This window comes from Verrucomicrobium spinosum DSM 4136 = JCM 18804, assembly GCF_000172155.1.
Classification (GTDB): domain Bacteria; phylum Verrucomicrobiota; class Verrucomicrobiia; order Verrucomicrobiales; family Verrucomicrobiaceae; genus Verrucomicrobium; species Verrucomicrobium spinosum.
Map to the genome: position 1 here is coordinate 2,762,671 of NZ_ABIZ01000001.1, position 57,671 is coordinate 2,820,341.

The following is a 57,671-nucleotide window of genomic DNA, read 5'->3' on the forward strand; positions in this document are numbered from 1 at the left end:
CTCCAGGGCAGGATAGGCAGTCAGCAGCCCGTTTTTCAACAACCAGTAGGGGTGGGCAGAGCGGAGATCCATGGCAGATAAAGTTTGACGCCTCTGAATCGCTCGTGGGTCATTGTCCTGAGGTAAACTCCAGGCTGACGTTCTAAACTTCAAACCAAGCACCAAGCACCAAGCACCAAGCACCTACCTCTCCCCGCCACGCTGCTCGGCATCCTGAAGCATGCTCTGGGCGATGGAGAGGTCGAGGCGAACGAAGAGCCACCACGCGATTTTTTGTTTGAGGCGCTTCCACCAGGTGGTGGGGCGACGCCAGCGGACCTTTTCCACCAGGCTGCTGTGCTCAAGGTCCCGTTCAAAAGTGGCGAGGACCTGTTGGGCGAGCTCCGGGCATTCGATGCGGATCATCATCTCGAAGTTGATCGAAAGGCTGCGGGGGTCGAGGTTCGATGAACCCACGTACACCGCATCATCCACGACGAGGGTCTTGGCGTGAAGCACCTGGGGCTGGTACTCATAGATCTGCGCTCCCTTACCCTGGAACTTCCGGTATTGGGCGCGGGATGCGGATTGAAACATCGGCACATCGCATTTGCCGGCAAGCAGAAGGCGGAAGCGCTCGGCCCGGCGGGCGGCCTTTTGGAGGGCGCGCCGCGTGCGGCCGGGTGGGAGGAAATAGGCGCAGGTGATGGCGACGTCCCGGGCATGGTGGAGGTCGTGCCGCAAGGCTTCGTCAAAGGCGTTTTGGTGGAAGCCCGGGCGCGTGAGCAGAAGCGTGACGTCCGGGCTCACCTCGATGCGACCCCAAGATGACTGCCGTCGCACCTTCCAGATTTGCTTGGGCGCCTGGTCCACCTGTTTCTCAAAAGCAAGGGCGAGGTGGTGCACCACAGGACCCCGAATGCCAATGCCCCCGTCCCGCCAGCCCTCAATGACGCCGTCGCCTTCGTACTCAGGGGCGATGTTGCAGCCGCCGATGAAGGCGGTGTCCTCGTCCACCACCAGCAGTTTGCGATGATCGCGGAAGGACCAGAACCTGCGGCGCACGGGGTTGAACCAGACGAGCTTCCCGCCAAGTGACTCCAGTTCTGAGAAATAATCTCCGGGCAGGGAGATCGAACCTGCGTGATCAAGCAGGATCGTGACTGAGACTCCGCGGCGGGCGGCAGCCGTCATGGCCTCGCGGTAGCGTTCAGCCACGTCAGAGGCTCGATAGATGTACTGCTCCAGGCGGATGCTGCTCTGAGCGCCTTTGATGGCCTGAAGCTGGGCCGCCAGCAGTGCCCGTCCGCTGTCCAGCCAGAGCACCTCATGGCCATCTCTGGTCTTAAGCCAACTTGGGGGCGGGGTGGATGAGAGGGTTGGGGCAGGGATTGAGGCGATGGGCGGCACTGGAAGAGGTCGTTTTTTGTTTCCGAGAAGCGCAATCTATATAATACGGCAGCAACCAGGGAGACGTTTTCAAGTGTTCACCCAGTGCCAATTTCACTCCCGCCACTCTGGACTGTGGACAGCCAGGGGGAGGGGGATGCTGTGTATGAGCTTAGCGATCCGTCGCCTGCACGATCACATCCCGCGCTTCCGCCAGGCTGGTGGCCACCCAGGTGGCTCCGGCGTCTTTCAGGGACTTGGCGGTGGCCTGCTGGCCGGGTAGTCCCCAGCGGCACACGAGCATTTTCAGCCCGGGAATCTTGTGGTGCAGGCGGCGGCAGAGAGTTTCTGCCGCCATGATGGATCCAGGCCGCATCGCGCTGATGATCATGAGGGCCGGGCGGGAGTGATTGAGCTTCTCCACCAGTTCTCCCACAAGGCGGTCGTCTGCCGAGATCTGAAGCTCGATTTGGGCCGGTAGCAGGATTTCGAGCATCTCCAACGCGAGGACGTCCACCTGGCCGTGAAGGGCGCGGCCGAAGACGGGGATCGGCGGAGGTACGGGTTCACTGGCAGTACTTTCGTCTGGAGTTCGTGCGGTAGTGTCGCTGGTTTCCACCTGTCCCTGAATTTCCTGTTTCTCTAGTAACGCGGCTGCCTTTGTCTTTCGGCCTTCATCCAACGCCTCTGCCTGGCACTCCCGCAAATACTGGCTGGTGGCCTGGATGGTTGTGATGACCTCATTCTGCTCCTCTTCATCCAGCTTCCCTAGCATTGCTTCTCGTCGCGTCAGGACCAGGGCTGGCAGGACCACTTCATCCAGTGTGGCTTCGATGCCGTTCTTCTCTATTGAATCGTGAATGGTGCTCTGGAAGGCGTCCTCATCTCCCGCAACGAGGCGACGAAACGCCATGAGATGGGCTTGGGGTGGTTGTTTCTCCCCCATGAGCACATCCACCCAAGCCAGGCTGGGGATGTACTTGCAAATCACCACAATGCAGACGGTGAGCGGCGTGGCCAGGACGAGCCCCAGGCCGCCCCACAGCCATGTCCAGAAAGTGATGGCGACAAGAAGGGCAAAATCCGAGACTCCGACACTGTGACCGTACAGGAGGGGTTCGAGGACCATGTTAGTCAGCAGTTCCAGCCCGATGATCAGACCGGCAACCATGAGCGGCTGGGTCCACCCATCGAAGACGGCCAGGCTGAGGCCGATGGGAAGTACGGCCACGATCCAGGGGCCGATGTAGGGGATGAAGCGGAACAGCGCTGCGAGCACGCCCCAGAGCAGGACGTAGGGAAGCCCAATAAAGGCGAGCCCGATGGCCAGCATGAGGCCGTACAGGGAGTTGACCGTTGCCAGCATGAGGAGGTAGCGGCTGATGCGGCCGCCGATTTCATCCATGGCCCGGGTGGTGGTGGTGAGCCTGCTGAAGCCCGCCAGTCCGACAATGCGATGACTGATATCCTCCTGTCGTAGCAGCATGAAGATGACGAACACGATCACCACGGCAGCCACGCCCAGTCCATTAGCGAGAAAGGAAAGGGAGGCGTTGAGGATCTTCGAGGCCATGCCCCCTTCCACAGGTGGGGGGGCAGGCTGGGGGGCTGACGCTGCATTGTCAGGTGCGGCAGGGGGCTGGACGGCGGGCGTGGAGACCTGCTTCTGACGGCCAGCGCTTACGTCCAGTGCAGAGGTGCTGATGTCTGCCACCATGGTCCGCAACCGTGCAATGGTGCCGCCCTCGCTGGCGTTTCTCACGGTGGAGACTCGTTCCTGGATGTTGTGGCGGTAGTTCGGGAGTGAATTGGCCAGGTGGTGCAGCTCTTTGCCTACCATCCAGAAGACACACCCCATGAGCGTGAACACCAGCATGGTCACGATCACGACACTCATGGCGCGGGGCAGCCGGCAACGGCAGAGCAGCTTGACCAGGGGATTGATCATGAATGCCAGCAGTGCTGAGAGGGCCAGCGGCACAAGGACCTCCTGGGCGAAATAGAGGGCTGCCACCAGCAGCAGGGCGGAGAAGAACCTCAGAAAGACGAGATAGGAACGTTGCTGGGCATCCATGAGAAGGCTGGAGTCGGGTTGATGGAGGGAACGGGAAGGAAGATGCTCCTGCTGCTCAGCGTGGCTGGAGGGGCCAGATGACCGGCACCATCAGGAGGGTGACCACCATGACGATGAGCGTGAGGGGGAGCCCTGCGATGAGAAAGTCCTTGAACCGGTAGCCGCCGGGGCCGTACACCATGAGACAGGACGGCTCCAGGGGAGTGAGGAAAGAACAACCGGCGGCAAAGGCGACGGTCATGGCGAAAGGACGGGCATCCAGCCCCATCTGTGTGGCGGTCTGGATGGCGATGGGCAGCACGAGTGCAGCGGCCGCCTGGTTGGACATGGGCTGTGACAGTGCCACGGTGAAAACGAAGATGGCGGCGAGGAGCCACACGGGCGTCACGCTGCCTGCCCCCCCGGCCAGCAATCCGCCGACGTAGGCATCCGCACCAGAGGCGTGCAGGGCTGCGCCGACGCTGAGCATGCACGCGATGAGGATGATGGCCTTCCATTCCATCTCCCGGTAGGTTTCCTCCGGAGAGGCGCAACGGGTGGCAAAGATGAGGAAGGCTCCCGTAAGGGCGGCGACGGGGAGCGACAGCACCTTGAATACACCCAGGGCGAGCACCCCCACAAAGATGGCGCACGCGGCGAGGGTGCGTCCTTTGGAGAAACGGGAGGTGTCTGCCTCACCGATGAGTCGGAATGCACCCGCGTCTTCGAGAGCACGAAGATCGCTGGTGGAGCCCTGAAGCAACAGGAGATCTCCCACCTTCAGGGGCACCTGACTGATCTTGCTGAGCAGGTTTTCCCCATGACGGCGGATGCCAAGAGCGATCACTCCGTACCGCTCGCGAAACCGGGCGCGCTTCAAGGTTTGGTGCAAAAGGGTGGACCCGGGGAGGACAAGGGCTTCGACCACTCTATCGTCGTCTTTAGAGAGCCGGTTTTCACCGTTTTCGGGTGGCACTTCGGCCAGTTTGGCCTCAGCCTTGATTTCCAGACCGGATTGATCTTTGACCTTTAGAATGGCATCATGAGGACCCTCTACGAGCAGAACGTCTCCTGAGCGTAGTTTGGTGTTGGCCCGCCCGGCTGTTTGCTCCCCGCTTTCCCGAATGACGCTGAGCACGTTGAGATCATGCTGTTCACCAAATCGGGCCTCCCGAAGGGTCTTGCCCACCAGGGGAGACTCTTTTTGCACCCGCACCTCCGTGAGGTATTGTCCGGCTCGGATGACTTCCTCCATGGTGGCATCCCGGGAGCGGGAAGGGAGAAGGCGTGGTGCGAGGAAAATGAGGTAAGGCACGCCCAGCAGCATCAGAATCGCCCCTACAGGACTCATTTCGAACATATCGAGAGGAGCCAGGCCTCCAGACTGCATGAGACCTGATACGACCAGGTTTGTGGAAGTGCCGATGAGTGTCATGGAACCCGCGAGGATGGAGGCAAATGCCACCGGCAACAGGATGCTGTGCACGGGCATCCCCATGCGCCGGGTAACCGCGATGACCACGGGTACAAATAGAGCCGTGACCGCCGTATTGCTCATGAAGCTGCTTAGCGCGGCGACAGAGACCAGCAGGAGGGTGATAAAGAGCAATTTGCGACCTTTGGTCGCGATTTGCAGCCAGCGGGCGACGCCTCCCATAACGCCAGTCCGGGCAATGGCACTGGTCATGATGAGCAGTCCCAGGATCATCATGACGGTGTCACTGGCGAATCCGGCAAAGGCCTGCTCAGGGGTCAGGATGCCCGTCATCACAAACGCCAGCAGCAATCCCAAGGCGACCATCTCCGCCGGGATCACCTCCACCGTAAACAGCACCAGGGCCACGGCGATCAAAACGAACACAATGACAATGGCTGAGGTCATGGAGGAGTGGACTGAATCAGATCAGGGGAGTGGCGGGGAATGCTTTTTTTGGGGGAAACACAAGCGGCAGTTCAGGCGCGGTCGAGCCGCCTGAACTGCCGCCGCCCTCCGCATGGGCTGGGGTGATGGCCCCATTCCGGGTTCGCGGAGATCACGTTCTTCAACTGCCTGCGGTGGCAGGGCTGCTTCTATGACCGGAGCCGTGCCTTGGGGCGGGGACGGCGTCATACGGCAGAGCGCAGCGGCATCTCTTTTAGCGAGGCCGCTTGAGCGCCACAATGAGCATGCCCAAGCCAAAGGCGAGCGCCACGGATTCCACAGGGCGGCGCTTCACGAAGTCCGTGATGGACTCGTAGCCGTGCGCGGCCTGATCTTCCAGTTGGCGGCCAGTGGCTTGCGCCTGGGTGGCGAATGAGCTCATGCAGTCCTTCAGTTCGGAGGAGTAGCCGTTCGCTTCACTGCCCAGCGTGTTCAGCAGGTTGTTGATGTCGTGACCCACGTCGCGAAGGCTGGAGCCGATGCGTTCGAGGGAGGTTTTGGGGTGGGGCTTGGAAAAAGGGAACATGGCGATGAGTAAGGTTGGAGGTTGTTTCAGGAGGGCAGCACCAGGGGTTTTCGGAGTGGCGCTGTGATCAGTCTGAAAAAATCATATCGGGCGGCGGCCCTGAATGACGCGCAGCAGAACGATGACGATGGCAACCACAAGCAGGATGTGAATGAACCCGCTCAGGGTGTAGGAAGTCACCAGGCCGAGCAGCCAGGCGATGATGAGGATGACGGCGATGGTATAGAGCATGGCGTTCAGGGGTGGAGGTGGGGATAAACTGGGGCTTTTTTTACGCAGTACTGTTTTGCAGGGAGCGTGCCATGGGAGGGGTGTGTGCGTAAGTGGTTGATGGTGAGTGGTCTTTGGGTTGTGGAGGGTGGGGGCTCTTTGCCCCATCAAGGCCAGTTTGTTGCAGTTCGCCATGAGTCGGGTTGCAATGTGCATGAAGGTTGCACGCCCGGGCTCTGGGGATCTGTTTGTCGTGCATCCATCAGCTTGCCACCCTTGCGCTGGCCCCTGATCGACCGGGCAAACGCCGGTGTCTCTGCCTCACCAGGGCACTCCACCGCGTTCATGCGACGCCCAGTCCACGGCTCCCTCAAGCGCCAGCGCCGGGACTGGAGAAGCCGACTGCTGACTCCGCGCCAGAGCCCGTTGCCGCGGCGAGAGGCCGTCCGCGTCCTTCACGCCAAAGGGCAAGGGCAGAGCCGAGGGCAACGGTGAAGTCTCCTGGGCCGTTGCACCGACAAACGTGCCGCCGTCTTCCCAACGTCGGCTGTTGATCCAAGTCGCGGGCAGAGGGATGAATCGGCCATCCTGCTCCCGCCACGCCGGGCAGCTGGATTGGTGACCCAGGACCTGCATGAGCTCGATGAGCCGCGGGCGTTCCCTGCCCTTCACGTTGCGTCAGGCCTGCTCCGCCTTCCGCCGGGCATCCTTGCGCGGGTAGTTCGTCCAAAACTCCTCGAACCCCGCCAGCCAGGTGGCGTCCTCCTCCGCAGGTGGGGAGCTCAGGGCCGCGGTCTGGTTCAGATTCAGGATCTGAGTCTGAGAGAAATTGGAAACAGACACGCTCAAGGGCGCAGCCCCGGCTGGCTTTGCAGAGGTTGGGGGTTCTCGCTGGGCTTGGTTGGGCGTTTGGGTGTTCCGCTTTCCTTTTCTTTCTCTTTTGTTGAACTACTTAGGTGTTTTCGTTCAAGGGTCGTTCAGCGGTTTTCGCATCTTGCCGCGAACGTCGGGCAACACAAGACATCAGGTGCAAATGACGTGGGGGTGTTGATGGCGGTGGGGAGAAAGCGGATGCGGTCGGCCTTCCCACCTGATCATCCTCTGCGGGGGTACCCAGGGTTGACTCGCTTGAGGCTCGTCCAACCACTGGGCTGTGCTAGATGTCCCTTTCAGGGATTAGCTTCGGGCTGAGCAGAAGATGGTTCCTTGGCATCCACCCCAAATGCGTGCAATTGGTCCGATCTCCTCACGTCGACAGCTGCAGGAACGCTGGGTGGCTGGCGATCAAACACCAGTGGGAAGGTGTCGAGCCGTGAGGCATCGGGCTGTGTTCGGATACCCTCTGCCTCAGGACATTCATACCGGTTGTAGTTGTCAACGTGAGGAGGCACCAACTGAAGCGTCTGCGAGGTCTCTCACGGGAGGGGTCATGGAAATTACACCTTCTGGGGAGGTGCGCCATTCAGTCGAGATTACAAAAAAGCCGCGGTCTCGTTGACCGCGGCTTTTGGGAGAGTGGTGTGAAAATGCCGTCAGTGCACCGGCGAGCTGTCATACACCACCACGCGGTCCCAGAAGGTCTTGCAAGTGTTGATGAACCGCAGGTGATGTTCGCAGTCTTTCTGGTAGTGATCATGATCCTCCATGTTTTTGAAGTGAAGGGTCAGTGAGTAGTTGAAGGAGTGGTCCGTCACAGGGCGCTCCTCAGTCTTTGCGGGCTTTCCGATGAAGCCGTGCACGAGGTAGGGGATCTCCTTGAGCTTGATGAGCTCGCTTTCAAAAGTGTTGCGTTGATCCGGAGTGAGATCGGATTTGAGCCAGAAGTAAACGTTGTGCAGCATGGCAGCGGGAAGTTGGAAGGTTGATCGAACACTGTCCGATCAGGGAATTTTGGAACAGGAGGAGGGTGGTGCAAAGCTTTTTCGCCCGGATTTGTGCCTTGGAGGAGGGAGATGCGATGGCGGCAGCGTTTGGTGGACGTACGACTGCACCATCCCTATGAAACACGGGTCTGACTACGCGGTATTCGCCGCACGGATCACCTGGGGGAGTCCGGTCGCGAAGCAAGCGGGGCGGTGGCTGTACGCAGGATGCGGCTGTTGGCAAAGTCCTCGACAAAGCGGCGCTGCTCGGGGGTCTCGGGACCACTGCCTGCGCTGCGCACCAAGCCATAGGCCTCGTGCAAGGGAAGCCCCAGCGTCAGCAAGATGCAGACAGCGGCAGTGCCCGTCCGACCGACGCCCGCAGCACAATGGAGGAGCACGGTGCCGCCCTGACGGATGCGTTTGCCCATCTCCAGCACCATCAGGTGATAAAGTTCGGCATCGCCAGGGATGTCAAAGTCAGGCACGGGATGGCTGATGCGGCGTCCTCCCCAGCGGCCTTCTGCCAGAGCGCGGGCGTAGCGGGGTGATTTGGACTGGATCTCGGCGTCTCCTACCAGACAGACCAGGGTGACCTTGTCGTCCCCCGACTTTTGCCTCAGGGCATTCCAGGCGGCGAGGGGGCGCTCCACGTCGCCATCCTGATATCCGGGCATGGAAGTGAGGAGCAGTTGACCGGGGAAGGTGACCGGCAGGGAAACGGGGCGGAAGATCATGGAAATAGGAGGCATTTCGATGTCTCAGTAAATCTCATTACGTAGCGGCGGGAGAAATGGTTCCCCGGAATGCAGGAAAGGGGCGATCGTCTGCTCCCCGACCTTCCACGCCTTTGGAGATTGATTCCTTCTGTCCAAAAGCGCTAACATGGACCTTCAGAACTTGCAGTCGAGCATGGCCGGTTATCTGAAGATTCGAAATTAAATGCGCGTTCCCTCATGATGCATCAATCGCTTCGCACTTGGATGGTTTCGACCCTCATCGTGGGCCTGCCCCTGGCAGCCCGGGCTGAGGAGTATGACGTGGTGGTCTATGGCGGCACGGCAGCGGGAGTGATCGCCGCCGTGCAGGCCAAGAAGATGGGCAAGACGGCCGTGGTCGTGGGACCGGACAAGCATCTGGGTGGCCTTTCCAGCGGCGGACTGGGCTTCACCGACACGGGCAACAAGGCGGTCATTGGCGGATTGTCGCGCGACTTTTATCATCGCGTCTGGATGTACTACGACAAGCCAGAGGCGTGGAAGCAGCAGAAGAAGACTGAGTACGGCAACAAGGGTCAGGGGACCCCGGCCATGGATGGCGAAAATCGCACCATGTGGATCTTCGAGCCTCACGTGGCAGAGCAGGTGTTCGAGGATTATGTGAAGGAGTTCAATATTCCCGTGCTGCGGGATGAGTGGCTGGATCGCGCCAAGGGGGTGAAGAAGGAGGGCAGTCGCATCACTGGCATCACCATGCTCAGCGGCAAGACCCTCACGGGAAAGATGTTCATCGATGCCACTTACGAGGGTGATCTGATGGCTGCGGCGGCTGTGGACTACCACGTGGGTCGTGAGGCCAACAGCAAGTATGGTGAGACGGCCAATGGCGTGCAGACAGGCGTCTTGCACCACCGGCATCACTTCGGAGTGCTGAAGGACAAGATCAGCCCCTACGTGGTGCCCGGTGATCCCAAGAGTGGCGTGCTGCCGAGAGTCAGCGCCCAGCCCCCGGGAAAATTTGGTGAGGAAGACAAGCGGGTGCAGGCCTACTGCTTCCGCATGTGCCTGACGGATCATCCTGAAAATCGAATCCCATTCGAGAAGCCGGACGGTTATGATCCCAAGCAGTATGAGATGCTGGTTCGTGTATTTGATGCTGGCTGGAGGGAGACGTTTGAGAAATTCGATCCCATCCCGAACCACAAGACGGATACGAACAACCACGGCCCCTTCAGCACGGACAACATCGGGTACAACTATGACTACCCGGATGCCTCGTACGAGCGGCGGAAGGAGATCATCAAGGAGCATGAGACTTATCAAAAAGGCTGGCTCTACTTCATCGCCAATGATCCACGGGTGCCATCTGAAGTGCGCAACGAGATGAAACGCTGGGGATTGCCCAAGGATGAGTTCAAAGACAATGGGAACTGGTCTCCGCAACTCTACATCCGTGAAGCCCGCCGCATGGTGGGAGCCTTCGTCATGACAGAGAATGAGCTGCGCAAAAAGAAGCCCACCCCGGACTCCGTGGGCATGGGCTCCTACACGATCGACTCACACAATGTCCAGCGCTACATCACGCCCGAGGGCTATGTGCAGAATGAAGGCGACATTGGTGTCTCCACCAACGGGCCCTATGAGATCGCTTATGGCTCTCTGGTGCCGAAGAAAGGTCAGGCAGACAACCTGCTGGTGCCCGTCTGTGTCTCCAGCACGCACATCGCCTTCGGCTCCATCCGCATGGAACCGGTGTTCATGATCCTGGCCCAGTCTTCCGCTACTGCTGCTGTCCTGGCCATTGATGCCGGTACCGCCGTGCAGGATGTGCCCTACAAGGTGCTGCGTGAGCGCCTCCTCCAGGATGGTCAGATTCTGGAAGCGCCGCATCTTATCAAGACGGAGGCGAAGGGGGGCATGGATCCTGCCAAGCTGAAGGGCGTGGTGGTGGACGATGCCAAGGCGGAGTTCAAGGGGAACTGGGGGGAAAGCAAGGTCGCCAGGAGATTTATTGGCGAAGGCTACCACCATGATGGCAATGTGAACGATGGCAACTGCACTGCCCGATTCGAGACCGTGCTGCCCAAGTCAGGTGCCTACGAAGTGCGTCTGGCGGTGCCGCACAACACCAACCGCGCCTCCAACGCCAAGGTCAAAGTGCTCACTCCTGACGGTGAAAAGGTGCTTTCCGTGAACCAGAAGGTGATGCCCTCGATCGACGGTCTCTTCGTCTCGCTGGGAACTTTTCAGTTCACGAAAGACGTGGCAGCAGTGGTGACCATCTCCAATGAAGGTGCCGATGGCTACGTGGTGGCTGATGCCGTGCAGTGGCTTTCGAAAAATTAGGAATTAGGGAATGATGAATTAGGAATGAACTCCGCGACTCGTTTCGGGTTGCCGGTGACGAAGGTCTCAGTTCATTCCTAATTTAGAATTCCTAATTCATCAGGGTTGCCTCTATTCGTCCGGCAGCAGTTGTTCTGCAATTCTGTCGGAGAGGGCTTTGCCGGCGCGGGTGAGGATCACCCGGCTGGCCGTGGCGGTCACGAGGCCCTCGGTGACCAGCATCGTCAGGGCTTCGGTTTGGGAAGGCGCGACGCGCTCGCGGCTCATGCCTTCGGCGGTACGCAGTTCCAGGGCCACACGTTCAATGAGCCACTGGCGGTCGCTGAGTTCTTCGGATTCTGTGATGGGCAGACGCCCTTCCTGGACAAGACGAATGTAGCCTGCGGTATCGGAGATGTTCTTCCATCGTACCCGTTGGACGGTGGAGCTGGCGGAAGGGCCGAGGCCAAGGTAGTCGGCGCCTCGCCAGTAGGCCTGGTTGTGCACGGAGCGATGGCCGGGGCGGGCGTAGTTGGAGATCTCGTAGTGCTCGAAGCCGGCAGCCTCGAGGATGTCCATGGTGGACTGGAAGTGGTCAGCGTCACGGTCCTCATCTGTGTCCAGCACACCGGCCTGAAGCTGGGAGAGGAACTCGGTGTCCTCCTCATAGGTCAGATTGTAACACGACACGTGATCGGAACCCAGCGAAAGCGTTTTCTCCAGGCCGGCGTTCCAGACCTTCAACGTCTGGCCGGGGATGGAAAACATGAGATCAACGTTGAGACTGGGGATGCCGGCTTCACGCAGGATCTGAAAGGTCTCGGCGGCTTCATCCGGCGCGTGATCCCGGCCCAGCAGCTTCAAGGTGGGTTCGTCCCAAGCTTGCACGCCCAGGCTGATGCGGGTGACACCCAGTTCCTTCAGCAAGCGGGCCTTGCTGGCGCTCACCGTTTTGGGATTGGCCTCCAGGCCAAACTCATCGAGAACGCTGCCGGATGCGGCGGCAGCTTCCTTTAATCCCGTTAGCAGGTCGGCCAGATGCTTCTCGCTCAACGCGGTCGGCGTGCCGCCACCCAGATAAATGGTGCGGGCGGTTACTGGCATGGTGCGCTGGTGCAACTCCAGTTCCCGGAGCACAGCCTTTACAAAGGCTCCCATATCTGTGCCGCCCAGGGTGTGTTTATAGAAACTACAGTATGGGCAGATCCGATGACAAAAGGGGATGTGAAGGTAAAGATGAGACGGCAAGAGACAGAATCAGATTTCGGATTTAAGATGGAACAAGGAGAAATGTCCAACCAATGAATGGAGCAGAAGAACTGGGCGGGAAACTGCTGGAGGGGGTGTCCCGATCCTTTTATCTCACGCTCAAGGCACTGCCGCAAGGATTGCGAGAGCCGCTTTCCCTGGCGTACCTGCTGGCGCGGGCGGCGGACACCATGGCGGATACGATCCAGGTGCCCGATGCGGTGCGTTTGACCTGCCTGGCCGAGTTTGAAAGGCGGGTGAGACTGCCGCTGCGTGATCCGATTGCCGAGGGGGTGCTGGTGGCCCGCTTGCTGGTGGATTTTGTTCCGCATCAGGAGGATGCGCATGAGGCGCGTCTTCTGGAGCGCCTGCAGGAGGCTATGAATGCTTTCCACGTGTCTCCCGAGGGCCAAAAGTCTGCCATGATGGGGGTGCTGGGCCCCATCATCCAGGGGCAGATGCTGGATATACAGCGCTTTCCTGGAGACGGACAACTGCGTGCGCTGGCAACAACCCGCGACCTGGATGACTATACCTACCTGGTGGCTGGCTGTGTGGGGGAGTTCTGGACGCGCTTGTGTGCGACGGAAGCAGAGGGCTCCTTCAACGAGGGGGTGAGCCTGGATGAGATGGTCAAGCGGGGCATCCGCTATGGAAAGGGTCTGCAACTTGTGAACATTCTGCGCGATCCTGGGAAGGATCTGAAACTGGGGCGGTGCTACATTCCTGAAGAGGCGCTCCAGACCGCGGGGCTGAGTGTGGCGGCGGTGCAGGCGGATCCGGCAAAACTCATGCCGCTCTTGACGCCGTGGAAGAAGCTGTGCCGTGAGCACCTGCACGAAGGCATGCGATATCTCGATGAAGTGAGCAACAAGCGCCTGCTCTATGCCACGGCCTTGCCGTTGCTGTTGGGGATCAAGACGCTGGCACTGATTGAGGCCGCAGACTGGCCCACCCTGCAAGCGGGTGTGAAAGTGTCCCGCGGGGAGGTGAGCAAGGTGCTGCTGGAGGCGGGTATGGCGGTGCTGCGAAAGGGAGGGATGAGAAAGCTGGCGGAAAGATATTTCGGGGGTCGGTGAACCGGTGATTCGGTAATCCAGTGATTCGGTAAAACGGTAACTCAGTGGATCAGAGGTGTGATGCCGTGAGTGTGGTCATCAGCGCGCCAGCGTCTTGGAGTACGGTGGCTTGACACCGTTTTCTGGCCGTGGGCGGAGATTGCCAACCTAGCCGTCTCAGCGAAGCCTATCGTGCGAGCCGTTTTCACCCGGCGGCTGCATCTACATGGTTCGTCCGCTTTCTCGACTGGCGAAAGCGGTGTCAAGCCACCGACACTCCAAGACGCTTCGCGTGTTTGGATGCTGGTGGGCAATGATATGCGATAAGGCCTATGCCCCCCTCGCCGAACTACGCCGCAGGCGCTGGCTTCGTGGCAGGTGCTTTCTCGATCAGCGGCGGGCCTTCATCAGGCTCAAGCCAGCTTCGCCAGCCTTCTTTGATCTCCAACCAGGCCCATTCCGCCAGGAGGGGGAAGAGACGCAGGGTGTCACTACGCTTGAGCATGAAGCCGGGGATGAGGCAGCGATTGGCTTTGTTGGTGCGGCCGAGGGTGCCGACGCGGCGACGGCGGCGGGCGATCTTCGCAAAGCGCCGATTGTAGGTGCTCATCAACTTGGAGAAGATCACGCCGCTGGGCGGGGAAAAAGGAGGGGCGTAGAGGGCGGTCTCCCCGTGATTGTAAGGAGCCTCCACGACGCCCCAGTAGTAGAGGCCGAGGTCGAGGCGGAAGGCGAGGCTCATGAGGTCGAACTCACCCATGTATTCGTACTTGTCCTTGTAGAGGGACTCAAACCAGCGGCGGTGACAGACGCTGAAATCGCGGTTGTACTTCACCACCAGTTCGGTCATGGGTTTGCCATTGTGTTGCTGGGTGATGAGATTGGCAGCGCTGCTGGTGGTGAAGGAGATCCAGTCCATGCCCGGACTGTAGAACGGGTCCATGAACGCGGCCGCATCACCCACGAGCACAAATCCGTCACCGGCAAAGGTGGTGCTGTAGTAGGCCAGATTGCGACGCCAGTGGACGTCCTCCTCGTCATACTCCGCGTCGGCCAGCATTTCCGAGGCCACAGGGTGTTTCATGAGGAAGGTCTTCAGACGATCTGCGACCTTGCCGCCGTCTTGGGGAAAATCGACGATGCGCTGGTCAAACACCACGCCCACACTGACGGAGCCGCCTTTCAGGGGGATCCACCAACTCCACCAGCCGTCGCCAATGATGTGGTTGGTGGCGGTATTGCGAATGCCGTACACGGCGCGGGACCATTCAGGATATTTTTCCGCCAGTTCGCGGGAGTCCCAGTCTTTGACATTGGTCCACCGGGACCAGGCTGCGGCCGTGGGGTGCTCGGTGTTGCTGCGCCACCAGCCATTTTTCCGCGCCAGCACGGCTGCCAGACCGGAGGCGTCCACGATCCAACGGGTGCTGACGGTGCGCTTCTGGCCCTGGTGGCTTACGTCCAGCGTCTGCATGCCACCGTCGTTTAGTGTCACATTCGAAACGGTGGCAGGGCGGATGATTTCGGCACCGGCCAGCCCGGCCCGGCGCAGGACCTCCTCATCAAAGGTGGAGCGGTCGAGCTGGTAGGAGGCGATGCGGGAAAGGTACTTGGCCCCAAGCTCGCTGGCTTCAGAGACATTTTTGACCTCTTCGTTCTTGAACCAGAAACGCAGGCCCTGCTTTACGAGCTGATTCTCATTGAGGTACTGGGTGAGGCCGAGCACGCGCCCCATGAAGAAGGCGCTGACCTCCACCGTGGCCTCGCCCACACGACGTCCCAGTTTCTCTGATTTTTCTACAATGAGGAGCCGGACGCCGGGATTGTGCCGGAGGATCAGCGTGGCGGTGGCGGCACCGGAAAGGGCACCGCCAATGACGACGACATCGTAGGTGGAGTCAGAAGAGGGGGGCTCAACTTGCATGGTCTTTTTCATGCCACAATCATTGCGTTTTGTCTACGTCCGGGCGGGGTGAGGCTGACCATCGGGCTCGGCCGACTTCTGAGCGCCGAACCAGGTGAGCAGCGGGCCGGTCAGGGCGGTGGTGGCCAGGGCCATGATCACCAGCATGGTGAAAACGCGGTCGGATAGAATTCCCAGTTCAAAACCGATGTTGAGGGCGATCAGCTCCATCAGGCCCCGGGTGTTCATGAGGGCTCCCAGTTGGAGAGAGTCGCGCCAGCCCATGCCGGTGAGTCGGGCGGTGAGGGCGGTGCCGCCCAGTTTGCCCAGTGACGCCACAGCAATGATCAGCAGGCAGAGCAGCCAGCCCGACCAGTCGTTCAGCAGCCCGATCTGCGTGCGAAGCCCCGTGAACGCGAAGAAAAGGGGAAGCAGGAGGACGGAGCTGAAGTTCTCAATTCGAACGTTCAACTTGTGACGGAACCCGTGGGCGTGCGGCATGATGGCACCGGCGAGAAAGGCACCGAACAGTGCGTGAATCCCGATGACCTCGGTGCAGAGCGATGCTGCGACCACAATGCACAAGACGGTGGCCATCACGCCCTTTGAGGGATCCTCCGCCTGGAGGCGTTTTTCTCCCAGCAAGCGGGGCAGGCTTGGACGGATGACGAGAACCATGATCCCGATGAACCCTGCTATGAGCAGGAGGTTCAATGCCGAGCCCGTGATGCTGGTAGAGCGGGCAATGGCGACGACAAAGGCCAGGATGCTCCAGGCAGTGACGTCATCCACGGCGGCGCAGGTGATGGCCGTGCTGCCCAGGAAGGTCTTCGTCATGCCGCGTTCCTGAAGGATGCGGGCCAGCACCGGAAAGGCGGTGATGCTCATGGAGATGCCCATGAAAAGAGCGAAGGCCATGAAGGTGGCTCCTTCAGCCGCCATGCTGGTATAAAGGAAATAGGCAAGCACCACTCCCAACAGATACGGGAAGACGATGCTGGCGTGGCTCACCACCACCGCCGTGTGCGCCTTGTTCCGTACATGTCCGACGTTGAGATCCATTCCCACGGAGAACATGAAGAGACACACACCCACCTGGCTGAGAAGTTTGATGGTGCCCAGTGAATCCGCCGGGAAGACAATGTGGAAGAGATCGGGCGTCAAATAGCCGAATAATGAGGGGCCGAGAAGAATGCCGGCGGCCATCTCTCCCACCACTGAAGGCTGGCCCATGAGGGTGAACAGCTTCCCCACCAGCCGTGACGCCGCAATGATGACCACGAGCTGAAGGAACAACTGGCTGAGAGGATTCTTGAAATGTTCCTCCAGGTTTGCCACCATGGCCTCACCCGCGGACTGGGTGGCGGGGGGGGCAGCGTGAGCTGCTGATGCTACGTGGGAGCTAAATCCTTCTGAGGCGGGCAGGTTGGCACCAGTATGAATAACCGCAAAAATGGCGGCTGAGGCGATGGTCAGGATAAGGACATAAATCACGGAGATGCGATTCATGGGGAGCAGGGGAGGGGGAGATAGGTTGACGAAGCGCGCGAAAAAAGGCCCGCCTCCTCCTTTGGGAAAGGCGGGCCTCGCATGCTTCAAAAGCGTCAGGATGTGGCGGCCAGCTCGGGAGTCTTCACCTCGGGTTCGCCGAGGGGGAGATCGTCTGGCAGGGGCACCAGCTCGCGGATTTGATCCCAGAGGACGCTGTAGTCCTTGTTCACATCGCCGCTCAGACAATCGGTCACGGCACCTTGGGCATCAGGATGATTGCGGATAAGCTGGCCAAAGCTGAAGTTGGGGTCATAGAAGGCGTACACGAGCTTCCGCATGTTCTCCACACCCTGGCGGAGCTCCTGGGAGTACTTGGTGAAGCGGGCAGGGCCGAGGTCGTTTTCCTTGAGCGCCTTGCTCACCTCCTCCCCGGCCAGGACACCGCTCTTCATGGCAAACATAAGGCCGCTGCTGAACACAGGATCCAGAAAGGCAAAGGCGTCGCCCACGAGGAGGAGGCCATCGCTGCCACAATGCCTGGCGTGGTGGGTGTACTCACTGGTAATGTGGTACTGCCCCACCTGCTGGCCGTGGGACAGGGATTCCTTGATCCACACATTCTCTTCCACCTCGCGCTTGAAGATGCCTTCGGCGTCCTTGATGCCGTCTCGGGAGAGGTACTTGCCCTCTGCCACCACCCCCACACTGACCATGTCATCGTGCTGGGGGATGTGCCAGAACCAGCCTTTGTCCTTCACAAAGGCCACTGTGGTCTGACCTTCATCAATGCCCGGTTCACGGCGTGAGCCTTTGTAGTAGGTCCAGACGGCCACCTTGTTCAAGTAAGGGTCACGCACGCGCCAGCCGTTGCGGACGGTGGTGAAGGCTTCCTTGCCCGTGCAGTCCAGAGTGATGCGGGCGTGATAGTCCGTGATGGTGCCGTCGTGGCTCTGAGCGCGCACCCCAATGACCTTCTGATCTCCGTCACGCAGCAGTTCGAGGACTTTGGTCTGCTCCTTCACCTCCACACCCTTCTCTCGGGAATTGTCGAGGAGGATCTGATCGAACTCCGAGCGCAGCACCTGCCAGGTGGAGGCGACGGTGTCCTTGTCATAGCGGTTGAAGAAGTAGAACGGCTGGCTGGTGCGGCCATGAGGGGGCACGAAGCAGACGCTGTACTTGTTCACGAAGTGGGACTTCTTCATGCGCTCCACCAAGCCCAGTCGCTCCAGCGGGAAGTAGGTGAAGGGGATGAGGGACTCGCCAATGTGGTAGCGGGGGAACTTCTCCCGCTCCAGGAGGAGCACCTTGTGACCTTCCTCTGCGAGGATGGCCGATGAACTGGAGCCTGCAGGACCGCCGCCAATGACAATGACATCGTATGAGGTGCTCATGCGTGAATGTGGACCAGGTTTTTAATGCCGGAAATGACATTTTGGCATGGGTGTTATGCCGGGTTGATATGAGGGATCAAGGGGTAAGGGAAGAGGGAGAAGGGGCTCAGCCAAGTGACCCACAAGCGGTTGCGAGAATCCCCGGCCAGCGCGTTGCGCCAGGGAAACCAAGAACCAAGAACTTTTTACGCCTTATGCTTCTCCATCCACTCCTTGCCTTCTGGGGTGTCGCTGAAGAGGACGCTGGGGACGTTGCGGATGCCGCTGCGATTCCCTGAGCGTTCTTCGCGTTTGGTGATGACGATGAGCTCGTCACAGAGGCTGAATGCGTAGGGGATGTTGCCGCTGGACATGGAGAACACGCCCTGGAGGTCGAGTTCGCCGATGGCGCCGATACAGTCCTGAATGCGCTCGCCGGAGAGCTTGGAGAAGGCTTCGTCAATGGGGACGAGGGCGAGGGAGGGCTCTTTCCAGCGCGTCTCATGCCGGTTGTAGGCGTGCAGGTAACTGGCGAGGATGGCGACGAAGTAGGGGCTCTGGTTCTCGCCCCCGCTCATCTTGCGGCCTTGCTTGTCCACATCGATGGGCGGTGCATCCGGATTGTGGATGTCTGTGATCTGGAGCTTGTAGTCGTAGTACTGGCGGTAGTCCAGCAGGCGGGCCGCCTCTGGAGTGTTGGCATGGTGGACGAGGGTGTTGAGGAATGAGTCCAGGGCCTGGCGAAGCTCTCCGCCAATGCTGTTGTAGAACAGGCCGTCTTCCTGGTGAAGCGCGTTGAGGTCGATGAGTTCGCGGTAAAACTTGAAGTCCGGGTTGGGCTCGCGGCGGATCTTGTAGAGGTCCCGGCCAATGGGGCGCTTGAGCTGCTTGTTGAGGAGGAAGATGATGTCCTCCACCCGCTTGAGCGCGCGCTGCATGCGGCTGAGGACCTGGGTGCGGAAGAGCGTCTCCCAGCGGGCCTTCTCAGACTGGGCCTTCTTTTCGTACTCAATGATGCTGGCCCCTTCGATGCGGGCAAGCACCCGCTCATACGGAGCAGCGGTCCGGCCGTCTTCGGGCAGGTCGTCGAACTTGGGCTGGAAGGTTTTCTTGAAGTCCGTCATGGCCTGTTTGAGATCGCCTTCCGAACGGATGGCCTCCTCACTGGCGGCGGCGCGGGCTTTCTCGAACTCGCGGGCCATGACGTCCGACACCATGTACCGGTTGCGCATCTCCTCGCGCCAGGTGCGAAGGCGTTCGAGGTGCAAGGAAATATCCACCTGCATCTTGGTGCGGGTGAAGGCCTCCAGGCTCTCATTGAGCTCCTGGCGGCGCTTGTCCAGCATCTTCTCTGTCTGCTCAATCTCGCGGTGGCTGCCTTTGCCGACGATGTCGAGCTTCTCGCTGTTCCATGCGCGGATGCGGGGTTGCCATTCCTCCGCCTGCTCGGCGATGGAGGCGTAAGCAGAGGTGTCCAGATCGGCGAGGGTGCGACGGGCTTTCTCCAGGTTGGACTCCATCTCGGGCAGCGTCTCCAGCTTGCTGAGATCCTGCACCATGCTGTTGTGATCCGGGATCATCTGGGGCAGGAGGTTGATTGACTCCTGAACTGCGCGCTCGATGGGCTCAAGCCGGCGGATCTGTGCCTCGACTTCCTTCAACTGGCTGGCCTTGATGTCGCGCTGGCGTTGCAGGCCGCGCTGACCAATGAAAGGCAGTCCGTCATAGTGGCGGGCGCGGCGGGCCTGGGCGTCGCGCAGGGTGAGGCCGTCTGGCAGGATGGCGGCGGAGTGTTTTTCCAGCTCTGCCAGCGTCTCTACGCAGATCATGCCGCCAAAGAGGTGGTCCAGGATGGCGCGGGCCACGGCGTCGTCGGTCTCAATCTTTTCAGCGAGTGATCCCGGTAGGACCTCCCGTGACAGGGCCAGCGCGCGACGGGGGTGAATGAGGGACTCGGCCGCTGCGAGCACGCTCTGTGAGGCGGGCTTGAGTTCGTGGTAAATCTTCAGCGCGTCCTCGTAGTGCTGCTCGGGAACCACGATGGAGAACTTGTCGGTGAAGGCCACTTCCAGCGCCTCGCGCCAGCGTTCGTCCGTCACTTCACAAAGGTCTCTCAGAGCCCGGGCAGTGGGCTCGCCTGGGAGGCGGGGGAGCCGCTCATTGAGCGTGTGCAGCAGTGGCTGAGGGATCGGCGGCAGGCCGGAACGCAGGGCGGTGAGCTGCTGGCTGAGCTCTTCCTCATGACGACGCAGGGACTGGAGCTTCTGCGTCTCATTGCTCACGGAGCGGCGCAGGTCCTGGCAGAGTTGCTCTGCGGCCGCACGCACGGCGGAGAGAGCGTTGAAGGTGGCGTGGGCTTCGCAATCATCCAGGGTGCGGATGGCCTTTTCCATCGCACGGCCATCCAGAGGGGCCACGATGGAGGCGGCCCGCATCTTCTCCAGCCACTCGCGGGCGTTGTCCACACGTCGGCGCAGGCGGTCTTCCACGCGTGCTTGCAGGCTGCTGAGGCTTTCCACGCGCCCTTCCAGCTCTTTGACCTGGGCGCTGAGCTGGCCGTAGAGACGACCCTCGGAGGTCTCATTGAGCACGGCCAGCAGACGCTCACGCTCGGCGGTGGCTTGCTGGATCTGGCGGTCAAGTTCGTCCAACTGGGCCTGCTCCGCTGCATGGGCCACCTTCAGATCTGCCAGTCGCTTTTCGCCGCTCTCCACCAGTTGCTTGGCGTGCTCATGAGAGAGCTCGCCATGAAGATAGCGGGCCACATCGCGGTCGCGAATGGAGGACTCGAGCTTTTGAGAGAGATCACGGATGCGTTGCAACCGCTCCAACTGGGCGCGGAGAGATTTGAGCTCCTGCTCATAGGATTGGAAGTCCCGATAGCTGGCGGTGACATCCTCCACGGGCACTGATTCCCCAGGGAGCACGAAGCGACGGCAGAAGTCGTCAAAGCTCTTGAGGTTGGTGAAGGACATGGCGCTGGGGAGCAGGCGGTCCAACACTTCGCGGTTGAAATTCAGGTGTTCCGGGTTGCTCATGTCCCGCAGGTACTCGCGGGAGGAGGCAAAGGTGCGACCGGCACGGGCATCAATGAGGGCGCGAAAGGCGGGCAGCTCGCTGGGGCGTTTCTTGCCATCCAGCCAGGCGGTGAGGAAGTCGGCTCGCTCCAGGCTGCCTTTGCAAAAGAAGGGGGTGATCTGGCCGTCGTTCTCGCTGGCATTGCGAAACTCAATGCGCAGGCCCCACGTCTCGATGCGCTGGCCACCTGGCCAGGTGAACTCCAGCGCTACATAGGTGGTGGCCCCTTTGTCGCGATAATAGGTGGGTTGGCCGTTCTCCTCCCGCTTCGTATCGAGCAGGCAGTAGCCCTTGAGTGTGCGGTCACTCTGGGTGCCGGTGGCGCTGCGGTTGAAGTGATGGCGCGCCTTCTCCGGGCCCACCAGCACGAGCATGACCAGGTCCATGAGGATGGACTTGCCGGATCCGGTGAGGCCGGCGAGCACGAGGTTTCCTTTAACCGCCAGGCTGTCCTGGTAACCATACCAGTTGAGCGCATGAATGCGCGTGAGCCGGATGGCGCGGCTGTGGTGGGCGGAGGTGCCTGGCAGGGCGGCTCCGGAAAAGTCCGGGTCATCCAAGGCGGGGGCTCCAGAGGCGGCGGGCATGTTCGGGTAAGGGGAAGAAAAGGGTGGGGGAGGAGCTAGGCTGCGAAGTCGTCTTCCACTGCCCCGAGCGAGCCGGGGGTGGTGTCTGGCACTGCGCCTTCCAGGTCTGTAGTTTCCTCGCGTTTGAAGACGGACGCACTGCGGGTCCAGTCTGCCAGATCCTGAAACGGCACCACGCGGCGGATGGCGGGCAGGACTTCGATGCCGGAATCTTCAAAGGGCTCGGCCAGCGTGAAGCGGATGAGATTGAACCGGGCGGCCTGACGCAGGATCTCCCGCAGGCGGGTGCGGGTGGGCAGGCTGGCGAGGTCCGGGAGAAGCTGATCCTTCAGGAGGGAATTGAGTTCGCCCACGCTGAGCAGTGCCTGAGTCTGGCCTTCATCACGCCACCGCACATCCCCGGCGTACCACAGCGCCAGCCAGATCAACGTCGCGTCCTGACGAAGCCGAAGCTGCAGGCTGGCGATCCGCGGCAGGGCCTGGACCATGCGCTCCTCATGAAGAAGGGCCACGTCCAGCCCCAGCAGGGTGGCGGTCTCTCTCAGCCATTCAAAGTTCTGCCGGCACCAGTGATAGAGGGCCGACTGGCCAGCCTCCAAACCGAGGATGGAGCCGTGCGTGAGCAGCTCCTGAAGCGCATCCCCGAGCTGGGCACGATCCGCCTCCGGCAGACGCAGGAGAGTCTCCGGCGGCTGGTCCACATGGAGGAAGTCGGGATCGTGGGTGGGCATGGATGAGAGAGGGAAAAGGGGAGAGGGGTAAGGGAGAAGGGCTGATTAGGCGCTTCGCGCTACTTTTTAATGAGCCGGAACCGCTCCACTCGGCCTCCCGGGAAGGGATCGAGGGTGGGGGATTCTGTTTCCTCGACCTGGCGGTCGGTTTCGAGGCGGTAGCGGGCGTCGGGAGACTCTGCGTGGAGGATGAGCGCGAGAAGGTCTGCGGTGCTGCGCGTTTCCTCCCATGGCAGATCGGCGCTGGAGATGGCCGCACCTTTGCCGCCGGGCATGTCCGCGACGAAGGCGTTGGCACGGCGGACGGAGAGGGACTCTTTGAGCGCACGCTCCATGTCCCGCAGGCCGGCATCGCGGTCCTCGTCGGAGAGTTCCTCATCCGCCATGGCTTCCTGTTCCAGGGCGGTGCGCCGCTGAGGAGGCTCGTACAGTGAGTCTCGGCCTGCCGGGATCTGGGCCTCCGGCATACGGCAGGGGGGCAACTCGGGCTCGAGCTCCCAATTGCCGGTGAACCGACGGCCTTTGAGCATGCGGTTCACTTGCTCAAAGAACTCGCGCATTTCACCCCGACGTTCACCGGTGACCTCCTGGAGGTAGCGGAAGCGGGCGAGCGAGCGACGGGTGAAGTCGGCGGTGCGACGGTCGATTTCATCCGCCATGGGCAAAACCATTTCCAAAAGGCGGGAGAGTTCGTCCAGGGCGTTCCGCACCTTGGCCCGGGCAGTCTCCGCGCTCATGCCGTCGTGGCGGCGGAGGTACTCTGTCTGCATGGCAGACATGGTGTCGAAGGAGTCCATCAGGCGCTCGCCGATACGACGAACGGCATCTGGCAGGCGGGTGGGCAGGCGGGCGCGGACCAACTCGGCGTAGCAGGTGTGGGCCACCTCCTCGGCATACCGGTCGAAGACCATCTCCAGATTGCCCTTCAAGGTGTCTTCCTCCAACTGCCGCCGGGTCAGGCGCTGCACAGACTTCTGCATGGTGCGCAGCTCATTGAGACCCTGGCGGGCGTAGCTGAGGCAGTTCTCCACCGTCTGCCAGGGGCGCTCGATGATCTCCATCTCGTTGAAAAGGAGGGCGCACACGGCCAGCAGTTTGTCTGTGAAGACGGCAGCGTCCGGGAAGGCGATCTTCCGCAGGGCCATCATCATGGTGGAACTGTGCGCGTCGAAGTACACCCGACGCTGCCAGTCCCGGCGCGGCGGCTCCTCCAGCCAGCGGCAACGCACCAGGTGGTCCAAGACCTGTCGGGCCTTATCCCGGGCGGTCAGGCTGATCGCTTCGAGATCCTCAAACGACGCTGCCGGGGTAGGCTCGCCTTCCGGTGTGAGCGTATCCGGCTGAAATTCAGGGTGATCCGTCAGTATTTCGGCGATCATGGCGATCGCCTCCTCCCGGGCGAGCCCGTCTGGGCGCTCCTCAGATTCCCGGTCCAGTGCCTCCAGCACATCCACATACACCATCGCATTCTTCCCGCTCAAGACGCGGAAGAACGCCAGATCGCGGATTTCGCGAAGCAGGCTCTCGGAGAAGGCGGGCATGGTGGGGAGGTGGGGGTGGAGGGACAGGAAGGGAACACTTGGGCGGGGAGGGGGTCAAGTGCGGGTGAGGGGGAAGTCAGTGCGTCGGTTGGCAGTTGGCAGTTGGCAGTTGGCAGTTGGCGGGGGGAGGGCGCGGAGTACAGGCTTCAGCCTGCGGAAGCTGGATGTAGGCCTGGGCCTGTGGGCCGGAAAGTTGACTTGCACTTGGTGACTGACGCCTCACTGCCATTGGCAGGGACGTGAGCGAAACGATACCCCGGGAAGGTCGTTTGCATTCCTTATCCCTTGCGGGATGAGAGCGAAGGACCTGAAAATGAGGCGGCGGACCGACCTGTGGATTTTGTCAGGCGCCAAGGCGTTCTCGAATCCAGGCCGGGTCACGGCGGCAGTCAATGACGGCCCAGACGACAACCACCTCGTCATCGAAGGTATAGTAGATGGCGAATGGGAAGGTCCTTGCAAATGAGACGATGCTAATCGCGAAAGCCCACCCGATGTATTCCAGCAAAAAAACCTGAGGCTTCTGATATCGGCCTGAATGCTGGCCCGAAAATAGTCACCCAACCCGAGTTACTGGTGTTCATAGAACCAGAAGCCGTCGTTTAGATCTGTCAGTGCGTCTTCCGGGATCCGGATCAGCATTGCTTCTGGCCGATAAGGTTTTTTGCTGAATCCCAGTCCAGAAGTTGAGCCTGACCTGCTGCCCCGCGAGCCCGACGCTCATCAAGCAATTGCTGATGAGCCAAGGGAACCGGCGCACTCGAGATTTCAGCATGGAGATCCTGCCAAAGCGATTCCATAAGCTGGAACTTTTCGGCCAGAGGCAATTTTTTGATCTCGGCAATACTCATGACTGTGAAAGTAGTCTTGTGTGGCGAATTGCCAAACAATCTACTGTTGGGGTGTTGTCGCCGTAGCGGCAGAGTCCTTGGGGCATGCGAGCTGTCCTGGGCCGAATTTGCATCCCGGTGAGTCAGGACCGCTGCTGTGTCCGTCGGTAGCGTTGCAGGGGACTATTGGGCTTATCCGGCAGTGTTCGCTCGATCAATCCCGCGTCCAAGGCTGGTTGAAGGTAGTTTTGACGGAAGGTCGGCCTATGGGCGAGGCCAAGTTTGGTCATGCACTCCAGGGTCGAGAGAGCCTCTGATCCCAAGCATTTGAGAAGGGCTTTGACTTGGTCGGTAGCTTGGTCGGTAGCTTGGTCGGCAGCTTGGTCGGTCGATGCCACTTCATTCAGTGCTGCGAGCACTGCCGAAAGGAGAAACACGATGAAAGGGGTGGACTGGCCTTGTTTGTCAGCCTGAGCCAGCGCGCGATAGTAGTCAGATTGTCGGTCACGGATCACGCTCTCCACCGGCAGGAAGGCGAACAGAGGTTTCCAACGACTCAGCACCAACGTTTGCCAGAGGCGCCCCATCCTGCCGTTCCCGTCAGAGAATGGATGAATGAACTCGAACTCGTAGTGAAAAACCGAACTGGCAATGAGGGGGTGCAATCTGGTCTTCTTGAGCCAGTGGAACAGATTTTTCATAAGGCCCGGGACGCGGGCCGCTGGTGGAGCATAGTGCACAATCACATCGCCTTGTGCGATGCCAATGCCGCCTGACCGGTAGCGCCCTGAATCTTTGATCAACCCGCTCATGAGCACTCGATGTGCGGCCAGCAAGTGCTTTTCGTTAACAGGGTTCCACGTGCTCATGGCTTCATAAGCCGCGAAAGCATTCTGGACTTCATGAATTTCTTGTGGTGGGCCGAGGACGCGTTTCCCTGACACGACTGCCGTAACCTGCTCAAGCGTGAGGCTGTTGTTCTCAATGGCCAACGACGCCTGGATGCTCTTGATCCGGTTGCTTCTACGGAGTGCCGGTGCGCTCGATGACTCTTGATGGAATCCCTGCCGCCCAATCTCCTCGCTGATCTGCGCCACGAGATCAAGGATCTCTGGCGTCAGCGTGAAAGGCGGTTGGTAGTCTGTGGACACTCTGGTCGGGCAAGTGGGTTGTGGAGAAAAACGGGGGAGCGGGCAGGTTGCACCATGATCTGTTGCAGAAAAGATCCGCGAGGAAAGGACTCATTTTTGCCAGTCAAAAAAACGGGGTGGGGGGGCTGAACATGTGGTTTCGCAGCCGACTGTTTTGCCGCGGCCGGGGGTTCGTTGTAAAAATCCCGCAACCCTTCCTTCCAGCCACGAGGTCGTGCTGGAGTTGCTTTCCACGAACCCAACGTGTCCGCCAGAGGCCGGGACGTCCAGTTCAACCAGGGAGTTGGCCTCGGCTTCGGCGAAGGGGAAGCACTCTGCGGGAAGGAAGGGATCATTCCGTGCGCTGATGATAAGGGTGGGCACGGTGATGCGGGGGAGGAGAGGCTTGGAGCTACAGCGGGCCCAGTAGTCTGCGGCATTGGCAAAGCCGTGCAATGGGGCGGTGTAGCGGTCGTCGAACTCCCGGAAGGTGCGGATGCGGTGCAGGCCCCGTACATCCAGTTTCCCGGGGAAGCGGTGGTGTTTTTCCTCGATCTTGGAGATCAGGCTGACGAGGAAGCGATGCAGGTAGAGCTTGTTGGACCAGAGCTGGTCCAATGTCCGGGCGCTGGCGGCGAGGTCCACGGGGCTGGAAATGGCTGCGCCCGCGACGACCTTGGGGTGGGGTGGTTGCTCGCCCAGGTACTTCAGGGTGATGTTGCCGCCCAGGCTGAAGCCGACCAGTGCCACCTGATCGTAGTCGCCCGCCTTGGCCTCAATCAGAGTGCGTAGGTCCTGGGACTCCCCGCTGTGGTAGGAGCGAAGCAGGCGGTTGGGCTCGCCACTGCAACCTCGAAAGTTCCAAGCCAGCACGTCCCAGCCCTCCTTGTGAAGGGCGGCAGTCATGGTGCGTATGTAGAGGCCGTCCGCTGATCCCTCAAGGCCGTGGGACAGAACGACCAAGCGCCCTGACCTATGGCCTACAGGATGTCTGAGCCAGTTGAGGTCTAGAAAATCTCCGTCGTCCAGTTCCAACCGCTCCTTTACCCATGGGATGCATATCCCATGGGGGAGGAGCACTGGCCAGATGGTCTGGATGTGCCCGTTCGCTAGGATGGGGTGCGGCCGGAAGGTGGATTCGGTGAGGGGCATGGAGGTCCTGCACCATCCACCCGGCAGGGTGTTTTCGTCAAATCAGGTCTGATATCTGGCCTCCGGCCGTCTGGAGACCCGCCTCAACCCATCTTCCAGACGAGTCGCAGCCCATCCAGACGCAACGTCGCTCCCGCGATGGCCTTGGTCAGTTCGTCCTTCTCCTTGCGGAGTGCTTCGACTTCCTCGGGGCGCACGTGGTCGTTGATCTTTTGCAAATCCTCCAAGCGGTCGATCTCGCTCTGCAACTGGGCTTCCATGGCCTCCACGGCACTGGCGGTGAGCTTGGCCATCTGGGTGGCGGCCAGTTTCTTAGACGTGGAGAGCATGCTGGGCAGCACCTTTTTCTTAACGACGCCGCGATCGAGCAACTTGGCAATGTCGCCACGGTCCAGACGGGCGGGGCGGATGCCGTGGTCGCCCGTGCGGTCAGCCTGGGCGTGGTCCACCGTCACCAGTACGGGAGTGGCGGGCAGGAAGCGGTCGGCATGCAGGGAAGCAGGGGCGGTGCACTCCAGGATGTAGCAGGTTTCCAGGAGAAGACCCTCGTTGCCAGACCCTTTCCAGATCCCAAAAGCAGAATTTCCGGTCTCCTTGCCCAGCAGCTGGTCTAGGGCACCGCGCACGAGCGGATGGTCCTGGCTCATAAAGGCAGTGTTTTCGTGGGTGAGGGCCCGTGACCGGTCAAAGGTGATGGACAGCCCTTCTTCGGGCAGACCAGGCAGGGCCACATCCACATTCTGCCCCGGGGAGATGAGGTAGGTGCGATGGGTGAGCTCCTCGACCTGGAGGCCGAAGTGGTCCATCATCCGGATGAAGAACTCCTCGAACTCGCGGTCGGTGTCGAGTTCCTGGATCTGCTCGATGATGGCGGTAGCCTGGGGGATGCGGCAGGAGCTGAGTTCGAGGAGGCGGTCGTGCCCCCTCTCCAGCTTCTTGGTGATGAGCGTGCGCTGTTTCTTTGACTTCGTGATCAGTGAGGTCAGCTTTTTGGCATTGAAGCCCTCCAGCAGGGGATCGAGATCGGCGGCCACCGCAGCGCGGACTTCATTGGCCCCGTGGAGGATGCTCTGGAAAGCGTCCAACCCATCATGATACCAGCGTGCCAGTACTTCAGCCTGAGTGCCTGCCACGTAGGGCACGTGAATGTGGATCGTGTCCGTCTGGCCGATGCGGTCCAGACGGCCGATGCGCTGCTCCAGCAGTTCCGGATTCTCAGGCAGGTCAAAGAGAACCAGGTGGTGGGCAAACTGGAAGTTGCGCCCCTCACTGCCAATCTCTGAGCAGATGAGCACGCGGGCACCATCCTCTTCGGCAAAGTACGCCGCGTTGCGATCACGCTGCAGCATGGTGAGCCCCTCATGGAAGAGGGCCACATTCACATTCAGTTCATGAAGCAACAGGGTGTGGATCTCCTCCACCAGATGTTTGGTTTTGCAGATGAGCAACACCTTGGCGGGATCCAGCTCCTTGAGCTTCGTGGCGAGCCACTTCACCTTGGCGATCAGGCCGAGATCTGCCTCGTCGCTTTCCTCACCGTCTGAACCAGAGGCCTTGACGGTGAGTTTGTGCAACTCCGCTTCGCGCGCTGGGAACCCTTTGAGCGCGGCGCGCGTGTTGCGGAACATGACGCGACCGGTGCCAAACTCGTCCAGCAACTCGGTGATGAGGAGAGGTCGGGCGTCTTCGTCCCCTCCAGCCAGCGCTTCGCAGTGTTTCTTCACCCGCTCAGACTGTCCGCCAAAGAGCTTGACGTCTGCCTTGCTGAGCGGCTGGCCGGATTGCAGGCGGTCCACAGCTTGAGCGACCACTTCATAGTGCTCCGCCTCTTGCAGGAACTTCTCAAGAGACTGATACCGGTTGGGATCGAGGAGCCTGAGCCGGGCGAAGTGGCCCTCTGGACCAAGCTGCTGCGGAGTGGCGGTGAGCAGGAGCAGGCCGGGGCACCTGGCAGCAAGGGATTCCACCAGCGTGTACTGGGGGCTGGCGGCCTGCGGAGTCCACTCCAGATGGTGGGCTTCATCCACCACGACGAGGTCCCAGCCAGCTTCCTGTGCCTGCTGTGAGCGTTTTTCGTCGCTTGAAAGGAAACCCAGGCTGCAAATGACCAGCTGGCTTTCCAGGAAGGGGTTCGCGGACTCATCATGCGATTCCAGAGACTCGCAGCGTGCCTCGTCAAAGATGTGAAAGAGAAGGTGGAAGCGTCGCAACAATTCCACGAACCACTGGTGCACGAGAGCCTCTGGGACCAGAATGAGAATGCGCCCGGCACGGCCAGTCAGGTGCAGGCGGTGCAGGATGAGCAGTGCCTCAATGGTCTTGCCCAGACCCACTTCATCTGCCAACAACACGCGGGGCACCAGACGGCCGCCCACTTCGCCAGCAATAAACATCTGGTGCGGGATGAGATCCACCCGGCCACCCACGTAGCCTCGCACCGGGCTCTGGCGCATGCGGCTGCGGTGCTGGAGTCCCTTGATCCGCAAATCATAGCTGCCCAGCTCATCCACCTGCCCGGCAGTCAGCCGGTCTTCGGGCTTGCTGAAGCTGATGGAGTCCGACAGTTCCGCCTCTGGGAGGTCCCGCTTGTCTGTCTTGTACACCAACAGGCCGTTGGCTTCCTCCACGCTCACCACCGTGAAGTCCTCACCAGCGTGAGACTGCACCACATCACCCTCTGCAAAGCGGACACGGCGAAGGGGGGCGGACTTCAGCGCATATTGGCGGGTCTCTGCCGCGGCAGGGAAGAGCACTTCGAGCCGTCCGAATGACGCCTTTAATATGATGCCGAGTCCAAGCTCAGGTTCAGTATCACTAACCCAACGTTGACCGGAGACTGGCTGATCCATAGACATGACTGAAGAGAATGAGGGGCGGCACCTTAGCGGGCTGAGTGCAATGCTCAACCTTTCAGCACCTCAAATCCCAAAGATTCATCTGGCGTCTCAGGGGGATCCCTTCGAATACGTAGGCGTCACCCCTATCGCGGGCTCGCAATTTCAGCCAAACCCGTTGCCGCGTGCCTCCCTCTCCCCGCCCCATCGTACCTACCAACATTATGAAAGCATGGCAGATCGCACAACCAATCGGACCCCAAGGACTGAAGCTCATGGAAATCCCCACCCCAACACCTGGACCGGGCGAGGTGCTGGTGAGAGTGCGGGCCGTTTCTCTGAACTATCGTGATCTGGGGACCTCCCGGCGGGAGCGGCCCGGCAATCTGCCGTTGCCGTTCACCCTCGGGTCAGATTGCGCGGGTGAAGTCGCTGCCTTGGGCGCTGGTGTCACCCAGTGGAAGGAAGGGGACCGCGTGATCCCGGCCTTCTTTCAGAACTGGCCTGCGGGTGGGATGACGCAGACCATCATGAGAAGTGCTCTGGGCGGCGCGCTGCAAGGAGTGCTGGCTGAGTACATGATTGCCCGGGCGGACGCACTGGTGCATCTGCCTGCCACGCTGGATTTTTCGGCTGGAGCCACCCTGCCGTGTGCCGGTGTCACGGCATGGAATGCCCTCGTGGGTCAGGGCCAGATGCTGGCAGGCCAGACTGTGCTCACCCTGGGCACAGGCGGAGTCTCCATCTTTGCCCTCCAGTTTGCCAAGGCACATGGGGCGCGTGTCATCATCACCTCCAGCAGCGATGAAAAACTCGCTCGAGCCAGGGAGCTGGGAGCGGATGAGGGCATCAACTACAAGACGACTCCAGACTGGGAGCGTCGGGTTTTTGAACTAACTCAGAAATCAGGGGCAGACCAGATTATTGAGCTCGGCGGTGCGGGCACCTTGCAGAAGTCACTGGATGCTGTGCGCTACGGCGGGCGCATCAGCCTCATCGGGGTGCTCACGGGCTTTGAGGGGCTCGTCAATCCCTGGCCGGTGATCGCGCGCAGTGTCACCCTGCAGGGCATCTACGTAGGCAGCCGTGCGCATTTCGAGCAGATGAACCGTGCCATTGTGCAAAACAACATCCAACCTGTGCTGGACCGCACTTTTGCGTTTGAAGAGGCTCCAGCCGCCTTTGAGCACATGGCGGCAGGAGCACATTTTGGCAAGATCGTTGTCAGTGGCAGCTGAGTTCACCGGGGTGGAAGGTGAGAGTGAGGCCCAACGGTGTCCGCAAGTCACGCTTAATGATACGAATGTGACTGCGCGAAGACATTGGCACGACGGTGGCACGGCGGGTGCTTGAGGAGAATGTGCTGCATCGAGCCCTGTCTTGGGCGGTGCTGCACCTTTCAATTCAGCCCTTTTCAACCCCTGTATCACTCAAGACATGAACACGACCCTGCTCACCCGTGCCATTCGTCATCGTGCCTCCGCTGTGGCGGAGGGTTTCTCTCTTCCCGAGGTTGCCATCGCCGTTGCCATCGCCTCCATGGGCATGCTCACGCTGTTGGGCCTGATTCCCGCCGGTCTGGAGAACCTGCGCCAGGCGGGCGACTCCATCTCCTCCTCCCGCATCTGCCAGCAAATGATCGGTGAACTACAATCTGCTGACTGGGGCGACAAGACTGGCAGTGGTGTGGGTTGGACCAAGCTCGCGGATTTCCACGGAGCTGTGCGCTACTTTGACGGGGAGGGTACCCGCCTCACCGCTGGCAATGAAGGCGGACTCTCCGGTGCCCAGGGACAGGCTCTCTCCTATGTGGCCAAGTTCGAGGTCGTGGATGCGGGTAACGCCCCCACACTGCCCGGCGGCGGATTGTCCGTGCGCTCTGACAGCCGCAAGGTGATCCTCCATGTGGCTGTGAGCCCGAAGGCCAACTTCGATTTCGACAAGGCAGACAGCAAACACGAGAAGGTTGCCTACACGGTCACGCGTCAGTTTTAAGGCGCGGTGGGGTATCTTTGTGCTGGTTAGGTGATGTAACTTGGATGTGTGTGAAAGGTCAGCGAACCGATGGTGACGGTTCGCGTGAGCGCCCTCATGCGGTGAGCATGGGGGCGTTTTGTTTCTGAGGGCTCGGTCTCAAGCAAGATGAATGCCTTGCAACCGTTCAGGGAGGGGCTTTTGTAAGAATTGCCCTTCATGAAATTTCGCGCCCTGCTCTCTTTCCTTCTCGCTGCATTCAGTTCCGCGAAGGCGGCCCCAGACTGGACCAGTGACCTTCGCGAAGACATGCTGGAGCTGCACTATTCTGGGGTGGCCACCGGGATCTCTGCCGTATGGGAATGGCGGCTCAATGTGCCCGGAGCGGGAGAGCAGGTGTTGTGGCAGGCTCTGCCCGAGGCAGACGACAAGGGAAAGTTCAAACTGGTAACTCCCATCCCGGACGCAGGCTGGGAGAGTCTGGAAATAAGGGCGAAAGAGGGGGAGACGGTGAGTTTGAGCCGCACCTGGGTTTGCGATCCGCATGGCCCTCTGCAACTGCTCACGCTGTCGCGGATTGACTCCCTCCCGGAACCGCATCGCAAGGTCTGGCAGGACTATCTCGCACGTTCGAGGGGGGTGGCACTACAAGAACGCAGAGCGCTGGCCGCGGAATGCCGACGCCTTGGGAGAAGAGTCTCGAATCCGGCACCAGAGGACTCCAAGGAGTTCGAGTTTGATGACGAAAAGACGGACGAGGGCTGGTATGGCTCCGCTGAGGCAGCGAAACTGGCCGATGTGGTCTTGACCTACCAGACGCCCTCGGGTGGCTGGAGCAAGGCTGTTGACTATACCAGAGGGGCGCGGCAGCCGGGTACTCACTGGACCAGCCAGGATGGGAAGGGCTGGCACTACAGTGGCACATTGGACAATCGGGCCACCACAGAGCAGATCAAGTTCCTGGCTCAGGTCGCCCATGCTCACCGGCGGGAGGACTGCCGGACCGCCGCGCTCCGCGGCATCGACTGGCTGCTTGCGGCACAGTTTCCCAACGGTGGCTGGCCCCAGGTTTATCCCCTCGAACCGGGCTATCATGAGGCCATCACCTTCAATGACGGGGCCATGACCCATGCGCTGGAGGTGCTGCACGCCGTAAGCCAAGGCGACGCGCCGTTTGCCTGGGTGTCTGCGGAGATCCGGCAGAAGGCGCAGGCGGCTTTTGATCGCGGGTTGAAATGCCTTCTGGCCTGCCAGGTGCGGCTGAAGGGGGTGCGTACGGTGTGGTGTGCCCAGCACGATCCGCTGACGCTCGAGCCCGTGGCGGCCCGGCTGAAGGAGCCGCCATCCCTGAGTGGAGGCGAAAGCGCCGTGATGCTCCGTTTCCTGATGCGCAATGCACCGCTGGATGAGGAAGTGCGCGGGGCGGTGAGTGATGGCATAGCCTGGCTGGAGTCCAAAAAGATCATTGGTCTCCGCAGAATCAAAAATGAAAAGGGCCGCACGGACTATGTGCAGGATCCCTCCAGTACGGAGGTCCTCTGGGCCAGGTTCTACAGTCTGGAGAGCGGCTTGCCCATCTTCCCCGGTGCGGGTGACGGGGTGGTCTATGCCACCTACCATGAAATGGCCCAGAACAACAAAGTGGCCTACGACTACTTTACGAACAAACCGAAGAACCTAAAAGAGAAAGAGTGGGCCAGGTGGGAAAAGCGGTGGCAGACCGGGAAATAGGGGGGACGTGATGTAATTTCATCGAGTGCAGGCTGAGGGCTGAGTTTGAGGTGCTCCTTGTGATTACAAAGAATGGTCGAACTGCCGCTCAGGCGGAAACTTGCCTTCAGACACAAAGTGAGGCGGCCGGGCGTGATGCAGCGTTTCAAAAGGATTTCGCGTCCCTTCAGAGACCTGTCTTTCACGATTATCAGCCGCCAAACCGTGCAGTAATCATGGTAACTGATACATAAGTGACTGTGTGCCGAAGCGAAAAATTGGGTGGCATGGAGGGTGCTTTGACAAGGGTGACAGACGAGACTTGGCAACCCCTGTTTATTTGCAATGAAAGAAATCACCCCTGTTAAACAACGAGGCTTCGGAGCAAAAAGGCGGCGCGGGATCGCCCTCATCACCGTGGTCTCCGTGCTGGCGCTGATGACGCTGCTGACAGTGGCCATGTTCTCCGTTTCGCAGACGGAGCTGGCTTCTTCGAATCAACAAACGTATCAGGAGCGTTCCCGCGAACTGGCGGATTCCGCAGTAAACGTGGTCATGGACCAAGTGTGGCAGGCAACCAAACGAAAGGATGAAGGAGCGGCAAATGGCAAACGCTATCTGTGGTCCTCCCAGCCTGGAGCTGTGCGACGGTACACCACTGAGGGCACTTTTGACTCTGGCTTCAAGCTCTACTCCAGCTCCCAGATGGTCGTGCGAGGCAGTGAGCGGGCCATGGTGGATGACAAGCCGCCGGTGGACTGGAATATGACACCGAACCGTTATGTGGATCTCAATGAGCCAGTGGTCCGGCCAGCCTCTGATGGGGCGAGCACTCCTCATCTCTATTTCCCGATTCTGGATCCACGTGCCTATGTGCGGTCCGAAGAAGGGGTGGAGAACAACAATAATGTGGAGGGTTTTTACTACTCGGCCGGAGTGAATGGGGTGGTGGATCCCACCTCGTCCACGGCGGCCACCAGTCTGGAAGCTCGCCTGCCCATGCCGGTGGAGTGGGTCTATGTGCTGAAGGACGGCACCTTTGGGGTGCTGAACAGCTCGAACCAATTCATCAAACCTGATGGCAGCAAGCTCAGTGAAGTGGAAGGGCGGGCCAACCCCATCTCCGGACGGGTGGCCTTCTGGACGGATGACGAATCCTGCAAGCTCAATATCAACACGGCCAGCGAGCCCACCTACTGGACGGTGCCTTCGCTCTTCCATGATCGCGATCTGTGGTGGGCGTACTACCAGCCCACAACACACGAGTATCAGCGGTATCCCGGGCATCCTGCCACGGTGGCTCTCAGTACGGTGTTCTTCCCCAACCAGCCGATGGACCTCTACGGGATGAGTGGGACTGACCCTTCCTACCGGGAGATCCTGCAGCGCAAGGAGACCATCTACAAACTTGCCCCCAAGCTCAACTTCGGCGGATCCAAGGCGGGTACGGTGCCCTACTGGAAATTTGTGGACAACTACTCAGGCACGGGTGGCACGTACAAAGACTCCTCCCTCTACAACAAGTATCTCTCGTTGGTGGACTCCATCCAGGAGCGTCTCTATGCCTCGGTGGATGAGCTGTACTTTGCTGATGGATTTGAGAACGGGCGTCGAAAACTGAGTTCGTATGTGAATAGTGCTGATGGGGCCGCCACCGCCAATTCGTTTTTCGTCCAGCCCGGTCAGCCTTCTGACGGGAAAGTTAACCTGGAGCGCCTGCGCTTCTTCCTCACCGCCCAGAGCCGGATGCCGGAGATAAACCTTTTTGGTCTGCCGCGGATAGCGGCCTGGCCAGTCGCGGATGAGAAGGGCTTGGAATACGAGGCGGGCAAGGCCGTGGTGGGCGTGTCAGATCCGAAGGCTTTTCGTACCGGATTTGACCAGCTCATTGCGTTTTGCTCCTCCATGGGCAAGACGGGAAACAGCGGGGAGGATAGCTACTTCTTCCGGCGGAAGTGCGCGTACAGCCCGACCCGGGACATTGAGCTGCCGCGCAACAAAGCGCTGATTGCCTATCTTTTCACCCTGCTGGAGCAGAAGTACCCGGGAGGTGCCTCGTTCAAGGACAAATACCCCCAGGACTACAAGCAGATCCTGGTGGAGATCTTTGACTACGTGCGGGCGACTAACCTTTATGATGGTTTCCTCGCTCCCAGCAAGGAGGATCTGCAAAGTGCCACCGGGCTGTACGCTGCGGAGAAGTACGCAGTATCGAGCGCTACACTCAAGGAACCTCTGAACGATGGTTTCCTCTATGATGAGCGGCCCAAAAGTTTCAGGACCTATACCTATGACCGGGCGAGCATCGCCACTACGCGCGGTGCCTCCGGGCAGGCTTACTCAGAGCGCCAGGTGGAAAGTTCGTTTCCAGGGCATGGGATGGTTGCGCCATCTCTGTACAAAGACGGTGCCAATACCTATGTGGGTTTTGGCCGGTTCGTCGCCCTTTCCGAGGTTGGCTTCCAGTTCATCTGCACAGCGGATGGTGCTGCCGACAAGGGGAGTTACGTCACTCCAGTGTCCGATGGCTCGGGGGGATGGCGTGAGCCGGCGGCAGGTGAGACTAGTCGCAAGGTAAGTGGTGGCAGGACGGCCCTGAAGATCAAGCGGTACATTCCCACCAGTTCCACCCTGGCAGAGGCGGGCAAGGCTGAACCGGTCATGCGCAATGATCGCTGGCTGAACACCTCGACACGTTCCTATTGGTACTCCAACTATCCTCCGAGGCCGACACCTCTGACCATGCTCAACAGCTATGGGGTGGATCGCAATGCAGACGATTCCAAGGCCAACAGTCCTTACAATCACCCAGGTTGCAACCCTGAGAACTGGAACGCCACGCTGGATTCCGGCAGCCCCCCATTGCAGCCGACGGAGCGCCGTGTGCAGGGTCTGCTTGTGATGAAATTCTCGATGCCCGCTGCGGGTTTCAGCCTCATGAACCCGGAATTCTGTGTTAAGGTGGAAGGGCTCAAGGACATGCAACTGGCCGACATGGATCTGTATGACCGGGTTGGTGGAGCGGAGTTTGAGTGGAAATCCAACCACGAGTTTTTCAGCGCCCAGGACAGTCGTCCGTTTGGCGGTGCCGCCAGCACCTATGCGATGACGTTGAACCGGCGGGTTGGCTCAAAAACGCTCGGTGTCATCTCGGACACCCGTTACGTCTCGGCAGGTGGATCTCGTGGAACCGGGGTGGCCCCAGCGCCGCATTTTGGCACGAGGAACCTGGACATCACCACCAAATTTCTGACGGTGCCCGCGATCGATGCCTCTGGCAACGAGCAGAAGATGGTGTTCTCCGGTGGCCGTCTCACTATCAAGATCTACTCCAGCCACAATGCACGGCCGGAGGATCTCGTGCAGACGGTGAATGTGGAGATTCCGCGAACCGCGGTGCCAGTGCCACAACTGGTGACCGTGAGCACGGACTACAAGCAGTTCATCAGCGGCGGGGCGATGTACCGCCAGGAGGCGGTACATGCCCCTCGTTGGTGGGCCCTCAATTATTGCGGTGCTCTCCGTCGCTTTGTCGGTGCTTGGAACGGAAGCAACTGGGGGGCGGCGACCTCCCGTCCTGACAACTATGTCACAGATTTTAGCACCAACGGGCGTCTCTTCTCGCCGACCTCTGCGTCCTATCCCACTGGCACCCCTGCGACCTATACCCCGGTGGGGCTGGATGGTGTGCCCCGGTGGGCCAGCACCCTCTGGGCTCATGACCCGAGCAGCAGTTACTTCAGTAGCCAGCTAATCAACCCCAGCACTCCTGCGGCCGACAATCCCGACGATACGATGTCGGATACCAAGTACTCGGACACCAAACCGGAGAATGGGATTCGGGACTCGCGAGGTCAGGATACGCTCTTTACCATGGTGCCATCCCATGGGGATGTGCGGATGCTTGCGGGTAAGACGGAAGTGACCGCCAGTGACTGGGCCCCCCATCCCCGCACGGCGCTGTTGGGCGAGATTGGCACCGGGCCAGGGGCTGTGGGCACCTATAAGCAGTACGTGGCACATAGTCTGAGCCGCTACTATTCGGACCGTGAGCCCGGATATGATCGTGGCACCTCCAATACGCGCCTGGTACCCGGTGCCAACTATGGCGTGGCCCGAATCCCGGATCTACCCACCTATGCCTCTGCCACTGAGCTTGCGGGGAAGTATGGGGACTTTGACAACGGCATCAGCGATCTCCGCGATGGTGCCTACATCAACAAGGCGGATGAAGGGAACACGCAGATCTCCTTCCGCATCACCAATGACTCGGCCTCCACCATTCGCATGCCACTGGCCTACATGGGTACGTGGACTTATGGTGAGCTTTCCGCGGCCTCGGGTGAGAGCTTCATGTCCCCCAACCGCATGATGCCGTCTCCGGGGATGTTCGGCTCCCTCTCCACCGGGGTTCGTTCGGGTGAGCCATGGCGAACTTTGCTGTTTCGTCCAAATATGGTGACGGCAAATGGCGCTTCGGGAGATCCGGTGAAGCATCCTGGTGCGGCAGCGTGGCAGGGCGGCGTGACGCCGGCAGATCATTATTTCATGGACCTGTTCTGGATGCCTGTGGTGGAGCCTTATGCCATCAGTGAGCCCTTCTCCACGGCAGGGAAGGTGAACATCAACTACCAGATTGTACCCTTCCACTACATCCGCCGGTCCACGGGGCTGCATGCCCTGCTGAAAGGGGAGATGCTCAAGGCCGTGCCGACGGCAGATGCTGTGAACTATCAGGCAGTGCCCGGTGCCTCCCGCTTCATCACCACCTCTGACGGCTACACCTACAAGCAACCCTGGACGGATGTGGAAGATAAGCTGGCGGACACCGGGCAGACTTCGAAGAAGTACTGGCATCGGGAGATTGAAGCGGAGAAGCGTGAAGCCACCGGCGAGATCGTGGGCGGCGTGCTCAAGCAGTTTGAAGACCGGTTTGCCATGCTTCCGACGACCCCTGCTGCCGCCAGGGGGCTCTTCCGCACGGCCAGCCAGATCTGTGAGATCCACCTCATCCCCAAAAAGATTCTGGGATCCTCCGGAGACGTCGATGTGACCGGTGGGGACGGGACGGTGGACTCTCAGACTCCGGCTTACTCGGTTGCGGAAATGGAGGAGTTCTGGAAGAAGCGCCGTCTCACAGGTGACAACACCCGCGAACGGCCCTATGCCAATATTTACGGAAAGATCACCACCCAGAGCAACACCTTCCGTGTGCACTACCGCGCACAGGTCATCCGCAAGGCCCGGTCATCCACGCCCGCCGAATTTGACGCCAATCGCGACAATGTGCTCACAGACTTCCGCGGGTCCACCGTCATTGAGCGACGCATCGATCCCGCGGACTCGCGCATCCCAGACTATGGTGCCAGTGCCAATCCGCTGGAACTGCCATCGTTGGAGGACTTCTACCGTTTCCGGGTGCTGGAAGTAAAGCGTTTCATGCCCTGACCGAAGCCGTTTCCATTGCTGCGATTCCAAGCCGCCCCGCCTCTGCCTCCGAGCAGACGGCGGGGTTACTTTTGTTGAAGTGGACCTATAAATGTGCTGACTGGTTGGATGGTGGATATGGTGTGTGCCGGGGTGGGTATATCCTGATGGCGCATGAGGAAGGAGGGCATGGAGTGCTGAATCGCCGTTGAAAGTAGTTGATAAGGAGCGTCTTTGTCGTCTCTCCAGGGAGCGTGATCATGACCTGATCTCCATCGGGGAGGGGTAAACTTTGAATCGTAAAATGATCACTAGTCACATCAAGTGATACGAAAATGATAACTGGCGCAAGGTGATGAAGCGGTGGCACGCGTGGTGCTTTGAAGACTGGCGGATCCGCCCCCGCCTCCACCACCATGCCGACCCCCATCTCATTCAAGTCGCGCGCCTCTGGCCGTTCCCAGGGTTTCACCCTGGTCGAGTTGCTGGTCTCGTTCAGCGTGCTGGCCATTTTGCTCTTGGTAATTTCATCGATGCTTGAACATGTCCAGCGGGCGTGGCGTCAGAGCACCGCCAAGGTGTCCTCCTTCCGCGAAGCGAGGCGTGCGTTTGACCGCATCACGCATGCGCTCAGCCAGGCGGATCTAAATCCTTATCTGTGCTACCGTTATGACGGCAGCAGCAACCCTCTGCTGCCGCCCGGCAAGGGGGCCAATGAAGCACCCTCGGGATATGTGCGTTACTCAGAATTGCAGTTCGTTTCCGGGCTTTCATCCTCCGGTTCATCCCCACGGCTCACCGGGCTCGCGGAAGCCTCGTCGCCAGGCCATGCTGTCTTCTTCCAGGCACCGCTGGGGGACTCCAAGGACTACCGGTTGCCCACTTCACTCAATGGCTGTGGGTTCTACATCAAGTTTGGTGACGACTCTGCTTTGCGCCCGGACTACCTGACCGCTCTGGGCAAGCCACCGTCCTACCGCTACCGTATGTATGAGTACCGGTCTCCCACGGAGCGGAACCGGGTGTACGACCCCTCCCTCAAAACGGGATCTGGAACCTGGTACGGCGACTTTGACCAGAATGCTCCGCTGCGCAGCCGGGCCATTGCCAACAACATCCTCATGTTGGTGATCTCACCGCAGCTCTCTCCCAGTGATGCGGCATCCGCCAAGGTGTCCGCCACGAGCATTGCCCCAGCCTACACCTATGACAGCCAGTATGGGGGCACCCTGCCAAACCGGCCCCAGCTTTCCACGGACTATCAGCTGCCACCGCTGGTGATGGTGACGCTGGTGGCAATGGATGAAGGATCCGCGATCAACCTGCAGCTTGAGGCGGGGTCCAACCCGCCGCTTGAGCATGAACTGTCGCAATCCTCCTTGTTCCGCAATGCCGAGCGTTATGCCGCGGACATGGAGAAACTCAGCGGCCTCCTGGTGGACCGGAAGGTCAACTTTCGTGTGTTCACGGCAACGGTCCCCATCCGGTCTTCCAAGTGGGGGGGCGGGACAGGAACCTGACGGCAGGCATTCGAGGGAACTGCGTCCGTCTCTTCAAATCTCCCAAGGTTATGATGAAATCACATTTTGTCGTCAAGTGCCGCGATCTTCGCAAGCCCGCCCAGGGCTTCACGTTGATCGAACTGATGGTTGTCGTGGCAGTGGTTGCGCTGCTGCTGGCCCTGGTCATGCCGGGGTTGATGGGGACGCTGGGGGCATCCAAGCTCACTCAGGCGGGGGACAAGATGGCGGGCTTCCTCTCCGAGGCGCAGAGCCGGGCTTATGGCCAGGGGCGCCCTGTAGAGGTGCGATTCTATAGAGTGCCTTCTTCCGAGGACTCCCTGTACGGGGCTCCTGTGGGCGGCTTCTTCAGGGGTGGATTGATGCTGGAGTATTTCCAGCCTGGTGAAACGGACCCGCGCACGGGTACCGCCGCGCTGGCCCGTCCCCTGGCGGTCGTGCGGCAGGCCATGGTGGTGCTGCCTGAGGGAACAGCCATGTCGGAAAATGCCCAGATGTCCACCTTGCTGGGCATGGCCACCCGCCCAGCAAGTCAGAATGCCGCAGCGACTGTGGAAACTGTCATGAAGACTGCAAATGGCTACGAGCCATTCGTGCCGCTGTCTGAGGAGTATCGGTCGTTTGTCTTGTACCCGGAGACCACCAGCCTCGACTCCGAGTCCAAGTGGCATCTCGCCGTAGTGCCTGAGACGGACGCGGCCCGGCCACCGGCCGCAGTGACCAACTACTACACCCTGCTGGTCGATCCCGTCACCACCCGCCTTTCCATCTATCGCCCGTGATGTGGTCAGATGTTTCGGTTTAGTCGGTCATTTCAGAAAATCCCAAAGAAAAATTAACGAGTTCATGATCCGGACCTTCTTCTGTTCAGCACTTGGGGCCTCTCGCCTTTCCCCAGCCACATGGAAAGGTTTGGCGGCTGGTTTGATCCTTATGGCGTCAGGCCCTGCCGTCCATTCGCAGTCGGTGTGGGTGGGGGCACCCGGGTCGAGTTTTAATGCCATCCCAAACTGGAGCGGCGGTGTGCCCTCTGCCTCTGTGGCGGGCGTGATCGACGTGGCTCACGCGGGGGCGTACCAAATCAACGTCGCCAATGCGGTGATTCTGGGGGATCTGACCTTGGGCGACCTGACCGCGGAGGATGCGGGGGGCTTCGAACTGACCGGTTCGACCATCACCTTTAACAAGGTGGGAGGCAACGCCCTCACAAAACAAGGAACGGCCCTGGATTTCATCCGCAATACGCTGACACTATCTACGGCCCTCAATGTGAGTGTTCTGGACGCAGCAGGGAGTTTGCAGTTGGATGGAGTCATAGGGGCGGGCACGCTGACCAAGACAGGGGCCGGCAAATTGCTGATCACAGGCACAGCGAACAATGCACTGAATCTCCTGAATGCCCAGCAGGGAACGGTGGTGCTGGCAAAAGCCAGTTCGTCAGCGGTTCGGGCTGTTACGGCCGCGTTGAACATTGGAGGATCGGTGGTGGCCAATTCCGGGATTGTCCAGATCGGTGGGACCTTTGCGGGAATGGGGAGCACCTTCGCGACAAACTATCGGGACCAGATTGCTTTGGGCAGCATCGTCACGGTGAATGCCTTTGGCACGCTCGACCTGAACGGCAACAGCGAGGGTGTCAGCCAGTTGCTTGGCTCGGGCAAGGTGACCAACTCCGTGGCTGACTCGACCTCCATCCTGGCAGTGGGGGATGGCTCGTCCTCCGTAATCGCGTTTGATGGGATCATCGAGGATGGCGCAGGCATTGTCTCTCTCGTTAAGACCGGGAGCGGGACACTGACTCTTAACGGGGCCAGCACGTTCACAGGCGATGTTGTGGCAGCAGCTGGGTTCTTGGCCCTGGGAGGCGCTCAAGGCTCCCTGGATGCAGCAACGATTCGGATTGTCCGTGGCACCCTCGTGCTGGAAAACTCCACCTCCAACAACAACGACCGCATTCTCGACACCGCGACGGTGTTGCTGGCCCAAAACTTTGGCACCAACGGGCTTGTGATTCGCCGCAACAACACGGCAGGAACGAATACGCAGGAGAAGATTGGCACGCTTTCGGTACAGAACGGGCACAACGTGGTTCGCTTCGACCACTCCGCTGGCGGGAATGCCACGAGCATCCTGGCAAATGTGTTGACCCTGGAGATGGACAACTACACCCGGGGTGTCGGCGGCACGGTGGCCTTCACGGAGTTTGCCACGGGAGCAGCTCCCAATGGCTACAGCTACTACAGCACCACTGCGCCTGCGGCGGCCACGACCCTTACCAAGATCATCCTCAACAATCTGCCCTCCGAATGGCTCGTGGGTGGGAACGGCAGCAGCGGTTTCAATAAGAAGGTGCTCATCGGTGCCTATGGCAACATGCTGGAAAACTCGGTCACTAACCGGTTTGGGACGCGCTTGATGACCGTGGAGACGGTGAACGGGGTGAACTACGTGCGCCCCTTGGACAGCACTGAGTTCCGGGAAATAGGCACGGGTTCCGCCACCCGTGTCATTGCTGCGAGCAATCTCACCGGTGGCACACCCGCAATCTTGGGAGATGACAACGTGAAGATCACCGGGACTGCGGGGGGGACATCAAGTCCGCTGGCAATCCGGATTGGGGTCACTGACAACAAGCTGGCGGGTCATATCGCCTTCAACTCGTGGTGGCAGGAGTCACCCGTCACGGCGACTCTCACGGCATTCACGAACATAAGGATCGCAGGGAACAATGTGGTCCACCTGGGAGACTGGGCGGGGGACGATGTCCATGCCGGGGTCACCGGGGGATCGGGAATGATGTTCTTCAACGGTGGCCTGGCCGCCACGGCGGTGCCGGCTGGCGGCGGGTATGGAACGGCGACCATTCGTGGAGGCACTCTGGATTTTGGGAGTCGTGAAGCTCTTATATATCTGGATGTGACCAATACCGCTCATTTTTACAGCAAGATTACCGGCACGGGTGGCCTGACGAAGACGGGGGGAGGGCAGGCGCACGTCTGGGGGTGGAACACCTACACCGGCGTCACCACGCACGCATTGAATGAACTCTGGGTGTACACTGACACGGCGCTGGGTCAGAGCGGAGCGGGAAACAGCATGATCAACTACGCCACATTCCTGATCATGAACGGCATCAACGTGGGGTCATCCACAGATGATGCGCTGCGCAAGGACTTCAGTTTCCGTGCCGGGGCGTTCTACGCCGGGGGCAACAAGTCTGACTCCTGGAACGGCGACATCAGGCTGGAAAGCACATCAGAGGCGGGAGAATACGGAACGCTCACCTTCACCGTGCGGCAGTTGTCCAACTTGATCATCAATGGCGATATCACTGGCGTTGGGGCGGCCAATCCTTCTGTGTACACCTCGCTGGATGCGGGGCGCACTGTCATCATCCAAAACGAGCAGACTTCAACATCCATTGCGACGACCCCCAGCGTGCGTTCGATCAACGGCAACTTTGTCCTGAACGGGTCTCTTTCGGACATCGATGGCAGGGCCGCGCTTGCCACGCATGAGAAACTGGTGCTGCGTTTCACGGGCTACACGAGCGCTTCGGCGACGTCGAACACCTTGACGCACAACAAGTTCAACGTGTTTATAGAGGACGCGACCAAGACCAACGCCTATGTGGACCTCACGTCCGGGTATCTCCACTTTAACAAGGGTTTTGGGGTGGATGGCACGAACTTCAGCCGGACTTTCTTCCGCCAGAATGATGGCAACTCGGTCAACAGGGACCGTGCAGGAACCATCAGCGCCATCCTGCTGGGGGAGGCGGGCTCTGCCTACCGCACAAACAGCTTTGTCTATGGGAATACTGCGGCGGCCTATTCCTCGAACTCCACCGCGATCATGGGGGGCGAGAATACCTCGGGCACCGTGACATTTGGCCACAGCAATGGAGCGACCACATTCACCTTCGGGATGAACACGGCCCAGGACTCCAAGAGCAAGGCGACTGGGTGGACGAATCTGACTGGCACACGTCTGACCTCGGCAGCGTCCGCGGCGGGGAGTGTCACCATCACCCTGGCAGATGTGTCCGGGCTCAGCCGGGGCATGCTGGTGGAGGGGACTGGCATTCTAGCTGGCACCAAGATCTCGCATGTGGACTATGACACGGGCATCGTCACCCTGACGGCTGCGGTGAATGCCACGTCTGGAGTGGGGAACAATGTGACGATCTCCTTCTACAACCTGGGCAACACGGTCACCCTGGCTGATGTGACCAACCTTCAGGTGGGTATGGCGGTAACAGGCACGGGCATTCGGCCAGGCACCGTCATCACCGCTATCGACGCCGGAACGAAAGTGGTAACGCTGAGTGCTCCGCTCACCAGTGCCATCACGGCAGCAGCCACCTTCACCGTCAGCTACCCCCGGATCGTCGTGCAGGACACGCTCAGCAAGACGCAGAACTTTGGCGAGGCGCGGCTCTATCAGGCCGCAGGCGGGACCTCAGAGTTTATCACCAGCTTCACGGATGGGGTGGGATTCAAGCTGGACAGTGCCGTTGGCGCGATCACCAAGGTTGGGCGCGGCACCGCCATTCTCAAAGGAGGAACAGCCAGTTCTGATGTCAACGGGGGGATCAATGTGCTTGGGGGGGCGCTCGTGCTCGACTATGCCGGGAAGGCTGAGTCCTTCTCCCATGTGAGCGGGGGCACCACCTACCAGAACAATCCCTACCAGCTCACTCTGGCGGGTGGGGAGCTCCGGTTGGTAAACGAGGGCTCTGCCAGCACCACCAACTCGGAGTATCTCCGGGGTGCGCTCACGCTGCGTTCCGGCAACTCCAGCATCGTCATCAAGCCCGGTGAGGAGAAGACACTCAACCTGCATCTGGGCCTGGCCAATGTCAGCAGCACGGGAGTGGCCCTGCAGCGGTACATCCCGATTCTCGTCGGCGGTAACACCATCTACGTGGAAAATCCCGATTGGTACTGGCGCGCTCCGGATCGGTTCGCCGGTGCGACCCTGAATCTCTATGCCGACACTACAGTGGACGGCTCGGCGAATTTCTACTACTCGCAGAATGCCCCGGACGGTGCCGCGACGGGATCCGGTGTTCGTGGCCTGGGGTTGAACACCATCATCCCGTACACCACCTTCAAGTACAAAAATGGGGGCGGGCAGGAGTTCGTGGACTTTGCGGCGTTCCTGGTGGAGGGCGGCAACACGCGTTTTGTTGACGCGGCTGGTGCAGTGGCGAACTCGGCGAACCTTTACAACGCCAACGGCGGTCAGGGGGCGTGGAACGTGGCCCAGTGGGACAACTACGTGACGCCTCAGGTTGCCAACGGTTTCGTCGCGAGCACCGGCTACCTCACGGACGATGCATTTGGCGGGGCCAACGGCTTCACGGGGACTCTGACTGGAAACCTGGACAGCACGGAGGATTCCTTCAGCGACTTCGTCGGAGCTCGTGCCATCCGGTTCGCCGCCAGCGATTCAGGCGGCAGCGTCATCACTCTGGGGAGCAGCACTCGTCTCGTAGTGGGCTCGACTCATGCGGCCGATGACTGGGATGGCCCGGGGGCGTCGGTTCTCGACGGCGGGGCCATCTTGATTTCGAACTCCGTAGGAGCCACGAACACTGGCATCTCGGGAGGCTATCTCACGTCCGCCCAACTGAGCGCTTATTTCACCAATGCAGTGCCGGTCAACAGCATGACGGCGGCTGTGGAGCCCACCGCGCGGGATCTGATCATTCACAACTACAACACCCAGGGTGATTTCACGATCAGCTCTACGATCGTGGACTACACGGAGAACCATGATGACTGGCTGGAGTACACGGACATCACCAAGGTCAATCTCGTCGTAGCGGGGCCGGGCACGACCCATCTGACGCAAGCAACCAATCTCTACACCGGCAACACTTATGTCAGCGGCGGCGGTATGAACACTGCCACGGGTCAGTGGGAAGTGGGGACCCTGAGAGTGCCTGCGGTGACTTCACTCGGTACGGGTTCGGTGTTTCTCAATGGCGGCCGTCTGCGCTTCGCCAACAACACCAATCCTGCCACGAGCCTCAGCAGCATCAGCTTTGGCACCCGGACGCTCACGCTGGGTGGCAACGGCGGATACATTGACCTCGTCGCCGCCGGTACCACCTTGACCATCAGCGGTGCGGTACGCTCTGAGGACAATGTGCTAGCAGGCAACCTTTCCTCAAACCAGATGTCTGCCAATCCTGGCGTAGGCGATCTGATCAAGGAAGGTCTGGGGCGGCTCATCCTGACGAACGCCACCGCCATCCCGACCACGTTTGACACCACTCCCATCTCCAGCCAGACGTGGAACGCCTACTATGGTCTGACGACGGTAAAAGCTGGTACGCTGCAGGTGACCATTGGTAGCACGGCGGACTCTGGCATTCTGGGGAGCAATGATTCCTCGATAGACGGAACGCTGGTGGAGGAAGGGGCAAGGCTGGATGTGCAGATGACAGCGAGCACAGCCGGAACCAAGGAGTGGATCACGCTCGATGGTGGCACCCTCGGAACGACGGCCTCGCATACTGACGGAAACATTGACGGCGTGCTCACCGTCACAGCCAAAGGCGGCATCCTCGATGTCAGCGGGGTGCTGCGGCTTAACGCTACCGAGGGTTTCCTGACAGGATCCGGGAACCTTGTGAAGACCGGTAGTGGCACCTTGTTTCTCTATCAAAACAACGTCAACTTTACCGGTAACCTCGATATCCAGTCGGGACGGGTCAACGGTTGCACCCAAGGGCTGCCATTTGGCTCCGGCAACACCATCACACTGGGAAGTCCTACCTCTGCGAGTGGTGAAGCCACGTTGCTGCTGTACGCGAACCAGGGGTTCACCACGCAGTATCGGGTGATTCAAGACATTGTGGTGCGTGCCAATGCAGGAACCCAGGTCCGCAACATCGGGGCTGGTCCGGTGGGCACAGGGCGCAACCAGGATTCTTTCTTCTTTGAAGGCGACATCACCCTGAACGGGGATGCTCATCTGGTGTTCTTCGATCAGACCACCAATTTGCAGTTGGTGCCGACGGCAGGTGATTTACAGAGCTCGGACGTGGCGGGTGCTTACCGCAACATCATCTTCAATGGGCACTTCAGCGGGGCGGGTAATTTGTTTACGGATGTGAACCTGTCTGGTGCGGGAACCAACGGTGCCAAAGTGACCTTCCTGATCAACGGTGACAATTCCAGCGCGAATGGCCAGACAGCCTGGACGGGCACGCTGACGACCGGTAATGCCACCCTGAACAACTTGCAGGAGCACTTCATCCGCATGGGCAACAATCTGGCGCTGACGGCGGTGAACAAGGTGGAACTGGGCTACAACAGTGCCCTCCAACTGGGTGGAAAGACAGTGTCCATTGGTGATCTCAAGGCTCGGGTGACGGGTAATGCCGGCACCAACAAGATCTATGTGGAGAACGCCGCCAATGATGAAGGCACGTTGAGAGTCGTGCAGACGGCAAACACTGACTGGGACGTCCTCTTCCAGGACGGGGTCACGCCGGAATGGTACAGCTCCGCTTCTGCGGCTGTTTACTCGAACCGGCTTAATCTTGTGAAGGCAGGGGCAGGGACCGCTGTGCTGACGCAGTTGAACACCTACACCGGCACCACGGTGGTGGAGACGGGAAATGTGCAGGTGGGGCGTGGTGGCGTGGGGACGCGGGTCTCGGCCGATGCCGTGGGCCGCACTGGCACGGGGGCTTTGTCCGTGAACAACGGCGGGGTGCTTTCCGGCACCGGGGTGGTGCAGGCACGTTCGGGAGTGGTTCACACTGTCAACAGCGGCGGCAAGATTGCCCCCGGGGATGCTGGCGGATCTTCATTGGGCACTCTCTTCATGGACGGCGGACTGGTGCTGAATGCTGGCGGTACGCTGGAGTTCCAGATCTCCAAGGCCACCCACTGGGTCAGCGGCTTGTCAGACGTGACCAATACGAGCGCCTACAGTGCTGCGTTGCTGGCACTCCCGGGCGCAAGCGAACTGTCCGGCACGATCGGCCTCGACATGCACGATCATCTGGAGATCAACGGCCAGATGGACCTTTCGGGTGGCGGGCTGGGGGCGGGTTCCATTTCCCTGGTGGATCTCAACTATCTGAGCATCGCCAAGGCAGGAGATGTCTTCAATCTCATTGACTGGTCCAGCGTGAACGGAACGGGTTTCAATGCCGGTGGGAACTATCGGGTGGGGGGCGAGCTGGGGAGCAATCTGCTCCTGCCCACCTTGGGGTCCGGGCTCGCATGGGACACCTCGTTGTTCACCAACCATGGCATTCTCATTGTCACGACAGTGCCGGAGCCGGGCCGTATCGTGTTGATCATTGCGGCCTGTGCTGCCTGGGGGATGCGCCGTCGGCGGCCGCGGGCAAGTGCGGGCGTGTAGCACGAGTCGTGCAATTTCATCGAACGGATGGTTGTCCAGATGCCGGGTCACAATACTACAGCATGTGGTGACGGTGGTGGCCCGGTGCCTGGATGGCATGGCATGAATGTTGTTCCAATAACCTGCTGTGAAGCAGCGTCTCAACCTCTCGTTCAAGCCGGGCATTCGTGCGTTGACTTTGTGGGTGTTGATCGTATGCCTGTTGGTTGGAGCGCGACCCGGAGTGGCGCAGACCGCATACTATTGGGACACCAATGGGGCCAGTGCAGGGACTGACGGCACTGGCTTCATTTGGGGCAACGATGCGGCGAATGCATGGTGGACGACCAGCGCTGATGGAACCTCAGATACCGTCGCATGGTTGTCGGGCAGTGTGGCGGTGTTCAGTGCAGGTACGGGAGATGCTGGGATGGTGGACCTGAGTGGGGTGCTCAGCATTGGCGGATTGAAGTTTGAAGATGGGGCAGTCACACTGCGTGGAGGATTGCTGTCCCTGGCCCAGAACGCGACGTTTGACGTGGCGGAGTCCCGCACCGCTGTGCTGGAGGGGGTGGGTATATTGGGCGACTATGTCCTTACGAAATCGGGGAAGGGCAGGCTTACCCTGACAGGTGACATCGCCACGGCCTACTCCGGCCTGATGGTTCGCGGTGGGACGATGGAGCTGGGTACCACGGGAGGTGCGGTCACCGGGGTGGGGAACGTGCTGGTGGAGGGGACGGGCGGCAACAGCTCCGGGCTGAATCCCACCATCTTGAAACTCCTGGCGGATGACCAGATCAGCGACAGTGCGGTGGTCACGGTGGCCAGCCGCCAGTACAATGGATCTCTATTGGATCTGAACGGGTTTAAGGAAACCATCGGAGGCCTGGTGCTGCAGAGTTTCACCGGTACCAATGACGTTGGTGTGAAAACGGGAGCTGGCGGGGTGCTGAAAGTTATGGGGGACATCTACCTGCACAACAATCGAGGCGGGAGTGACCTGAGCCCCAACACGGCCCGGGATGTCCTGATTTCCGGCAGCGGTCATCGTGGCCTGGTGGCACCAGATAGCGGATACCTTGATCTGGGAGGCGGAGTTAGGACCGTCACGGTTGCCGGGCAGGCCGTGCCTGTATCGCCTCTGAGTGACGCCACGATCGAGGTCATCATACAGAATGGTGGCATCGTCAAGGCCGGGGCGCAGATGTTGGTTCTTTCCGGAACGAATACCTATACGGGAGGAACGACGATCCAGGAAGGCACGCTCCGGATAGGAGCTGGAAGCACCAGTGGGAGCATCGTGGGAGATGTCATCAACCAGTCCATCCTGGAGTTTCATCGGTCCAATGCCACGTCTTTCTCGGGCAACATCAGCGGCACCGGGGTGCTTAACAAGATGGGAGCCGGGACACTGACCCTCTCTGGTGCAAACAACTATACTGGCGTCACCTCGATTCTGGAAGGGACTGTGCAGGTGCAGAAGATTGGCATGGCAGGCGTCCCCAGCGATTCCAACCTGGGCACGCAGGGAGTTATCCACGTTGGCAGCGGGGCTCTCGCGGCCGGGCTAACTTATGCAGGCACCGGTGAGACCACGGACAAGGTGCTGCGCCTTATGGGCACTACTGGCACGGTGACTTTGGGTGCCTCGGGGTCAGGTGCGGTGGTTTGGCAGCAGGCGCTTGAATTTGTTGGTCTTGGTGCCAGGACGATCGTTCTAAATGGTACCAGCACTGCCGACAACACCCTCAGGGGCGGCATCAGCAATGCGACGGAAGGCGGAGTCACCGCCCTGGAGAAGTCTGGGGCGGGTACCTGGGTACTGGAGGGTGACAATACCTACAGCGGTGTCACCACCATCAATGGTGGGATATTGAAACTGAAGGGGGACGGGGCGCTCGACAGCGCAGCGGTCAAAATCCAGAACGGAACGTTGGCTATTTCTGGAAACCTGGACTTGTCACTGGCTGGCGATGCCTCGGTCAAGGTGTTGGCATCGGATCTGGTCAATTATGCTCTGCTCCTGGGTGGTGGGGCGACGGCCTCTGCCTCCAGCGTGGAAATCGATACCGGGAGAACGCTTCAATTGAGGAGTCACGTTGGTTTCCTCGGCACTGGAAACAATCTGGCGGCGGCAATCTCGGGAGGGACCCTCGATCTTGGGAACGAGTTCCGGTTGTTTGTGGTGAACAACAGCTCGAATGCCGACCCGGAGTTGACGATCTCGTCTGCCCTCACGGGTACTGCTCAAGCGACGCTGATGAAGGCGGGGGGTGGTCGGATGGTGCTCACTCAGGGCCTTTCCATCAAGAACATCCAGGTGAACGTAGGCCGGTTGGATTTCGGAGGTTTGACCAATACTGTCACCGGAAATTTACAGGTTGGCTTCAACAACAGCGGTTCGCTCTACTATGGCACTTCTGGAGGGACGCTCAGTGTGGGGAGTGGAAACTCGGCAGATGTGCTCGATGTTGGAGTGGTGGTGAACGCCCAAGCGTACTCTTATGCCTCCGGCGTGGGCATCATGGACCTGCGGGGTTCCCAGCAGTTCAACGTCAATGTCGGGCGGGTACGGCTCGGGGTTCATACATCCACGGGTGTGAGCGACGGTGTGCCCCAAGCCCCCTCTCTTGACGGTCTTGCCACCCCATCCTCCGTCAGCCCATCAAGTACGGAGGTCTATCTGGCCACGAACAACGACTTCACCGCGACCAGCAGTTTCATTCTTGCGGACGCCCAGTCGGCGAGCGTGGGAGGGATCCACAAGTTGCAGTTCGGGGAGGGGAACAATGTCGTGAACACGCCGCTGCTCTATGTGGGATATCGCAAGGGGAGCGGTCAGGCCACGATCCGGTCGGGTGGCAGTCTGGAGATTCGCGGTGTGGGGGCTGGCGCGAAGGCTGCGCTCTACGTGGGCTACAGCGCCGTCAATACCGGGGCCGCCACGGTGAGCTTTCTGGACATGACCGGAGGCAAGTTGGTGGCGGATCTCAGCTCGCTGACCATCGGGTGGAAGAGCGGCGGAAGCGGAGCCACAACGGGCTCATCCACCGGGTCACTCATCCTGGGCAACGATGCCGGGAACCAGGTTTCAGTTTCAGGAAATGTCCTCATCGGCTACATAGCGGGAGCCCAAACCTCCGCCGTTACGTTTGGCAGCGGCACTCTGTCGATGGCTGGCGGCACGTTTGATGTGGGGGGCAACGTCGAGTTGGCGACCATTGGAACGAGTGGTTCCACCAATGCCAATCTCTCGGCCACGGGGCTTCTACAGCTCACAGGTGGAACCTTCACGGTGCAGGGAAATATCACGCATGCGGATGATACCCTAAATCGCGGCACAGCGACGGTCACGCTCGATGGCGGGACACTGGATGTGACGGGCGGAAGCATCGGCGGAGCAGCGGCGAACTCAATCACCTTCAATGTTCGTTCTGGCACCCTGGCCTCTCTGGGAGAGCTCGACGCGGGCGGCAATCTGGTGAAGAGCACGGTCGGCAGGCTCAAGCTCACAGGAACGAGTTCCTACACTGGCGGCACGCAGGTGAACGAAGGGATGTATCTGGTGAATGGTGACCACACCGGCGGTTCACAATACACAGTCGCAAGCGGAGCCGTGCTCGGTGGAACGGGGCACATCACGCCGGCTTCTGGCCAGGATGTGGTGGTGAATGGGCGGTTGGTGGTTGGTGACAACTCTCTGGCCACCTCGCAAGCGGGCACGCTGACCATCACGACCAGCGGGGGCGGGGCTCTGGTCCTGAATTCTGGCAGCACTGTGGAGTTCGACCTCCTGGGTGCGGGAACCGGCACCTGGAATGCAGGGGACAAGCTATCCTTCGGGGCAGCGGGCTCCTCTCAGCTGGAGATGGTGGGCACGGTGACCCTGCAGGTGGCCAACCCGACGTCCCTTACAAACTGGGTGGCAGGGGACTCGTGGCAGCTCTTCGACTGGAGTGGTCTCAGCTCTCCTCCTGCCAGCGGGTCCTTCGTGCTTGGCAACACCTTTACCACCATCCTTCTGGGCACTGGGAAAGAATGGGACCTGAGCCGTCTCTATCTTGATGGCTCCATCTCGATCGCTCCCGAGCCCGGTCGCATGGTGCTGGTGCTGGTGGGATTGGGGTGGATCTTGACGGTGAGGAGGCGGAGAAAACTTGTCTAAGCTGAATCTTTAGCTGGTTAGCAGGCGGGTGCCTATGGGTGCATTATTTCGTTTCGGTGGATGGGTTATTTTCACGGAAAAAGAATGGTGCAGGGTTGCATCGGGGCCAAAAATGGTCACTAAGCAAAGAACTCTCTGGTGCGATCCGCACCCGATTGCCGCAGCATCTGGTGCCGATGGCACCACTAAATCCCCCTCATCTCTCCTATGATCGTCGCACTGAGCCGTTTGCGCTCCCTTGTCGTCGCTGGAACCGGTTCGCCGGTGCAGGCTCTTTCCACGGCGCATCTATGCCTGAAGTGGATTGCGTTGGGATGCCTTGCTGTCGCGGGGACAGCTTCCGCGGCCACTTGGGATGACGAGAATGGCGACAATCTCTGGACGACTCTGACCAACTGGTCCGACAATGCGACGCAAGCAGCGCAGGCCGTTATTTTCGATACAGCTGGTACCGGCACCGCAGCTGGCACGGTGACGAGCATCATGGATGCTTCGGGAACGTTTACAATTTCCTCCCTCAGGTTTCAGCAGAACAGTGCCACGCTGTTTCACACTCTCCAGATCAACTCTGGCAACACCTTGGTCGTCAACGGTGCCAACAGCTTGAAAGTGGGGGTTGGTAGTTACAATGCCAGTAACATCGGGACGGTGGACAATGCTCGCACCCATGTGACCATCACGGGCCCAGGGGCGCTTCAAGTCAACAATACCTCTGGGAACTTTGAAGTGGGGATGCCCACGGCCGCTGATGCCGTCCTCAATCAGACGACGCTGGACATGACTGGCTTGGCTTCCTTCACGGCCAATGTGAATGAACTGCGCGTGGCGTGGGGCAAGTTGAATCAGGGCACTCTCAATCTCTCCAATACGGCCAACGACATCACGGCCAACATCATTCAGATTTCCAACACGGGCGGGCAGAATGCCGCCGCTGGCATCATGGTGCTGGGGAGCGGGACCAACGCGATCCAGGCCACCACAATCAACCTCGGCATCTCGAAAGGTGATGCCACCCTCCGTTTCGCATCGCAAACGGCAGGTAGCCCTGGAACCGTGACGATCGGAGGGAAGACCGCAGGCTCCGCTGCGAACTTTGTTCTCGCCAGTGCTTCGGATTCTACAGCAGCAAACCTGGTGGGGTTGCTGGATTTGAGAGGTCACGTGGCTACGGTCACCGCGGGCGATATCATCATGGGGCGCCGGAGTGGTAATGGAGGTAACGGAGCCACGGGCACCATCTCCTTTGACAGCGGTACCTTCACCGTCAACAACCTGTCCATGGGAATCCGGCAGCAGGATGCTGCAGGCACCGGAGGCAAGGCTACCGGTATTCTGAACGTGGCGGGTGGCGTTTTCACCGTGAATGCTGGTGGGAGCGTCATTCTGGGTACTCGATTGGGGACCACCGGCACGGGCACTGCGGAAGGTATCATCAACCTGAGCGGAGGCACCCTGGTCTCCAATGTGGACATCCAGCATGGCGGTGGCACGGGGGCCGTCAGCACCATCAATATGACGGGTGGCATCTTCGATTTGAAGGGCCGTAACTTCGGCGATGCGGTGAATCGGATCACGACGTTGAACTTTAAGAATGGCCGCCTGCAGAATGTGGGCGAGGTGAATGGTGGCCAGACCGGGCTCACCATCACTGGCACCACGGGAGACATCGTGGTGCTGGAAGGCGTAAACACCTACACTGGCGGGACATCACTCACCAGTGGTGCCAGATTGCAGGTCGGATCGGGCGGGATCACCGGTGTCCTGGGTTCTGGTCAAGTGACAATGGCCAATGCTGCGACGGTTGCTTTCAATCGGTCCAACGCCATGACGGTGAATAACGTCTTTGCGGGTGCGGGCGGAAATCTGGAGCAAATGGGCACTGGTCGCACCATTTTGACAGCGACCAGCACCCATACGGGGACAACCACGGTGAAAGCAGGCGTCCTTCAGGCGACCTCGGCCACTGTTCTGAGCCAGTCCACCCGCTTGGTGGTGGAATCCGGTGGCGCGTTCTATTTCTTGTCGGGATCGGGCGGCTCGATGAACTTGGCCCAAGGTGCCAGCCAGAATCTTGATCTGCGTGATGGGAGCATCGTGGGTGTGGAAGTTGGTGGCACCATTAACAGCGGGGCAGTGGGCGCGCTCACTGCGGGAAATGTGGAATTGAGGCTGTTCGGAAACCCCTCGCTGGGTTCGTTGCCGGGCAACACGCCCCTGCTACAGTCTTCTGGCGGTGGTCTGAATGGGGCCAACTACTCGTTGCGTGTGTACAACAACACCAATTTCGGCGCGACGCTGAACGCGAAGACGGATACTGCCATCACCGCTGCGATCACTGGAGCAACTGCTCTTACCCAGGCTTGGTGGGTGGGGGGGCGCGTCACCGGAAACACCGGTGAATGGGCCGTCTCGACGGGCGCGACGAGCAACTGGGGTGCGGATGCTGCAGGGGCTACCACAGCGGTGGTGCCCGGTGCCACCACGGATGTCTTTATTTCGGCAACGGGTGGCGATGCCACGAGCATGTCTCTTGGCGCAGACATGTCTGTGGGGAGCATCACCGTCCAGAGCACCGGCGCGGCGAACCTCACGGATGCCCGGTATCTACTCACCCTCACAAAGAGCAACGCGATCACCACCAATGCAGGCGCGGGTGCGACCAATCTGGCCGTCAGATTGAATCTGGCGAATGCCGCCCCCATCATCACTGTCAACAGCACCACGGCATTGACCCTTTCCGGTGTGCTGACGGGCTCAGCGGGATTCAACAAGTCAGGCGCTGGCACGCTGATATTGAGTGGTGCCGAGGCGAATGAGTACACAGGTGCAGTATCGGTCACGGCAGGTACGGTGGAGCTGAGTAAAACGGCAGGCCAAAACGCCATTACCGGAAACCTCGCGGCTGGTGACGGGACCGGTTCGGACCGCGTCCTCTGGCGCGCTTCTGATCAGATCGCAGACAGCTCCATCGTTACTCTCAACGTGGGTGGACTGCTCTCCTTGAACGGGTTCAGTGACACCATCGGTGGTCTCAATGGGGTGGGGACAGTGGAAAACGCTTCCGGCTCGGTGGCCTCAGTGCTGGCGGTAGGATTTGGTGGGGCCAGCAGTTCCTTTGAGGGGCTCCTTCGCAATGGCAGCACTGGCACGCTTGGCCTGACCAAGACAGGTGCCGGGACCCTGACACTGTTGGGGGCCACGGCCAACACGCATACTGGACTGACAACGGTGTTGGGAGGTGTGCTGGCTCTCAATAAGACCGCCGGGACCAATGCTATTGGTGGGGCGCTGACGATCAACGGAGGCACCGTGCAGATGCTTGCCTCGGATCAAATCGTTAACACTGGGGCCGTGACGATCACCGGAGGAGGAGTATTGGCGCTGGGTGCGTTCGATGATTCTGTGGGGGCTGTGACTCTGGACAACGGTGACATCACCGGGACGGGCCTGCTGACGGCGGGTGGAGCCTACACCGTGCGGAATGGCAGTGTTTCCGCCAACCTCGCCGGGGCGTCGGGCTTTCGCAAGGAGGGGGCCGGCACGGTCTCTGTTTCTGGAACCAACACTTTCACCGGTCTGGTGAAGGTGGATCAAGGGGTGCTCAAGGTGCTTTCCAGCAAGGCGCTTGGCGCGGTGACGAATACGGTGGAACTGAGTGGAGACTCTGGGCAGAGCCGGAATCCGACCCTTTGGTTCGAAGGCGGGGTGAATGTGACCATTGCGGCCATGCGCACATCCGGTGCTGGCAACAGCGGTGCGACTGCGGGTGTTTTGTACAACGCATCTGGGGTGAATACCCTCAACGTGACGGGCGACATCAGCCTCACGGCAGGAAATGGCGGTTCGACCTATTTCTCCCAAGCAGGTACGTTGATCATCAATGCCGCCAGACTGCGCGCCAGCGATACCAGCCGTACTTTGGCACTGGACGGTCCGGGCAGTGGAGTCATCAACGCCCTCATTGAGAATGGCACAACGGTGGCGCTCCCCCTTACCAAGAGCGGTACGGGTGCATGGGTCCTCAATGGTGCCAACACCTATACGGGTGCCACGGCTGTCAACGCCGGAACCCTCAAGGTGACCCACAAGAACGGTCTCTCCGGTACGTCCCGGCTGACCGTTGCCAGCGGGGCGACGTTCCACTACCAGAGCGGGGCCATCGGAAACAACCTCACTGTGGCAGGCCTGACCCTGGCAAACAACAGCCGGATCGGTGTGGAGCTCGGTAACTCGATCGTCGTGGGAGCCGGCGGGGCCACGACCACAGGGGCGACGGTGACGGTTGACCTCTTTGGGGTCTCTGGCAATCCGTATGCGGCAGGTGCGTACAACGTGATCACGGCTGGCAGCGGCCTCAATGCGGGCACCTACAATCTGGGTCTGGTGTACAATATGACGGGGTTCAGGGTGGATACGACCCAGGGCACCGGAGGCATCAGCAAGACGGACACCGCAGTGACGGTGCACCTTGCAGCGGCTGCGGAGCTGGCCGTCGCCTACTGGAAGGGCGGCTTCACAGGAGGGGGGGGGACGTTGGGCCATGTCTGGGCAGTCTCCAACGG

General features: G+C 60.1%; 32 protein-coding genes (2 of these 32 only partly in view). 11 read left to right on the forward strand and 21 right to left on the reverse strand.

Annotated features, from left to right (window positions below):
- From VSP_RS11250 to VSP_RS39275, 10 genes are all read right to left on the reverse strand, one after another.
- Window positions 1-72, reverse strand: partial view of an NAD(P)/FAD-dependent oxidoreductase gene (locus tag VSP_RS11250; protein ID WP_009960685.1) — the start only. The gene continues 1,134 nt to the left of window position 1, outside the view; 72 of the gene's 1,206 nt are visible here — the first part of the coding sequence; the start codon lies at window positions 70-72; its stop codon lies off the left edge, out of view.
- 111 nt (window positions 73-183) lie between these two features.
- Window positions 184-1,389 carry a phospholipase D-like domain-containing protein gene (locus VSP_RS11255; RefSeq protein ID WP_081452496.1) on the reverse strand — a complete coding sequence of 402 codons (1,206 nt, stop codon included), beginning with the start codon at window positions 1,387-1,389 and terminating at the stop codon, window positions 184-186.
- Window positions 1,390-1,540: 151 nt separating this feature from the next.
- Entirely contained in the window at window positions 1,541-3,442 is a 1,902-nt protein-coding gene (locus VSP_RS11260) for an AI-2E family transporter (RefSeq protein WP_009960687.1), read from the reverse strand.
- A 55-nt stretch (window positions 3,443-3,497) separates the two neighbouring features.
- Window positions 3,498-5,303: an SLC13 family permease gene (locus tag VSP_RS11265; RefSeq protein ID WP_009960688.1), complete on the reverse strand. Its 1,806-nt coding sequence runs from the start codon at window positions 5,301-5,303 to the stop codon at window positions 3,498-3,500.
- A 253-nt stretch (window positions 5,304-5,556) separates the two neighbouring features.
- Window positions 5,557-5,868 carry an ElaB/YgaM/YqjD family protein gene (locus tag VSP_RS11270; protein ID WP_009960689.1) on the reverse strand — a complete coding sequence of 104 codons (312 nt, stop codon included), beginning with the start codon at window positions 5,866-5,868 and terminating at the stop codon, window positions 5,557-5,559.
- Between the two features lie 81 nt (window positions 5,869-5,949).
- Window positions 5,950-6,099: a lmo0937 family membrane protein gene (locus VSP_RS42170; RefSeq protein WP_009960690.1), complete on the reverse strand. Its 150-nt coding sequence runs from the start codon at window positions 6,097-6,099 to the stop codon at window positions 5,950-5,952.
- A gap of 300 nt (window positions 6,100-6,399) precedes the next feature.
- The gene (locus VSP_RS11280; protein ID WP_198141362.1) at window positions 6,400-6,714 is read right to left on the reverse strand and encodes a hypothetical protein; all 315 of its coding nucleotides are present in this window, start codon (window positions 6,712-6,714) and stop codon (window positions 6,400-6,402) included.
- A gap of 42 nt (window positions 6,715-6,756) precedes the next feature.
- The gene (locus VSP_RS42175) at window positions 6,757-6,921 is read right to left on the reverse strand and encodes a hypothetical protein (RefSeq protein WP_009960694.1); all 165 of its coding nucleotides are present in this window, start codon (window positions 6,919-6,921) and stop codon (window positions 6,757-6,759) included.
- A 689-nt stretch (window positions 6,922-7,610) separates the two neighbouring features.
- The gene (locus VSP_RS11290; protein ID WP_009960695.1) at window positions 7,611-7,919 is read right to left on the reverse strand and encodes a Dabb family protein; all 309 of its coding nucleotides are present in this window, start codon (window positions 7,917-7,919) and stop codon (window positions 7,611-7,613) included.
- Between the two features lie 197 nt (window positions 7,920-8,116).
- A complete protein-coding gene (locus VSP_RS39275; RefSeq protein WP_009960697.1) occupies window positions 8,117-8,692 on the reverse strand; it encodes a protein-tyrosine phosphatase family protein in 576 nt (191 codons plus the stop codon).
- 231 nt (window positions 8,693-8,923) lie between these two features.
- On the opposite strand from VSP_RS39275, the gene VSP_RS11300 reads away from it, so the two are divergent.
- Window positions 8,924-11,005, forward strand: a complete 2,082-nt coding sequence (locus VSP_RS11300) for an FAD-dependent oxidoreductase (RefSeq protein WP_009960698.1) — start codon at window positions 8,924-8,926, stop codon at window positions 11,003-11,005.
- Between the two features lie 111 nt (window positions 11,006-11,116).
- Here VSP_RS11300 and hemW read toward each other — a convergent pair whose 3' ends face one another.
- Window positions 11,117-12,232, reverse strand: coding sequence for a radical SAM family heme chaperone HemW (gene hemW / locus VSP_RS11305; RefSeq protein WP_029190356.1), 1,116 nt, complete (start codon window positions 12,230-12,232; stop codon window positions 11,117-11,119).
- A 53-nt stretch (window positions 12,233-12,285) separates the two neighbouring features.
- On the opposite strand from hemW, the gene VSP_RS34980 reads away from it, so the two are divergent.
- Window positions 12,286-13,311, forward strand: coding sequence for a squalene/phytoene synthase family protein (locus tag VSP_RS34980; protein ID WP_009960701.1), 1,026 nt, complete (start codon window positions 12,286-12,288; stop codon window positions 13,309-13,311).
- Between the two features lie 328 nt (window positions 13,312-13,639).
- Here the strand turns inward: VSP_RS34980 and VSP_RS11315 are convergent, their stop codons facing one another.
- The 10 genes from VSP_RS11315 to rapA all read right to left on the reverse strand — a co-directional run bounded on the left by VSP_RS11315 (window position 13,640) and on the right by rapA (window position 29,961).
- Window positions 13,640-15,214: an NAD(P)/FAD-dependent oxidoreductase gene (locus tag VSP_RS11315; RefSeq protein WP_157210842.1), complete on the reverse strand. Its 1,575-nt coding sequence runs from the start codon at window positions 15,212-15,214 to the stop codon at window positions 13,640-13,642.
- 33 nt (window positions 15,215-15,247) lie between these two features.
- Window positions 15,248-16,702: a cation:proton antiporter gene (locus VSP_RS34985; RefSeq protein WP_009960703.1), complete on the reverse strand. Its 1,455-nt coding sequence runs from the start codon at window positions 16,700-16,702 to the stop codon at window positions 15,248-15,250.
- Window positions 16,703-16,797: 95 nt separating this feature from the next.
- On the reverse strand, window positions 16,798-18,078 hold the full coding sequence (locus tag VSP_RS11325; protein ID WP_009960704.1) for an NAD(P)/FAD-dependent oxidoreductase: 1,281 nt from the start codon (window positions 18,076-18,078) through the stop codon (window positions 16,798-16,800).
- Window positions 18,079-18,263: 185 nt separating this feature from the next.
- Window positions 18,264-21,722, reverse strand: coding sequence for an SbcC/MukB-like Walker B domain-containing protein (locus VSP_RS11330; RefSeq protein ID WP_009960706.1), 3,459 nt, complete (start codon window positions 21,720-21,722; stop codon window positions 18,264-18,266).
- 35 nt (window positions 21,723-21,757) lie between these two features.
- Complete coding sequence (locus VSP_RS11335) at window positions 21,758-22,453, reverse strand: DUF4194 domain-containing protein (RefSeq protein ID WP_009960707.1); 696 nt, start codon at window positions 22,451-22,453, stop codon at window positions 21,758-21,760.
- A gap of 59 nt (window positions 22,454-22,512) precedes the next feature.
- The gene (locus tag VSP_RS11340; protein WP_009960709.1) at window positions 22,513-23,994 is read right to left on the reverse strand and encodes a Wadjet anti-phage system protein JetA family protein; all 1,482 of its coding nucleotides are present in this window, start codon (window positions 23,992-23,994) and stop codon (window positions 22,513-22,515) included.
- A 635-nt stretch (window positions 23,995-24,629) separates the two neighbouring features.
- The gene (locus VSP_RS11350) at window positions 24,630-24,845 is read right to left on the reverse strand and encodes an addiction module protein (RefSeq protein WP_009960711.1); all 216 of its coding nucleotides are present in this window, start codon (window positions 24,843-24,845) and stop codon (window positions 24,630-24,632) included.
- A 122-nt stretch (window positions 24,846-24,967) separates the two neighbouring features.
- Entirely contained in the window at window positions 24,968-25,975 is a 1,008-nt protein-coding gene (locus VSP_RS11355) for a Fic family protein (protein WP_009960712.1), read from the reverse strand.
- Window positions 25,976-26,065: 90 nt separating this feature from the next.
- Window positions 26,066-27,106: a YheT family hydrolase gene (locus tag VSP_RS34990; protein ID WP_081452497.1), complete on the reverse strand. Its 1,041-nt coding sequence runs from the start codon at window positions 27,104-27,106 to the stop codon at window positions 26,066-26,068.
- An 83-nt stretch (window positions 27,107-27,189) separates the two neighbouring features.
- Window positions 27,190-29,961: an RNA polymerase-associated protein RapA gene (rapA, locus tag VSP_RS11365; RefSeq protein ID WP_053332332.1), complete on the reverse strand. Its 2,772-nt coding sequence runs from the start codon at window positions 29,959-29,961 to the stop codon at window positions 27,190-27,192.
- 203 nt (window positions 29,962-30,164) lie between these two features.
- Here rapA and VSP_RS11370 point away from each other — a divergent pair, with 203 nt between their 5' ends.
- The 9 genes from VSP_RS11370 to VSP_RS11415 form a co-directional block, all read left to right on the forward strand.
- On the forward strand, window positions 30,165-31,178 hold the full coding sequence (locus tag VSP_RS11370; protein WP_009960716.1) for a zinc-dependent alcohol dehydrogenase family protein: 1,014 nt from the start codon (window positions 30,165-30,167) through the stop codon (window positions 31,176-31,178).
- 199 nt (window positions 31,179-31,377) lie between these two features.
- A complete protein-coding gene (gene vccB, locus VSP_RS11375) occupies window positions 31,378-31,935 on the forward strand; it encodes a Verru_Chthon cassette protein B (RefSeq protein ID WP_009960717.1) in 558 nt (185 codons plus the stop codon).
- Window positions 31,936-32,133: 198 nt separating this feature from the next.
- Entirely contained in the window at window positions 32,134-33,645 is a 1,512-nt protein-coding gene (gene pelA / locus VSP_RS34995; protein WP_009960718.1) for a pectate lyase, read from the forward strand.
- Between the two features lie 324 nt (window positions 33,646-33,969).
- Window positions 33,970-39,072, forward strand: coding sequence for a Verru_Chthon cassette protein A (vccA, locus tag VSP_RS11390; protein WP_009960719.1), 5,103 nt, complete (start codon window positions 33,970-33,972; stop codon window positions 39,070-39,072).
- A 395-nt stretch (window positions 39,073-39,467) separates the two neighbouring features.
- Window positions 39,468-40,571 carry a Verru_Chthon cassette protein C gene (gene vccC, locus VSP_RS11395; protein ID WP_009960720.1) on the forward strand — a complete coding sequence of 368 codons (1,104 nt, stop codon included), beginning with the start codon at window positions 39,468-39,470 and terminating at the stop codon, window positions 40,569-40,571.
- A gap of 50 nt (window positions 40,572-40,621) precedes the next feature.
- Entirely contained in the window at window positions 40,622-41,353 is a 732-nt protein-coding gene (gene vccD / locus VSP_RS39280) for a Verru_Chthon cassette protein D (protein WP_009960721.1), read from the forward strand.
- Between the two features lie 151 nt (window positions 41,354-41,504).
- Entirely contained in the window at window positions 41,505-48,962 is a 7,458-nt protein-coding gene (locus tag VSP_RS11405; RefSeq protein ID WP_009960722.1) for a beta strand repeat-containing protein, read from the forward strand.
- Between the two features lie 127 nt (window positions 48,963-49,089).
- Window positions 49,090-53,109, forward strand: coding sequence for a beta strand repeat-containing protein (locus VSP_RS11410; protein WP_009960723.1), 4,020 nt, complete (start codon window positions 49,090-49,092; stop codon window positions 53,107-53,109).
- A 207-nt stretch (window positions 53,110-53,316) separates the two neighbouring features.
- On the forward strand, window positions 53,317-57,671 hold the 5' portion of the coding sequence (locus VSP_RS11415) for an autotransporter-associated beta strand repeat-containing protein (protein ID WP_009960725.1). The gene runs 2,995 nt beyond the window's last position; the window shows 4,355 of its 7,350 coding nt (coding positions 1-4,355); it begins with the start codon at window positions 53,317-53,319; the stop codon falls past the right edge of the window.

Excerpts from the sequence above, each read along its gene's own strand:
- VSP_RS11350 (WP_009960711.1), bottom strand. The coding sequence starts at position 24,845 with ATGAGTATTGCCGAGATCAAAAAATTGCCTCTGGCCGAAAAGTTCCAG.
- VSP_RS11300 (WP_009960698.1), top strand. The coding sequence starts at position 8,924 with ATGGTTTCGACCCTCATCGTGGGCCTGCCCCTGGCAGCCCGGGCTGAG.
- VSP_RS34990 (WP_081452497.1), bottom strand. The coding sequence starts at position 27,106 with ATGCCCCTCACCGAATCCACCTTCCGGCCGCACCCCATCCTAGCGAAC.
- VSP_RS34980 (WP_009960701.1), top strand. The coding sequence starts at position 12,286 with ATGAATGGAGCAGAAGAACTGGGCGGGAAACTGCTGGAGGGGGTGTCC.
- VSP_RS11280 (WP_198141362.1), bottom strand. The coding sequence starts at position 6,714 with ATGCAGGTCCTGGGTCACCAATCCAGCTGCCCGGCGTGGCGGGAGCAG.
- VSP_RS11405 (WP_009960722.1), top strand. The coding sequence starts at position 41,505 with ATGGCGTCAGGCCCTGCCGTCCATTCGCAGTCGGTGTGGGTGGGGGCA.
- rapA (WP_053332332.1), bottom strand. The coding sequence starts at position 29,961 with ATGTCTATGGATCAGCCAGTCTCCGGTCAACGTTGGGTTAGTGATACT.
- VSP_RS11330 (WP_009960706.1), bottom strand. The coding sequence starts at position 21,722 with ATGCCCGCCGCCTCTGGAGCCCCCGCCTTGGATGACCCGGACTTTTCC.
- VSP_RS42170 (WP_009960690.1), bottom strand. The coding sequence starts at position 6,099 with ATGCTCTATACCATCGCCGTCATCCTCATCATCGCCTGGCTGCTCGGC.
- VSP_RS39275 (WP_009960697.1), bottom strand. The coding sequence starts at position 8,692 with ATGCCTCCTATTTCCATGATCTTCCGCCCCGTTTCCCTGCCGGTCACC.
- vccA (WP_009960719.1), top strand. The coding sequence starts at position 33,970 with ATGAAAGAAATCACCCCTGTTAAACAACGAGGCTTCGGAGCAAAAAGG.
- VSP_RS11370 (WP_009960716.1), top strand. The coding sequence starts at position 30,165 with ATGAAAGCATGGCAGATCGCACAACCAATCGGACCCCAAGGACTGAAG.
- VSP_RS11260 (WP_009960687.1), bottom strand. The coding sequence starts at position 3,442 with ATGGATGCCCAGCAACGTTCCTATCTCGTCTTTCTGAGGTTCTTCTCC.
- vccC (WP_009960720.1), top strand. The coding sequence starts at position 39,468 with ATGCCGACCCCCATCTCATTCAAGTCGCGCGCCTCTGGCCGTTCCCAG.
- VSP_RS34985 (WP_009960703.1), bottom strand. The coding sequence starts at position 16,702 with ATGAATCGCATCTCCGTGATTTATGTCCTTATCCTGACCATCGCCTCA.
- VSP_RS11340 (WP_009960709.1), bottom strand. The coding sequence starts at position 23,994 with ATGCCCGCCTTCTCCGAGAGCCTGCTTCGCGAAATCCGCGATCTGGCG.
- VSP_RS11315 (WP_157210842.1), bottom strand. The coding sequence starts at position 15,214 with ATGCAAGTTGAGCCCCCCTCTTCTGACTCCACCTACGATGTCGTCGTC.
- VSP_RS11325 (WP_009960704.1), bottom strand. The coding sequence starts at position 18,078 with ATGAGCACCTCATACGATGTCATTGTCATTGGCGGCGGTCCTGCAGGC.
- pelA (WP_009960718.1), top strand. The coding sequence starts at position 32,134 with ATGAAATTTCGCGCCCTGCTCTCTTTCCTTCTCGCTGCATTCAGTTCC.
- VSP_RS11270 (WP_009960689.1), bottom strand. The coding sequence starts at position 5,868 with ATGTTCCCTTTTTCCAAGCCCCACCCCAAAACCTCCCTCGAACGCATC.
- vccB (WP_009960717.1), top strand. The coding sequence starts at position 31,378 with ATGAACACGACCCTGCTCACCCGTGCCATTCGTCATCGTGCCTCCGCT.
- vccD (WP_009960721.1), top strand. The coding sequence starts at position 40,622 with ATGATGAAATCACATTTTGTCGTCAAGTGCCGCGATCTTCGCAAGCCC.
- VSP_RS11290 (WP_009960695.1), bottom strand. The coding sequence starts at position 7,919 with ATGCTGCACAACGTTTACTTCTGGCTCAAATCCGATCTCACTCCGGAT.
- VSP_RS11265 (WP_009960688.1), bottom strand. The coding sequence starts at position 5,303 with ATGACCTCAGCCATTGTCATTGTGTTCGTTTTGATCGCCGTGGCCCTG.
- VSP_RS11335 (WP_009960707.1), bottom strand. The coding sequence starts at position 22,453 with ATGCCCACCCACGATCCCGACTTCCTCCATGTGGACCAGCCGCCGGAG.